Source organism: Butyrivibrio sp. FCS006 (assembly GCF_000424525.1).
Taxonomy (GTDB): domain Bacteria; phylum Bacillota; class Clostridia; order Lachnospirales; family Lachnospiraceae; genus Butyrivibrio.
In genome coordinates this window covers 151,564-209,234 of record NZ_KE384205.1, presented here as the reverse complement: position 1 = coordinate 209,234, position 57,671 = coordinate 151,564, and the positions used below count along the sequence as shown (strand labels likewise).

Genomic DNA, 57,671 nt, shown 5'->3' with positions numbered 1-57,671 from the left:
CGCTTCGTGAATACGGACAGATGGAGGATACTTACAGACATGTAAGACTTCTGTCAACCTTCATCCACGATTTTGGCAATGAGCTTGCTGATATGACCTATACGGAGCAGCCGGGAAATCCTGAGAAGCCTGATGACTTTACCTCTTTAAGGAGTGCTGTCAGATTTAAAAGAGCTATAGCAGCGGATGGCAATTCTTATCCAAGCGGGTATTTCTTTGTAAATAACTATCAGCGCAGATATGAGATGGCGCTTCACAAAGATGCTTCTCTTAAAGCTTATGCGGAGGATGGAAAAGAAGTCCTTGCAAGCTTCCAAAACAGAGATGTTGCGGACGGTGACTATTTCTTTTATCCTTTCGGAATGCCCGTTGGAGAGAAAGCTCTTTTAACCATTGATGCAACACCTGTATGCATCCTGAAAGGCGCAGGTGAGGGCGGAAAAGACGCCTACGTATTCTATACGGATTCTGACAGACAGGCAGCTGCCGATATCAAGGGAGAGCTTGATGGAAACAGCATAATTATCCTTACGGCAAACGAAGCTCTGCATTCATCTAAGGTATCTATTGACGGAAGAGAGCACCTTATCATCTCAGACGGTGAAGCGGTAACAGATGCAGAAGGGCATGTTCAGCTTTATGTAGAGGTGTCTGGCAAGGAAAAGTATAAGACCCCTGAGTTCAGGATCTATCCCGACATTGAAAATGTGCCTCTCGGATTTGAAAGAGAAAAGGGCGCAGGTGATACAAAGGACTTTGCAAGCGGAGATGCCTTTGCGCTCTACCGCGGCAAAAACAGGATCGAATGCGACCTTACTGCTGAGTTTAAGAAAAAAGATGAGATTACCTACGAGATAAAGCTTCCCGGTAAGCTTGACGGCTTTAATGAGATCTTTGCCTGCCTGGAATATGAGGCAAACACTGCAAGACTCATTAAGGATGGCGAGGTTGTTGATGACAACTTCTATACCGGACAGGACTTTGAAGTAGGTCTTAAGAGGTACTTTGACAGATTCGGAGAAAGTGATGAGCTCACCTTTGATCTTGAACTTGAACCTCTCTATGAGAATGACAGGATATATCTTCAGAACTGGCCAACCATGCGGGATGGCAAGGTTTGTCAATTAGTTAATATACTTTTAATAGTTCAATATTGTATCAAAATATCATAACTTGACGTATAATAGTGTTATCGGGTGCTATGCCCTCCGATAACACTATTTTTATGGGATTAGTAAGGCAAAAATATGCAGTATAATTATTACTTTGATATTTGCGCTTTATGCATATTGGGAACAGTTGCTGCAACCTCTCTGTCAAGACGCTGGGTACCGGCTTACAGGCAGAGAGCTTATGTCATGCTCTTTATTGCCACAGCCGTGGCTACGTTTTCTGAGAGAGTAGAGACGTTCCTTCAGATGAATCCGTCTTCCGCCTTTTGGTATCACCCTCTGGAGATGCTGTTTGGCTCATTGTATTTCATTGGCCATCTTGGCACGGGCTTTTGTTATCTCAGATATATCCTCGCGGTTTTAGATATTTATGTTGATAGAAGAAGAGTTTCTGATCTTATAGGAGTTCTTCTTGGCTACTATGTCGGTATAGGACTGGTTGTCATAAATCTCTTTGTCCCGATCCTCTTTAGCTACAGGGAGGACGGTCTTTATCAGAGAGAAAGCCTTATCGTACTCTATTACGTCCTTGCAATGTACTACATAGTCTATGGAGTCTCACTTCTCTTTAGATATAAGATTTTGATGCGCATAAGAACCAAGGCAGTTGTCATATCTTATGTTGTTCTTGCCATGATGGGTATGATAATACAGTTTGTATGGCCTACGATACTCATTGAGAATTTCCTCAGCACCATAGGTATAACACTTGTATATATATCTCTCCAGAACCCTACCGAAATGGTTGATGAGCGACTGAATATACTGAACAGAAAGGCTTTTCTTGAGGGGCTTGATCTTAAGACAGGCAGAAATGCTTCTCAGAGTACAATCTTTGTGACTATAGATAATGTCAGGGCGCTGAGTGAAGAAATTGGCTACTCGCAGGCTCAGGCGGTTCTTAAGAAGATTGCGAAATATCTTAAATATGTAGGAAGGCTTGAGCAGAATCTGCCTTGTTACGCATACAGATATGCTGAGTATGTCTTTGCCATTAACGTACACACTGTTGACAAGAACAGGGTTCTGGCTCTGCTTCATCGTATTTCAAAGAGACTGCGTCAGTCCTGGAGCTTTTCAAACATGGCCATCAAGGTAGAGGCGCATTGCTTCCTTATGGAATATCCTGAGCATTACAAGACTGCAGCAGATCTTGTTTCAAGGGTTGATCTTATCGTTGAGCATGCGGCAAAAGACATGGATCATATAATCGATGTTAACAAGCCTGAGTACAATGAGCTCAAGAGGATAATAGACTATGACATACTCGCCAGGGAAAATCTGGATGCTAAGAGTTTTGTTATCAGATACCAGCCTATTTTGTCAAAGGTATATAAGATAAACTACAGCGCTGATGTTTTGTGCTTTTTAAAGGACGGATACGGAAACGAGATGGATATGCGTGGTAAGATCCCGGATGTAAATGCCACTCAGGCTCTTATGGATACCGATGAAATGGTATACAGAAGGGCATGCAGGGCTCTGGCTTTCTGGAATGCCGGAGATAAGAACGGTAAGTACAGAGCAGTGGTTGGAATGTCACAGGGAGAAATCTCAAAAAGTGATTTCGTTCGAAGGATCAAAAAGATTGCCAGGGAAGAAAAGGCAGAGTGCTCCTGGATAACATTAAAGCTTACCGAGACCACGATCACAACAATGAACACCGTGGCAGAGAATAATATAAAGCTCCTCGGGGAGCAGAAATGTTCAATCATCGTTGATGAGTTCGGAAACGGATATGGCGATATGGACAAGATACTGGCGCTCCCTGTTTCTCAGGTCAATATTGCTCATTCAATCCTGGCTAAAGCAGTAGAGTCGGATAAGATGAAGATTGTTGCCAAAGGTATAGTCAGTCTTTTTCATGACATCAGCATTTTTGTCGGGGCCAAAGATATTGAAAACGAGACTGAAAAGCTCATGGCAGAAGAGCTTGGCTGCGATTTCCTTGTCGGTGATTATATGGGCTATCCCATGAAGGACAGCTCCTTTGTAAAATATATAGATGCTTATTTTGAAGAGGGATAAAGGTGGGACTTATCTTAAATCCTGAACATAATAATGTCTGCTTCTGCATCGCATCCCTGCTTTTGATTGTTGTGGTTATGATTATTCATGTGTCGGAGGAAAACCACAACAATAAGCAAAAGCGGATATTTGGGATGATTATTTTTGATGCCCTTTTACTTAATTCAGCAGGCCTTTTGCATAACATCTGGCTCTACAGTGATCTCTTTAAACAGCTATTATCCCCTACGGGAAATGACTGTCTTGTTCTGCTGGAAAAGATATGCTCATATATACTGGCTTATCTTTCAATGATCTATGTCATGACCATTTTCAGAATTGAACTTGATTCTTCCTTCAGGAAGATACTTCTTTTCGTGCCGACTATATTCTCTGTGCTGTTTTTCTTAAGCGGACTTATCAGTGACTTCTTCTTTACGTTTTCATCTGATGGTGAGCTTGAATACAACTATCCTCAGGGAGCATTGGTCAACTTCTCGTTGTATGTATACTTTGTTTATGCTGCGTATCTGTATGTGAGGTATGCAAGGTCACTGAGCTCTGAAAAGTTCATATCTCTTGTTATCTATTATCTGCTGATGCTTGCAGCTGTTCCGATCAGGATTCTGACCAAATCCAGCGCAATATTTGAGTTTGGCGTATCGCTGGCTCTTTTGCTCTGTGTATACACGTTCCAAAATCCGGGTGAGTTCCGGGATGGAGTCAGCGGAGCAGGAACCAAGAATGCTCTTAACTTTGATATTTCAAGCTCCCTTCTTCAGAAAAAGATATTTACCGTATATGGAATTGCTATTGAGAGGCTGGATGCCATCGTCAGCGGAGAGTCACTTGAAACAGTAGCGGATTTTCTCTCTCAGATCACCTCTTATCTCAGACAGTTCAGTCCCACAGGTGAAGTGTATTTTACTGATGACGGAAACTATCTTATGATCTTCCCTGACGTTGATCCGAATGATGACGTCATTATGAAGGCTTACGAACAGATAAGAAAGAGATTCAGAGATCCATGGATCATGAAGGGCGAGGAAATCAAAGCCTTCCAGAGTCCTTATGTCATTGGATTCCCTGATGAAGTGGACTCTCTTGAGAAGTTTAATGAGGTAAGAGATGTAATCAAGAAGACTCTGCGTCATCACAACAGAGATATCCTCAGGGTTTCAGACTTAAATCTCAAGCATATCGAGCATGATAAAAAGATTGATGCCATAGTTAAGCATGCTCTGGATGATGACCTGTTAGAGGTTTATTATCAGCCTATTTTTGATCCCAAAACGAATAAGTTCTCATCCTGCGAAGCACTCCTTAGGCTTCGCAATCCTCAGATGGGATTTATTTCACCTGCCGTATTTATGCCGGTTGCAGAGAGAAACGGTATGGTTGTATCAATCGACAGCTTTGTACTTGATGAAGTCTGCGAGATGATCTCAAGCAGCGATGCAATGCAAAACGGCCTTGATTATGTGGAAGTAAACCTTTCTGTTGTTGACTGTATCCAGGCCAATCTTGCCGACAACATTATAAAGACTATTGAAAAGTACGGTGTTAAGCCGGATCAGCTTAATTTTGAGATAACCGAGACCTTTGAAGAGGGTATCACTTCAGCTATGGATGAGAATATCGGAAACCTTATCAATTACGGGATACCGTTCTCCATTGATGATTTCGGAACGGGTTACTCAAACATTGCAAGAATTTCAACGCTTCCCGTGGAAATCTTTAAGCTTGATAAGAGCATAGTTCAGTCTGCATTCGAATCTGAGACATCCTATATGGTTATGCTCAATCTGGTTAAGATCATCAAGAACCTGGGAAAAGAGATTGTGGCTGAGGGAGTTGAGACCAAGGAGCAGGCTGAGCAGATCATAAAGCTTGGCTGCGATCACATACAGGGATTTTACTATGCAAGGCCTATGCCCAAGGATCAGTTCCTTGAATTCCTAAAAGAGAATAATAAGCATTAAAACGCTTGTGCTAACTTCTAAATAATAGTAAAATCTAGCAGTATATAGTATTTTGGAGGTTTTTAAGAGATGGCACTGGTTAAAAAGCCCGTTACGGGCATGAAGGATATACTTCCTGCTGAGATGCAGCTCAGAGATTACTGCATTGGAGTTATTAAAAAGACCTACGGTGAGTTTGGTTTTACATCCATCGAGACACCTGCGGTTGAATCCCTTGCAAACCTTAACAGTAAGCAGGGCGGAGAAAACGAGAAGCTTATTTTCAAGGTTATGAAAAGAGGTGAGAAGCTTAACCTGGCAGAAGCTAAGGAAGAGAATGACCTGACAGATTCAGGACTTCGTTATGACCTTACGGTTCCGCTGGTTCGTTTTTATGCAAATCACGCAGGAGAGCTCCCATCACCTTTTAAGGCGCTTCAGATGGGCAATGTGTGGAGAGCTGACAGACCTCAGAAGGGCAGATATCGTCAGTTCATGCAGTGTGATATTGATATTTTGGGAGAGGCTTCAAATCTCGCTGAGATCGAGCTTATCCTTGCTACTACAACAACACTTGGAAGACTCGGCTTTAAGGACTTCAAGATCAGAATAAATGACAGAAGGATCTTAAAGGCAATGGCTGCCTATAGCTCTTTTCCTGAAGAAGAGTATGACAATGTATTCATAACCCTTGATAAGATGGATAAGATCGGAATCGAGGGCGTTGCAGAGGAGCTTGTTAAGGCAGGCTTTGCACAGGAGAGCGTAGATAAGTACCTTGATCTCTTCAAGGCAGCAGAGGGAAAAGACTCTCTTGAGGGACTTAAGGTGATCGCAGATAAGATAGGTGACTTCCTTGATGCGGATACCAAAGAGGGACTTTCAGAGATAATCAGTTCTGTAGAGAGCACCAAGACCGCTCAGTTTGAGATGGTCTTTGACCCCACTCTTGTTCGTGGCATGAGCTACTACACAGGAACAATCTTTGAGGTTGCAATGCCACAGTACGGCGGAAGCTGCGGTGGTGGCGGAAGGTACGATAAGATGGTCGGCAAATTCCTTGGACAGGATACTCCTGCCTGCGGATTTTCCATCGGCTTTGAGAGAATCATCATGATCATGATGGATGAGGGCTTTAAGATTCCGGGAGCTGATCAGAAGAAAGCCTTCCTTATAGAAAAAGGAATCGCAGGAGATAGACTGTCAGAGATCATTAAGGAAGCTCAGGATGAGAGAGCAAAGGGCTCTCAGGTTCTGGTTGTCCGCATGAACAAGAATAAGAAGTTCCAGAAGCAGCAGCTTACCGAACAGGGCTACGAGGACTTCAAAGAGTTCTACCTAAACCCCCTTAGTTGATTTGTGACGGGCGAAGGGGGCTTCCACAGGGGCCGGCGACATATATTTATTGTGATTTTCTCATTGTCCTAAGCGCTCCGGTGAGCCCTGGGCATCAATTTCATCGTGTATTGACACTTGAAATTGATAGGTCTCACCTCCACAGGACAACAATCGAAAACCCCAATAAATATATGCCGCCGGCCCCTGTGGAAGCCTCCCTTCGCCCTGTGTACTATAACAATATAATGAGGAGAATATTTTGGACGTTCATTTGGTTAGAATAATCATATTGGTTTTGCTGGTCTTGTTATCTGCGTTTTTTTCATCGGCAGAAACAGCGCTTATGACTTGTAATAAGGTTAAGATGAAGGCACTTGCTGATGAGGGTAGTAAAGGGGCAGCGAGAGTATTAAGAATCTGCGAAGATACGCAGAAGATGCTCTCTGCGATATTGATTGGAAATAACATTGTAAACTTAAGTGCATCTGCGCTTATGACCGTGCTTGTAACGGATATGTTCGGAAGCTTTGCCATAGGAATCGGAACCGGAGTACTTACCCTTGTTGTTCTGATCTTTGGCGAGATCATTCCAAAGACCATAGCTACCGCTTATGCGGAGAATATTTCTCTCTGGTACTCGGGGATAATTGTGGCGCTCATGGCCATCATGGTGCCCTTTAGCTTTATCATCAACGGTATTGCCACAATTATATTGAAGATTCTTCATGTGGATACCGATAACCGTCAAGCTATGACCGAGAATGAACTCAAGACTTATGTTGATGTAAGTCACGAGGATGGTGTTATTGAGAGCGGAGAGAAAGAGATCATCTACAACGTATTTGATTTTTCCGATGCCGTGGCAAAAGATATCATGATACCCAGGATCGATATGAGCTGTGTGAGCACGCAGGCTACCTTCGACGAGGTCATGAAAGTCTTTAAGGAAAACATGTACACCAGAATTCCTGTTTATGAGGGAAATGAACAGGATAATATCATAGGACTGATAAATGTTAAGGACCTTATCCTTCTTCAGGATAAGGAGAACTTCAAGATTTCCGATCACTTAAGGAAAGCTTATTATACCTACGAGTTTAAAAAGACTGCGGACCTTCTTGTTGAGATGAGAGAAAAGTCCCAGAATGTTGCATTTGTCCTGTCTGAGTACGGAGCAACGGTAGGTATGATCACACTTGAGGATCTTCTTGAGGAGATCGTCGGAGAGATCCGTGACGAATATGATTCTGATGAGATCAATCTCATCAAAAACATGGGTGGAAGGCGTTACCTGGTAGAGGGTAACATGAAACTTGATGATATAAATGATGAACTTGGTACAGATCTTGATTCCGAGGACTATGACTCCATAGGTGGTCTTATGATCGAAGCTCTGGACAGACTTCCGGGCTACGGGGAAACAGTCACACTTGATAACGGAATCACCCTTACAGCAAGGGGAATCAAGGGAAATCGTATCACTAAAGTTTTAATAAAAATGCTTTAACTATTCCGTAATCTATGATATACTGAATCGACATAAAAAACTTAAGGTGCATTAATTGGCATTTCAAGTAGGAGGCAATATTATGAAGCATGTAAAGTCATTAGTAACAAGAAATCTTAAGGAATCAATGAAGAAGGGCGGATGCGGCGAGTGCCAGACATCATGCCAGTCAGCTTGCAAGACTTCCTGCACAGTAGGTAACCAGAGCTGTGAGCAGCTTAGCAAGTAATCTTTACCGATAAGTTAAGCAAAAATGCCGGGCAGCGACCCAATAATCGGTCGCTGCCTATTCTTGCGTTATATGATTTTATTTAGTTAGGAGTTTTTATTTTTATGGTTCACGCGTACACGAACAACGGCTACAACATAGTCCTGGACGTGAATTCAGGCTCTGTTCATGTTGTGGATGACGTTGTTTTAGACCTTGTACCCATCGTTGAGGAGAAGCTGATCAGCTACTACGGCACAGCAGCTGCACGCGAAGGTGAGGACAAGGAAGGAGATGAGGATTTCCAGAAGCTCTTTAATGAGATAATCCTCATGCCTGAGATATCCGGTAAGTATTCACCTGAGGATATCGGAGAGGCAATTTCTGAGATATTAGAGCTCAGGGCATCGGAAGTTCTTTATACCGATGATGTTTATGAAAATTATGTCGAGGACTTCCAGGAGAGAGATACCGTTGTTAAGGCACTGTGCCTTAATATCGCTCACGACTGTAACCTCAGATGCAAATACTGCTTTGCGGATGAGGGTGAGTACCACGGAAGACGTGCTCTTATGAGCGAGGAAGTCGGCAAGGCAGCCCTTGATTTCCTGGTTAAGAATTCCGGAAACAGAAGAAATCTTGAAGTGGATTTCTTTGGCGGAGAGCCTCTCATGAACTGGGAGGTAGTCAAGAAAATAGTAGAATACGGTCGCAGCATTGAGAAGGAGCATGACAAGAACTTCAGATTTACCATTACCACCAACGGAACCCTTCTTACTGATGAGATCCTGGATTATGTAAACAAAGAGATGGGAAATATAGTTCTTTCCATCGACGGCCGCAAGGAAGTAAACGACTTCATGCGTCCCAGAAAAGGCGGACAGGGATGTTACGATGACATAGTTCCCAAGTTCAAGAAGGTTGCAGAATCCCGTCATCAGCTGCGTTACTTCGTAAGAGGTACCTTTACTCACAACAACCTTGATTTTTCGGAGGATGTTAAGCATCTGGCAGATCTTGGATTTAAGCAGATTTCTGTAGAGCCTGTTGTTGCTAAGCCTGAGGACTGGTACGCACTTAAGGACGAGGATATACCAAAGCTCTGTGAAGAGTATGATAAGCTTGCAAAGTTCTATTTAGAGAGACGTAAAGAGGGAAGAGGCTTTAACTTCTTCCACTTCAATATAGATCTTGAGGGCGGCCCTTGCGTAGCCAAGAGACTTTCAGGCTGCGGATCGGGATGCGAATATTTGGGTGTTACTCCCTGGGGAGATCTCTACCCATGCCATCAGTTTGTAGGCAATGAAGACTTCATTATGGGAAATGTCTTCGAGGGCATTAAGAGAGACGACATCCGCGAGATGTTCAAAAAGAGTAACGTATACTCAAGACCCGAGTGTGAGAAATGTTTTGCAAGATATTATTGCAGCGGCGGTTGTGCTGCCAATGCTTATAATTTCAACGGTGACATCAATACGACATATAAGCACGGATGTGAGCTTCAGAGAAAGCGCATCGAGTGTGCGATTATGATAAAAGCAGCATTAGCTGAAGAAGGTTAAATGGAGGAATAATTAGTCATGAAAAGGTTAAAGTATGTATTGGCGCTTATCCTTGCCCTGGGACTTCTTGGGGGACTCGGATACTCAGCAGTTTACGGACTTGGCGCCGACAAGTCAGGATCACTTGACAGTATTGATCTTGGACTTGATCTCGCAGGTGGTGTCAGCATCACTTACGAAGTAGTTGGTGAGGAGAATCCTTCCAAAGAGGATATGTCAGATACCATCTACAAGCTGCAGCAGCGTGTGCAGCAGTACAGCACAGAATCTCAGGTTTACCAGGAAGGCGCAAACCGTATCAACATCGAGATTCCGGGTGTATCAGATGCTAACAAGATCCTTGAGGAACTCGGACAGCCCGGTAATCTGTACTTTATAGCACAGACAGATAAGGATGGTAACGAGAACTACACATACAGCTCAGGTTTTTCATATGATGCTGACGGAAACATCGTAATGGATGAGAACCCTGTGTTTGGATATGTTCTTAACAAGACAATAGATGAGCTCAAGGCAGACGGTTCAATCGTACTTGCAGGTGAGGATGTTGCAGCTGCTCAGGCAGGATATCAGCAGGACTCATATGGCGCACAGGAGCCGGTAGTATCTCTTGAGTTTACAGAAAACGGAACAAAGGCATTTGCTGATGCAACAACCAAGGCTTTTGCAAATGGTGAGAGCATCGGTATTTACTATGACGGACAGTTCATCAGTGTTCCTAATGTTCAGGCAGCTATTACAGACGGTAAGGCTGTTATCACAGGAATGAGTTCATTTGAGGCAGCAGATAACCTTGCTTCAATGATCCGAATCGGTGGACTTAAGCTTCAGCTCAACGAACTTCGTTCAAATGTTGTAGGCGCTCAGCTCGGTAGCAACGCTATCAGAACCAGCCTTATGGCAGCAGCTGTAGGATTTGCACTTATTGCAATCTTCATGATCGTATTCTTCAGACTGCTCGGCGTATCAGCAACAATTGCACTTGCTTTCTATTCAGGACTTATGGTGTTCCTGTTATCTGCATTTGAGATGACACTTACACTTCCCGGAATCGCAGGTATCATCCTTTCAATCGGTATGGCGGTTGACGCAAACGTTCTTGTATTCTCCAGAATCAAGGAGGAGATCGCATCCGGTAAGGCTGTTGATGAGGCAAGAAAGAACGGATATAACAAGGCCCTTTCATCAATCCTTGACGGTAACATTACAACACTTATCATTGCTGCCGTATTGTTATGGAAGGGTACAGGAAGCATAAAGGGATTTGCTGAGACACTTATTCTTGGTATCATCCTTTCAATGTTTACAGCTCTTGTAATTACAAGACTTATCACTTCAATACTTTACGGAATCGGGCTTCAGAGTCCTGTTCTTTACGGAAAGGCTAAGAAGATTAAGAAGTTTGATTTCATTGCAAAGAGAAAGATCTTCTACGGAATTTCCTGCGCAATCATCGTTGCCGGAATCATCGTTATGGCAGTCAACGCATCAGCAGGAAAGGGTGCATTCAACTACAGTCTTGACTTTGTAGGTGGAACATCAACAACTGTTACATTTGACAAGGAGTACACTCTTGCAGAACTTGAGTCAGGAGTTAAGGAAGACATCAAGAGTGCAGCCGGAATCAATGAGGTTCTTATCCAGACTGTAACAGGTACAAACCAGGTTATCTTTAAGACATCAACTCTTACAGTTGCTCAGAGAGAGGCTGTAGACCAGGCACTTGAGACTAATTACGGAGTATCACCTGAGAACATCGCAGCTGAGACCATCAGTGGTGTTATCAGTTCAGAGATGAGAACAGATGCTCTTGTTGCGCTTGCTATCGCTTTAGTAGCAATGCTTATCTACATCTGGATCAGATTCAAGGATATCAAGTTCGGTGCAGCTGCTATAATTGCTCTTGCACATGACGCACTGATCGTAATCGTATCTTATGCATTTACAAGACTTGCTGTTGGTAACACATTCATTGCAGTAGTACTTACAATCATCGGTTACTCCATCAACGATACCATCGTTACCTTCGACCGTATTCGTGAGAACCTGCATCTTGCTACCGGCAGGAAGGAGCTTGAGGATCTGGTTAACACCAGTGTTTCCCAGACTGTTACTCGAAGCCTCTTCACATCAGCAACTACATTCTTCACAGTATTTGCTCTTTACATCTTCGGTGTAGCTGATATCAAGGCATTTGCTCTTCCTCTTATGGTTGGCGTAATCTGTGGTACATACTCATCAATCTTTGTTGCATCACCTATGTGGTATGACCTCAAGACAAGCTTTAAGAACTTTATTGGAAGCAAAAAAGCTGAATAAGGTATAAAAATAGGACACCGTTCATGTTTATAATAATATGAACGGTGTTTTTTTACCCTTTTGAGCATTTATTGCAAGGGTATAGACATCTTTTAGTATGGATTTGGGGAGTATTTATATGTCAAAATGGATGGTGAAGATGAAGAAGGCAGACTTTGATGCCATTGCAGAGAAATTTGGTATCAGCAGGATAACTGCCAGACTTCTGACCAATAGGGGACTTACTACAGACGAAGAGATAAAGAGCTACCTTTCAGGGGATGCGTCAATGCTACATGACCCGGCAGAACTTATAGACATAGATAGAGGCGCTAAGGTTATGCTGGATCGTATATCAGAAGGCGCCAGGATCAGGGTTATCGGAGACTATGATGTAGACGGAATCTGCTCTTCATATATTCTGGTCAAGGGGCTTGAGTTATTTGGGGCAGATGTGGACTATGTCCTTCCCGACAGGGTTAAGGACGGATACGGCCTTAGCATCAAGCTGGTGGATCTTGCCATTGCCGATGGCAGAGATACCATCATTACCTGTGATAACGGAATTGCAGCTTACGAACAGATAAGACATGCCAAGGACGAGGGGCTGACAGTCGTAGTAACGGACCACCATGAGGTGCCTTTTGAAGATGGCTCTGATGGGGAAAAAGAGATTCTTCCTCCTGCAGACGCAGTCATAGATCCTAAGAGAAAGGATGGCAGCTGCTCATTTAAGGAAATCTGCGGAGCTGTAGTGGCATACAAGTTTCTTCAGATGATGGCGAGAATATCAGGACAGGCAGAGGATCCGAAGGTCAAGGCTTTCTTTGACGAGATGCTCATTTTTGCCGGAATAGCCACAGTCTGTGATGTTATGGAGCTTCGTGATGAGAACAGGATCATTGTCAAGGAGTCCCTTAGGAGAATTTCGAATACAGAAAACGCAGGCCTTAAGGCGCTGATCAATGTTAATGGCCTTGATGCCAGGAATATGTCAGCATTTCATTATGGCTTTGTTATTGGACCATGTCTTAATGCTACAGGAAGGCTTGATCTTGCATCCCGTGCACTTTCTCTTTTCCTTGAAAGAGATGTCAATGAAGCTGCCAAAATGGCACAGGATCTGAAGGATATGAACGACTCCCGCAAGACTCTGACAGTTCAGGGAGTGGAAGAGGCAGTTTCAGAAATTGAGAAAGAAGCTGCAAAGGGAGAACTTCCCAAGGTTCTTGTGGTATATCTTCCTGAAGTTCAGGAATCCATTGCCGGCATCATAGCAGGAAGGATCAAGGAGAAATATTACAGGCCTACCATCATTCTCACCAATGGAGCGGAAGGCGCCAAGGGGTCGGGAAGGTCAATCGAGAGCTACGATATGTTTAAGGCTCTTTCCACCTGTAAGGAGCTTTTTACCAAGTTTGGCGGACACAAGATGGCAGCGGGACTTTCGCTTCCTGTTGAGAATATAGATGAGCTGAGGACCAGACTTAACAATGAGTGCACACTCTCTGAGGAGGACTTTGTACCGGTTCTCAAGGTTGATATGGTTCTGCCCTTTAGATATGCTGACATGGATTTTGTAAAAGAGCTTGAGATGCTTGAGCCCTTTGGCAACGGCAATGAGAAACCAATATTTGTCCAGAAGGATATAAGGCTCTTATCCGGAAGGATTTTGGGCAAGAACAAAAACTGCGGAAAATACAGGGTCTGTGATGAAACTGGTACAGCCTGTGATATGATGTATTTTGGAGATCTGGAAAACTTTAACCGGTTCCTTGAGGATGAATACGGAGCCGGAAGAGTAGAAGCTCTCTATGCCGGAGAGTCCGGACAGGCCATGACCATCAAGGCGGCTTTCTATCCGAATATTAACAGCTATATGGGAAGAGAGAGCGTTCAGCTGGTCATGAGTGATTATTCAAAAAATACCCCATAAACCACAAAAACACACGCAGGGGCGTGTGCTTGCGGTTTCTTATGAGGGGGAGATGTGAGCTAGTTCACATCTATAAGAATAATATAATACACATTTGTGTCGAAAATGTGACAAAAAAATTAAATATTGGAGGTCGACAAATGAAGCTAAGTAAACTGCTGGAAGGGCTTGAATACAGGATTACTGCGGGTAACAGCGATGTGGAATTAAACGCAGAGAGTATTGAGGTCAAGAATGTAATAAATGATAACAGGAAGATAGAGGAGGGTTCTCTTTTTATCTGTATTAAGGGTGCAAACTTCGATGGACACTCCTGTGCAGCAGACGCAGCAGAGAAAAAGGCCGCTGCGATCGTGGCAGAAGCAGAGGTTGAGCTTCCTGAAGATTCCAAACTTCCTGTTATAAGAGTTGCTGATACCAGATATGCAATGGCATTTATTTCAGCAGCATATTTTGATCATCCGGCTTCCAAGCTTAAGACCATCGGTATAACCGGAACAAAGGGTAAGACCACTACCACATATCTTATCAGGAGCATGCTTGAGAATGCAGGCTACAAGGTAGGTCTTATCGGAACAATTGAAGTAATAATCGGCGATGAGCACATTCATGCTGAGAATACAACTCCCGAGTCATACACTCTTCAGGAATATATGGCTAAGATGGTAGAGGCAGGCTGTGATGCGGTAGTTATGGAGGTTTCTTCCCAGGGACTTATGCTTCACAGAAGTCAGGGATTTATCTTTGATATCGGAATCTTTACCAACATCGAGCCCGATCATATAGGGCCCAATGAGCACAAGGACTTCGAGGATTACATGCACTGTAAGGGACTTCTGTTTAAGCAGTGCAAGGTTGGAATCTGCAACGGAGATGATATTCACACAGATGACATCTTAAAGGGACATACCTGTGAGGTTGAGACTTACGGCTTCAACAAGGATGTTGATATTCGTGCCATCAATCTTGCATATATCAGAAAGCCCGGCAATCTCGGTGTATTCTTTGACACAGAAGGACTTATCGAAATGCATGCAGAGATAACAAATCCCGGCAAGTTCAGTGTATACAACGCACTCTGCGCAATAGCTGTTGCAAGGCACTTTGGCTGCAGCCCTGAGCAGATTGCACCTGCGCTTAAGGGTGCCAAGGTTAAGGGCAGGATCGAGATGGTGAAGGTTTCAGATGAATTCACTCTGATGATCGACTATGCACACAATGCAATGGCTCTTAAGAGTCTTTTGACAACACTCCGTGACTATCGTCCAAACAGGCTTATCTGCCTCTTTGGCTGTGGCGGTAACAGAAGTAAGCTCCGCCGTTTTGAGATGGGCGAGGTTTCAGGAAGATATGCGGACTTTACAATTATCACATCTGACAACCCACGTTTTGAGGAGCCATTGGATATCATTGCCGATATCGAGACTGGTATCAAGAAGACAGACGGCAAATATATCAAGATCACAGACCGTAAGGAAGCCATAGCCTACGCCATCGACCACGGCGAGCAGGGCGACATCATTGTCCTCGCCGGAAAGGGCCACGAAGACTATCAGGAGATCAAAGGCGTCAAATACCACATGGACGAGCGCGAACTCATCCAGGAAATCCTTGACGAGCGCAAATAAGAAGAATTTGGTTTGGCTCCGCCTGGGGGCTCCCGGCCAATATATGTGATCATTTTCTCGTTGTCCTAAGCGCTCCGATGAGCCCTGGACATCAATCTCTGCGTGCATAGGCACTTGAGATTGATAGGTCTCATCTCCACAGGACAAACTCAAAAATGCTCACATATATTGGCCGGGAGCCCCCAGGCGGAGCCTTCTTCAAATAATTTACGTTATGATGCGGGTGTCAAAGGGATTAGATTAGGGCGTGGTATAATAGTCTGAAAGGTTTTTGTAGGGGATTGAATGGAAAATACTTCAGTATTATACGCGAATATAATAATTGATATATCTCATGAGAAGGTGGATAGGCTTTTTCAGTATAGAGTTCCGGACGGACTTAAGAGTAAGATCCAGGTCGGGGATTGTGTTGTTGTGCCCTTTGGAAGGGGAGATACACAGAGGAAGGGCTATGTGATAGAGCTGACTGACAAGGCTAATTGGGATCCGGACAAGATCAAGGAGATACTTGGCAGATCCAGTGAAATGACTTCTGCTGATGATATTTCAATAAAGCTCGCAGCGTGGATGAAGAGGAACTACGGCGGAACCATGAATGCGGCTCTTAAGACTGTGCTTCCATCCGGTAAGAAGATGAAGAGGCAGGTGCACAGGTTTGTATCCCTTCGCGCGTCTTTGGAAGATGCGAAAGAGACGTATTATGAGTGCATGAGCAAGAAGCAGAAGGCCAGAGAGAGGATTTTAAAAGAGCTTATAGAAAATGCCGGAGAGAGAATTCCTTATGAGCTGATAACGGATAAGCTCGGCGTCAGCTCTCAGACTCTTAAGAGTATGAGCGAAGCCGGAATCATCAGGATTGACAGCGAGGAGTACTTCAGAAACCCAATAGTCGGCACTACCACAAGATATGAAGATAAGGTGCTTAGCCCTGAGCAGCAGAACATTGTAGATACTGTCAGCAGAGACTACGATGAGGGCAAGAGAGATACCTATCTGATCCATGGAATAACGGGCAGTGGCAAGACTGAAGTTTACATTGCTCTTATTGATAACATGATAAAGCGCGGGAAGCAGGCTATTGTTCTGATTCCTGAGATAGCTCTGACCTACCAGACACTGATGCGCTTTTACAGGCACTTCGGAGAGAGAGTCTCCGTAATGAATTCATCCCTTTCTCCGGGAGAGAAGTTCGATCAGATGGAGAGGGCAAGGCAGAATGATATCGATATTATCATAGGGCCGAGGTCAGCGCTTTTTACACCGTTTCCGAATACAGGGATAATCATCATAGACGAGGAGCATGAGCAGACATACAAGAGCGACAATGCTCCTAAATATCATGCAAGGGAGACGGCAATAGAGCTTTCAAGGCTCCTTCCTGACGGAGCTTGTGTTGTGCTGGGATCGGCAACACCTTCTCTCGAGTCCTATTACAGGGCAACTACAGGGGAGTATCATCTCTTTGAGCTAAAGAGAAGACTTACGGGAGGAACACTTCCGGAGGTTGAGATAGCAGACCTTAGAGAGGAACTAAGAGCCGGTAACAGATCAATTTTCTCATTAAGACTTCAGGAACTTATGGCTGACAGACTCTCGAAGGGTGAGCAGGCGATGCTCTTTATCAACAGACGAGGCTTGGCGGGCTTTGTTTCCTGCAGAGCCTGCGGACATGTCTTTAAGTGCCCTCACTGTGATGTGTCTTTGTCCGAACACAGAGGCGGAAGACTTGTGTGTCACTACTGCGGACATGAGGAAGCAAGGCCGAAGATATGTCCCAAATGCGGTTCTAAATATGTATCCTCCTTCAGAGCAGGAACACAGCAGATTGAGGATGAGGTCAAGAAGTTCTGGCCACAGGCCCGTGTCCTTAGAATGGATGCCGACACCACCAGAACCAAGGGAAGCTATGACAAGATCCTTTCGGCGTTTGCAAACAAGGAGGCTGATGTCCTTGTCGGAACTCAGATGATCGTAAAGGGCCACGATTTCCCGGATGTTACGCTGGTGGGAATTTTGGCTGCAGACATGTCTCTTTATGCCAGTGACTTCAGAGCCAGCGAGAGGACCTTCCAGCTTCTTACCCAGGCGGCGGGAAGAGCAGGTAGAGGACAAAGGCCCGGGAATGTCGTCATTCAGAGCTATCAGCCTGAGCACTACAGCATTCAGACAGCATCAAGGCAGGATTATGCTTCTTTTTACGAAGAGGAGATATCCTACAGGAAGATGCTGCGCTATCCTCCGGTATCACATATGCTATGCGTTCAGCTCTTTAGTAAGGATGAAGAGGAAGGAATGCAGTTTGCCACCAGGCTCCGTGCAGTCATGGAGCAGCGCAAGGTCCCGGGAGCGGTTTTTATCGGACCGGCTTTTGGCTCAATTGGCAAAGTGAATGATGTATACAGGATAGTCATCTATGTTAAACTCGCTGACTATGACGTTTTAGTCGGTCTCAAGGACATGCTTGAGGGCTATATAAAAGAGCTTGAGGCAATGGGCAAGTTAAAGACCATAACCGTTCAATTTGACTTTGACCCCATGCATACCGTATGATTAGGTTACGTACAATCAAATTAAAATATCAGTTTTTATATAGGAGTAAGAAATGGCTTTAAGACAAATCAGAGAATATGGAGACGACGTCCTTGCCAAGGAGTGCAGGGAAGTAAAAGAGATAACACCCAGAGTTCGAGAGCTGGTAGAGGATATGCTCGATACCATGTATGAAGCGAACGGCGTGGGACTTGCAGCACCACAGGTTGGTGTGCTTAAGAGAATAGTTGTAATTGATGTATCACCTGAAGCTGATCAGCCACTTGTAATGATCAATCCGGTTATCGTTGAGAAAGATGGAGAGCAGACAGGATACGAGGGATGTCTTTCACTTCCCGGCAAGTCAGGTATCGTAACCAGACCCAATCATGTAATAGCAAGAGCTATGGATCTTGATGGCAATGAGTATGAGATAGAGGGCGAGGAACTCCTTGCAAGAGCCATCTGTCATGAGCTCGATCATCTCGACGGTCACATGTATGTTGAGAAGGTAGAGGGAGACCTTGTAGATAACGAGGATCTCGTGGCGCAGCAGGAACAGGAATATGAGGACAATGCGGAGTAATACGTCGCAATAAAAAAGAGACCAAAAGGTCTCTTTTTTTTATTGCTCATTTTCTATGGGACCTGTCGATTGCCTGTATATGACATCGGTTTCGATATAGGTCTTTTTGTAAGGCATACTTGGATTTGCGATTCTGGCAAGTAAGAGATCGGCAGCAGTATAACCCATGGAGCTGCTGTGGATCTTCACTGTGGTAAGGCTTGGTTCAATGATCGTAGCTTCCGGTGAATTATCAAAGCCACATACGAGAACATCTCCCGGTATACTCTTTCCCATCTGCTTAAGAGCCTTCATGGTGGAGGTTGCAAGGAAATCATTGGCACAGAAGAAAACCTCCGGAAGAGCCTTAAAGGAGCGGATCTTTTCTGCTATGAAATCCGGATCGAAATAGGGACTTGAGTCGTCATCAAGTATGCACAGATCTGTTCTTACTGCTATACCATTGTCGGCAAGTGCCAGTACGTAAGCCTGCCATCTCTCATTAAATGACTGACAGTGGAATCTGTCTCCGACAAAAGAGATATTTCTTTTTCCTGCATGGATCAGAGAGCTTATCAGGCGGTAAACACTCGAGAGGTTTTCCATGTAGAGTGTATCAGCCATGAGAGAGCTCTTTTGCATAATAGGAGTATCAACGAACAGGATAGGAATATTCTGCGAACACAGGAATCTGCTGTATTCCATGGAAAAGAGCTCGATGCATAGAATTCCTGCGATGTTATCGAGGTTTATGTTGGACGGAAAGCACAGATTTTCTATCTCGTAGTCCTTAATTATATTTATTGAAAGCTTGTAGCCAAGAGAATCAATCTTGTTCTGAAAGGCTTCAAGGAGCTTGGTTCCGGAGTGAGATGCTCCGGGGAAGGAGTGCGTAAAGAGCGCAATCTCCATCTTGTCTTTACTTGCAAAAGAAGCGCTTGTTGTCTGGGCCGGAGCGGATTCAATTGTTGTGAACTGCTTATAGCCCATGGCAGTAGCCATCTGGCATATCTTATTTCTGGTATCGGCTGATACACTTCCTGAGTTGTTCAGTGCTCTTGATACTGTGTTTCGTGACATTCCCAAGGCGTCAGCTATTTCCTGCAGTGTTACTCTGTTTCCCATAATTCCCCCAATATCTTTCTTTACTGTTTAATATGATACCTTGAATTGATGTAATGTGTCAAATGTAACATTACACCGATTACAAGATGTGCAAAATGCACAAATTAGACCTGCATAAAAAGTGGTATTACACGAAAATGTGTGACAAATGCACTTTTTAATTGGTACAAATGAAACATAATGGTATTATAATGCTGTCAAAAGATGGTGCAAAAGCACCAAAGGAGGAACAATGAGAAAGATAAAGACATTTATTATAGCGGGGATTGTTGCAACTTGCCTATTGGGATGCGGAACTGAAGAAGTAGCAAATGCAGCAGAGGAGAGTGCATCAGATGAGAGGTATCTAGGGGAGAGCATAGAAGATCATGTGCTGTTTCCTACGTCAAGCGAAGGTCTTATCGGCGATACGATGCCTTTTTATGACGACGGAAACTTTAATGTTTTCTTTCTGGCAGATCAAAGGGACGGAAAGCAGGGCTACCACCCATGGGGGCTTTTAAGGACAAAGGATTTTACCGCCTATGAAGATAAGGGAGTTGTCATAAACTACGCGGATGATGTGGAGGCTCAGGATATAGCCCTCGGAACCGGAAGTGTGATAAAGGGAAGCGACGGCAGGTATCACGCTTTCTACACAGGACATAACGATATGTTTGAACCCAAGGAAGCAGTTATGCATGCTGTCAGTACGGACCTTGAGAACTGGGAGAAGATACCAGAGGATACACTCTATGCAAACGAGAATTATTCTCAAAATGATTTCAGGGATCCTTACGTATTCTATACAGATTCCAAGAACTGTTATTCAATGCTGGTTGCTACAAGGAAAGACAACATCGGTGTAATTGCAAGATATACATCAACAGATCTAAAGAGCTGGGAAGATGCCGGAGTCTTTTTTGAAAATGATATGGGCACGGATTCAAACCTGGAGTGTCCATCGGTTCTTTTGTATAAGGGGAAATGGTATCTGTCTTTTTCAGATCAGTGGCCCAACAGGCTGGTGCATTACAGAATAGCAGATAATTTCGACGGACCTTTTAAGATTCCCGAGAGAGACATATTTGATTGCAACGGCTTTTATGCCGGAAGGATGGAGACGGATGGCGAGAAGCTCTATATAGTCGGTTGGAACGGAACCAAAAAGAGCCACACAGACTCAGAGGACTATGACTGGGGCGGTAACATGGTAACTCATCTTCTGATGCAGCACGAAGACGGAACACTTAGTCCGGTGCTTAATCCGGAGGTGGAAGCTCTTTTATCAAATGAGCTTGAGATACAGCCGGTTAAGATGGCAGAGTCGGGTGAATTTGAGGATGGATGCATCTCTTTTGCCGGAGATAAGTATGAGATGGCGGGATTTAAAGAGCTGTCGGGAAGCTATTTATTTAAGACCACGATCAGGGACTTTGATAAGGACGGAATGTTCGGATTTTGCTTTAACACCAATGAGGAGAGTGTGGGACGACTAAACATTGTCTTTGATGGAGCAAATGGCAGGATAGATTTTTACAACGGCAGCAACATCATGGAGAGAACGGCTCAGTCCTATGTGCCATACGACATCAGTGATAAGGATGAATTGGATGTTTCAATGCTGATAGCTGACGGTGTTGTGAGCATGTATGTAAATGATGAGATCGCATTTACTGCAAGAATGTATCTGTCGCAGGCTTCGGACTTTGGAGTGTTTGGGGTCGGTTCAAAGGTGCGCTTTGAGGATATAAAGATTTATAAATAAACGATCAGTCTTTTAGGGAGGTAATCATGGGGGACTTTTTTAAAAAGGTATTTGGTATGATCGCAGGTCATAAAACAATATCCGGAGTTGCTTTTGCCTGTGTGGTGGCTTTTACTGCAACTGCATGTGCGATGTTTTCAAAAGAAGAAAGCAGAGTGATCGTAAATATCGAAGATGAAATAATGGCACTTGCAAATGCATGGCCTGCCTCTTTTAATACGGATAACTATGTTGAACCGGAGTTTACGGACGATCCGGAAAGGACCAACAATGCATTCAATGTTGCAGACTTCGGGGAGCAGGGACAAAACGGGTGGTTTTACAGATACGGTTCTTCTTTGGACCCCGTTAAGTCAAAGAGAGTTGAAAACTTTGACGGCGACAGATACTTTCAGCCCGGAAAAACCGGACTTGAGATAAAATCAAACTTCATTCATACGGCAGAGGGAACTTCACCGATTCTTGAATGGAGGGCTGCTGAGAGCGGTGATATTAACATTGAACTTGCCTATGTAAAAAATGTAAACAATGACAAGAATCCAAATTACCCTGACGGAGTAACGCTTTATGTTTACAAGGGGGAAGAGGCTATTGCAAGATACTCCGTTGATGCCAGGACAGACAGGGAAGAAGTTGTGGAAGAGGCGCTAAAGGACATCCATGTTGAAGATTTAGAGAGCCTTTACTTTGTTGTTGATCCCAACATGAATAATGCCTATGACGGCGGATCTTTGTATGTGGCAATCTCAGATGTTAATGCAAAGGGCCCGGAAGCTGTAAGAGACGGAAAGAGAATTGATAACAACGCATACTTTGCAGATGACTTCGGCGTTCAGGGAAGCAACGGCTGGACTTATATGTGTGGTAAGAGCGTTACTGATGCAAAGCTTGTATCTACTGAGAAAAACGGTGAGTACATGAACTGCACTTCGCCAAATCTTACCATCAGTCAGTTCTTTATTCATCCGGCCATAAATGATGCAGCGATGCTTTGCTGGCAGCCATACTCAGACGGAGCTGTTGAAATCAGGGGAACTTACACCAAGTTTGAGCAAAATGATGGAAACCCAGACTGGCCTGATGGCGTTGTGGTTTCAGTATATAAGAACACTCAAAAGCTCTTTTCCAGGAAAGTTGCAGCTCCTGCCAAGGGAACAAATGAGATTTCCTTCAGAGAAAAGAATGTTTCTCTAAGCACAAAGGACAGGCTGTACTTCGTGGTGGAAGCCGGAGGTAATGCTTCTTACGACGGCGGAAGTTTTGATATTTCCATTTTTGACAGGTCGAATGTTAAGACTGAAAACGATGTGATCATCGAGGGAAATGATACAAGAGAAAACTACGCAGATGTAAAGTATGACTTTGGAAAGCAGGGTGAGAACGGCTGGTTTTATCAGGAGGGCTTTGAGGACGAACCGGTTGGTGCCATTAACATGACCAGGTTTGAGGAAGCGGATTACAGATATTTTGACAGCACTTATCTGGAGATCAAAAATGACTTTGTCAATCCCGGAAGGGGCAAGTCTGCGGTTATCAAGTGGAAGGTTGCCAGAGACGGAAACATTAAGATCGATGCTTCCTACACCAAGTTCAGAAATGAGGATAAGAATCCGGGCTACCCTGACGGGACAAGGGTTACGCTCTATCATAACGATACTGTTCTGGCGCGCGAGGAGTTTGCTGCCGACAGGAAGCAGGAAGTGACAAAGCGCCTGGATGTGGCTGTGCTTCCTGTCAAAAAAGATGACTGCATCACCATGGTGATCAACGGAAAGGCCAACAATGCCTATGATGCCGGAAACTATGAGTTCTCGATTTTTGACCTTTCAGGGGCTGTCACAGAGGCAGATGTGGAGATCGATGAGAGCGAGACCAGGCAGAACTTTGCTGATGTGAAGTTCGATTTTGGGCAGCAGGGCGATAACGGATGGTTCTATCAGGAGTCTAAGGGCGATGCACCGTTTGTTGCCTACAATATGAGAGGTTATGACCCGGGAGAGGAGCGCTACAAGGATAAAAGAGATCTCGAAATCAAAAGAGATTTCGTAAACCCCGGAAAGGGCAAGTCCGCCGTTATCAAGTGGAAGGTGGCCCAGGACGGAACCATTAAGATAGATGCTTCTTACACCAAGTTTAAGAATGAAGATAAGAATCCCAGCTGGCCCGACGGAACCAGAGTCACCTTGTATCACAACGAGGAAGTGCTACGTCAGGAGGAGTTTCCCTCTGATACGGAAAAAGAGATAACGAAGAGGCTGGACGTAGCCGGACTTGATGTGTCAAAGGATGACTACATCACCATGGTTATCAATGGCAAAGAAAACAATGCCTACGATGCCGGTAAGTTTGAGTTTTCGATAAAAGGTCTTTCACCTCTTACAGGACAGACTGAAAGCAATGTAATAGACTGGGGGAGAGCTCGCACCAACAATGCTTCTGCAGTAGATGACTTTGGCTCTCAGGGAAATAACGGCTGGTGCTTCCAGTCAGGATACTATCTGGATCCTGACTTTGCAGTTAATGTGGAGAGGTTTGTGGATGGCGATAAGTACACCACAAAGGATGGAATAGAGATAAAGCGCGACTACATCATGCCTGCCAATAAGGGAAGATCAGCCAACGTGAAATGGGTTGCAGCTCAGGATGGAAAAATCGATATTATGGCATCCTATACCAAGCTCAAGAATGAAGATGCAAATCCCGACTGGCCTGACGGCGTTACGGTATATCTTTTCAAAAACGGCGATGTCCTTAAGCGCGAGGATTTTGATCCTCTTACGGACAGAACTGTTACAAAGGACTTTAATGTAGAGGGGCTTGATGTACGAAAAGGAGATAAGATCACTCTTTTAGTGGATGGTAGATCCAATACTGCTTACGACGGAGGCAATTACACCTTTGTGATCGAGGACGCTGAACTAAAGACCATGAAGATGGTCAATGAGAGCGGAGAAAACCGTGCAAACCTGGCCTTTGACTTTGGTGAGCAGGGAAGCAACGGCTGGTATTACCTCGAGGGACGAAGCATAGATCGCGCTGAGGTCCTCTCAGTTAAGACCACTGATAACTCCGGTTTCGTGTCAAGAAAACAAAAGGGACTTGAGGTTAAAAAAGACTTTGTTCAGCCAAGGTTAAATGCCGATGCAATGTACAAATGGGTGGTAGCTGCTGACGGAAATATCGATGTGACCGGGCAGTATGTAAAGTTTGGACATAATGATCCCAACGCCTCATGGCCTGATGGCGTAACTGTTAATATCTACAAGAACAGTACAAATATCTATAATGCAGTTGCTGGTTGCTACAAGGGCGAAGGAAACGACAATATTAAAACCATAGATATTAAAAATCTCCAGGTGAAGAAAGGAGATATCTTAACCTTTGATATCGGATGCAACAAGAACAACGCCTGGGACGGCGGAAGACTGGAAATCGACATTGCCGATAGCGAGGCCAAAAAGGTTGTGGTTGGTGATGAGGTAAGGTCAAACAGGACTGCACTCGGAAAGCTTGAGAACTTCGAGCAGGGGTCAGATGGCTGGTGGTTCCTTGAGGGAACAGATTTAAGGAATGCAAGAGTTCTTTCGTACATGAACGATGATAAGACTGCGTTTGTATCTCCGACAAATAACGGCCTTGAGATGAAAAAAGACTTTGTTCATCCCGGTGAGAAGAAAGCGGCCATATACCAGTGGGTTGTATATGAGGATGGCCAGATCGATGTACTGGGTGATTACACCAAGTTCGGTCATAATGATGAGAATCCTGATTATCCTGATGGAGTAAAGTTTAGTATTTTCCTGGGTGACGAGGAACTTGAGGCAACAGACGTCGCTGCATTTGCAGGCGATGGCAATGACAACAAGGTAAGCTTTATGCTGAATAAGATCGATGTTAAAAGAGGAGATAAGCTCTCGTTCGTTATCGATGCGGGAAGCAATATTTCTTTTGACGCAGGAAGACTCTCAGTCAGCATTTATGAAGCAAAGCAAAAGCCGGAGGGAGAAGAAGCAAGGACCAACTACACTAATCTGTATGATGCCTTCGGTGAGCAGGGGTCTGACGGCTGGTACTACGGAATGTGCGACTGGAACGGTGCAAATTTTGAAGAGCTTGAATACGACAGTGAAGCAGGCAGGTACTACAACGACGGAAAGCCTGAACTAAAGGCTGATTTTGTAGAACCCGGAAACGGCAGGAACGCAGCTTATCAGTGGGAGGTTGCACAGACCGGCACTATCAGGGTTAAGGGTGAGTATACCAAGTTTGCCAACGATGAGGACCCTGAGGCTAACGGTGTCTGTATGAGGATATTCATTAACGGCGAAGAGAAGAAGTGGCTCGGCGGCGAAATTCAGGGGAACTTCAGTGGCGTAGCTGTTAAGGGCTTTGATGAGCAGTACACGGTTCACGAGGGAGATATTCTTATGTTTGCAATCGATCCCGATGGAAATGATTCCTACGATGGCGGAAGGCTATCTGTCACCATTGAAGACGCTGATGGAAGCACAGGAGATGATCCTGAAAAAGATCCTGATGAAGAGCCTGATGATTCGGAAGATGATGGCAGGACCAATAACACAAATCTCCGGGATGCTTTTGGCGAGCAGGGGTCAGATGGCTGGTACTACGGAATGTGTGACTGGAACGGAAGCGGATTTGAGGAGCTTAGCTTTGACAGTGAAGCCGGAAGATATGCAGGTGACGGAAAGCCGGAGCTTAAGGCAGATTTTGTAGAACCGGGCAATGGCAGGAACGCAGCTTACAGATGGGTCGCAGCAAGGAACGGAGCTGTTAAGGTTTATGGAAGCTATACCAAGTACGCCAACAGTGATGATGCTGACGCCAACGGAGTTTGCATGCGAATATTCTTAAACGGCGAAGAAAAGAGATGGATCGGCGGTGATATTCAGGGCAACTTTGATCATGAGGTGGTAAAAGAATTCTATGAAGAATTCACAGTATCAAAGGGCGATGTTATCATGTTCGCCATAGATCCAGACGGAAACGATGCCTATGATGGCGGAACATTATCTGTGACAATTGAAGCGGTTCAATAATAAGGAGTCTTGGTCTCATTTCAGAAATGGGACCAAGGCTTTCTTTTTGTGATATAATTGAGTCCGACGTAAAGGAGAATTTTGCATATGAAAATTGTATTTATGGGAACACCTGATTTTGCCAGGTCAGCCCTTGAAAAAATAATTGAAGCAGGACATGAGGTGGTTTTGGTTGTGACACAGCCCGATAAGCCAAAGGGCAGAAGCGGAGAGCTGCAGCCCTGCGATGTTAAGGTATGTGCCCTTGAGCACAACATTCCGGTTTATCAGCCGGTGAAGATCAAACAGCCGGAACACGTAGAGTATCTTAAGACAATTGATGCGGATATATTTGTAGTCGCTGCCTTTGGCCAGATCCTCTCACAGGAGATCCTTGATATTCCAAGGTTTGGTTGCGTTAACATTCATGCATCCATTCTTCCTGAGTACAGAGGCGCAGCGCCTATCCAGCAGGCAATCATTGATGGTAAGAAGACCACCGGAGTTACCATCATGCAGATGGCAGCCGGAATGGATACAGGGGACATCCTTCTTCAGAGAACAATCAAGATTGATGAAGAGGAGACGGGAGGAAGTCTTTTTGACAAGTTATCAAAGCTTGGCGGAGAGCTTATTGTAGAGGCACTTCCCAAGATTGAAAAGGGTGAGATAACTCCCATTCCGCAGGATGAAGCTCTTGCAACCAAGTGTGGCAAGCTTTCCAAGGATATGGGAAGGATCGATTTCTCAGAGGATGCAGAGAGTATCAGAAATCTTATACGTGGCCTTAATCCATGGCCCTCAGCTTTTACATATCTGGGCAGCAAGATGCTAAAGATCTGGCATGCAAAGGCTCTTTCTCCTGTTGATTTCGGAGCGCTTTGCAACAGCATAAGTCCCGAGGATGGAGCCAGGGCAAAAGAGATTGCAAGTACAAAAGCGTATGGCAGCATCATTGCAGTTTTAAAAGATTCGTTTGTTGTCCTTACAGGTGATGGATATCTTCAGATTACAGAAGTTCAGCTTGAAGGCAAAAAGAGAATGGATGTTAAGGCGTTCCTGTTGGGAAATAAGCTTGAGATCGGAACTGTACTCAAGTAATGAATTATTGAATTGAAAAGAGGTGAGTTATCACTATGTATTACGGAATGGGAAGAATGGGATATGGACTTGGCCTCGATCCAATGTATATCCTGACAATAATAATGGCTATCGTATGTATGATAGCCAGTGCAAGGGTTTCATCAGTTTATAAAAAATATAACAGAATACGCAGTATGAGTGGAATGACCGGAGCTATGGCAGCCATGGAGATCCTTAGGAGAAACGGGATTACAGATGTTGCAGTACAGCATGTTCCGGGAAATTTAACAGACCACTATGACCCAAGGACAAAAACGGTAAACCTCTCCGATGCTACCTATGGTTCAAATTCGGTTGCTGCAGTAGGTGTTGCTGCTCATGAATGCGGCCATGTACTTCAGCATCACACGGGATATGTTCCGTTGCAGATAAGGTCGACCATTTTACCTGCGGCGAACATTGGCTCCAAGGCCGGAATACCGATCATAATCCTTGGATTGTTCCTGAGCTTTTCACCTCTTATCACCATCGGAATCTGGGTGTTCTCTCTGGCAGTTCTGTTCCAGGTTGTAACGCTTCCTGTGGAGTTTAATGCTTCCCACAGAGCGCTGGTGATGCTTGAAGATTACGGAATACTTGGACCGGAAGAAGTGGATTCTTCAAGAAAGGTCTTAAGCGCAGCTGCCATGACTTATGTGGCAAGTGCTGCATCTGCAGTAGTACAGCTCTTAAGGCTCGTGCTCCTTAACAACAGAAGAAGATGAACAATTTGTGAAGCCTGCGGAATAACCGCCGCGGGCTTCTTTTTTTATGCTAGTATAAATTGAGTGTAAAATCGGCTCAAATCAGTGTATGGGGACACAATTTAAGGTTTGAGTGGTAAATTGTATATTCAAGGAGGAATAATTTATGAGTGTTAATGAAAGAAAAAAGTTGTATGTCTTTTTGGCTGTAGCCTTTGGTATGACAGCGCTGATGAGCATATTTATGTTCCTGGGACTTAAGGGGGACAAAGACCTGACGGCCTTTGTCAATGCGATGATGACTTACCCGGCTTGCGGAGTAATAATCGGTATGCTGTTATTTGACAGGAAAGAAAAGAAACTCCCTATGGTTGGATTCATCGCGTTTCTTGTCACATCAGCGATCATGGTTATCATTGCAATAATATCTGCTTTTGCACCTCAGCAGATGATTGACAGTGGTGCCGGAATGGTCTCCAACTGGAATCTGTACAGTCAGTATATTCTTTTGGCCGGAAGTGTTGTTGCTTATATAGCATTCTGGGCTTGTGGAAGAGAAAAGAGGGAGAATACGGGACTTTGCAGAAAGAATGTTTTGCTTAGTATAGTGATGATCCTTGTGTTTGTTGTACTTTTCTTTTGCAGATTCTATATTGCACAGCTTTCGGCCAACATAGCAGCAGGAGAGGGAATCGGTGATTTTTCTGAATTAAATGCAATGACCTTCAATCCCATGAACTGGTTTAGTGCAGTAATGATCATGCTGAATTTCCCAATAACCATGATTGCTTTTCTTGGTGAAGAGTACGGCTGGCGCTATTACCTGCAGCCAATCATGCAAAAGAAGTTTGGCCTTAGACTTGGTGTTATTCTCGTGGGTGTTGTATGGGGAATCTGGCATACAGCTGCTGATTTCATGTTCTATTCAACTACTTCAGGTCCGCAGCTTCTTGTCACACAGATTATAACCTGTGTAACAATGGGAATTTTCTTTGGCTATGCATATATGAAGACTCAGAATATCTGGGCTATAGCAATAATGCATTTTATCAATAATAATTACGTTGTTATATTCACAGGCGGAGATGTTAACGTGCTTCAGAACCAGAGCCTGACCTGGTCTCAGATTCCGATAATGCTGATCAGAAGTCTGATCTTTGCTCTGTTCATCTTCGCACCAATCTTCAATAAGAAAAAGGTGGCTGAGGAAATCAACACTTTAGACACAGCAGTTTGAGTCACCGGGGACGTTTCAGATTGACTCAAAATGAGACACTGGGGACGTTTCAGATTGACTCAAAATGAGACACTGGGGACGTTTCAAATTGACTCAAAAACTGACAATTTTGCGGGGGTTAGCTTATTGGCCCGCCGCCAATAGATAGTTGCTCATAAAGATACCGGAGTCAAGGGCTGCCCGGGCGCCAAGGAGCGGCGCCCAGCGTACTGCCCTTTGACTCCGGTATTTTTATGAGCGCCCGGGCACTAAGGTGGGCAGGATAAGGAGATGCTGATAACTACATAATTACAATTAGTTTATCCGGGGGAGATTTCGCTGTTACAGTGCATCACAACAGGCTGATAATTTTAACCATGGTTGGAAACGTAATTTCGACCACCCCACAATTTTCTCCTATACGAAAAATAGTTGGAAAGTTCAAAACAGATTTTTGGGCTTCCATAAACAATTACATCACATGGCATCCGTAGGCCAAGTGTTGTGATGTAGGATGAGCGTTAGGAATCAAATTATTTTGATCTGTGGCTTGGAAAAGAGCTTGTAATTTCCAACTATTTTTTTATATAGCTATTTTTGTGATGCATTTCAAAAACAAGCTCCAACCAACATAACTTTATAGAAGGTTTTGTGATGCACTTTCTGTCCCATAATTCCCCGCACATAAAAATAAGTCAAAAGAACCGTCCCCCTGACTTAAAAATGAGTCAAAGTGAAACGTCCCCATTGACTCAAAATGAGTCAAAGTGAAACGTCCCCATTGACTCAAAATGAGTCAAAGTGAAACGTCCCCGGTGACTCATGTTTGACAAAATTCCATAATACATCAGATAATTGAATATATATAAGTACTTGGAGAAAAACATGGCAAATATCAGAGAAATAGTTCTGGGTATCCTTATTGAATACGACAGGGATGGCGTTAGAAAGCCATCCCTTTTAAAGGACTGCCTGAATAAATATGATTACCTTGAGAGCAGGGATAAGGCTTTCATGAAGAGGGTGGTGGACGGATGCATCGAGAGACAGATTCAAATCGATTACGTCTTAAACTCTTTTTCCAAGACCAAAGTGGACAAGATGCAGCCACTTATCAGAAGCCTTCTTCGCATGAGCGTTTATCAGATCATGTTTATGGACAGCGTTCCTGATTCTGCTGCCTGTAACGAGGCGGTAAAGCTGGCGCAGAAGCATAAGTTTGCGGGGCTGAAAGGTTTTGTTAACGGAGTCCTTCGCAACATATCAAGAAATAAGGACAAGATTGAATATCCTTCCAAGGATGAAAATAACGGTATAGACTACCTCAATGCGCTTTATTCCATGCCGAAGTGGCTGTGCGAGATGTGGGTTTCTACCTATGGCTTTGAGAAGACAGAAGAAATCCTTAAGTTTTTCTTGGAAGCGCGTCCTACAACCATCAGGCTTGTAGCAGGGTGCGACAAAGAGAAATTTGTAAAAGAGCTGACGCAGGCCGGAGTTATCGTAACAGAAAGCGATATTCTTCCCTATGCCTTAAATCTTGAAAAGACCGACAACATCAGATTCCTTCCGGGATATGATGAGGGCATGTTCTTTGTGCAGGATGTGAGCTCAATGATGGTCACAGAGATTGCAGATCCAAAGCCCTCTCAGGTTGTTATTGATGTCTGCGCAGCTCCCGGTGGAAAGACCCTTCACGCTGCCGAGAGAGTAAAGGAAACAGAAGCAGCTGACCACACTGATGATGCAGGAGTTGTTATTTCAAGAGACGTATCTGATAGAAAATGCGAACTGATCAGGGAAAATTCAGAACGTATGGGCATGACAAATGTGAAAGTAGAAGTTCACGATGCCAGGATACACGATAGCAACCTCGAGAATAAAGCAGATATATTATATTTAGATTTACCCTGTTCAGGTCTTGGGATAATCGGAAGAAAGAACGATATAAAATATAACGTAACAAAACAGAGTCTTACGGATGTTTCAAAACTTCAGTGGGAAATCATAAAGACTGCCTGGGACTATGTTAAGCCCGGAGGAATCCTTATGTACTCCACCTGCACTGTAAACAGGGAAGAGAACGAAGAGATGCTTAGCAGGATCTGCAGTGAACTTCCTTTTGAGCCCGTAAGCTTTAAGGACAAGCTTCCTCCTAAAATGCAGGAGAAAGCTCTTTTGCAGACCGCTGAAAGCGGCTATATTCAGTTGCTTCCAGGCGAATTTGGAACTGACGGATTCTTTATCTCAAAGCTCAGAAGAAAAGCAGAGTAACAAAACAAGAGGAGTAAAGACATGCTTTTTATGATCTTAAAAATGTCAGGTATAACCTTGGCTATCACAATTCTTACGGTGCTCCTGTGGATATATCTTCGCGACAAGAAGATAACCTGGCCCATAAGGATTCTTTTGGCTGCGGTTTATGCCGGATGCGCAATACTCTCTACTCATTATGGTGTTGACTACAGCCATATGCTGATAAATGTCAGGGATATGGGCCCTCTTTGCGCAGGACTTTTCTTTGATCCTCTGGCCGGAATAATCGCAGGAGTTATAGGTGGTATAGAGAGATATATTGCTGGTGCGTACTGGGGTATTGGCTCTTATACCAAGGTTGCCTGCAGCGTTTCAACCGGACTTTCGGGCTTTGTTGCAGCCTTCATGAGCATATTTATTTTTAAGAGGAAAAAGCCTTCCGCAACCTATGCGTTTTTCATGGGCGCGGTAATGGAAGTTTTCCATATGTATGTTGTGTTCGTCACACACAGAGATGACCTGAAGATGGCCTTTTATGTTGTAAAGGTCTGCGCGCCTCCTATGATCATATTCACCGGAATAGGACTTGCTCTTTGTGCCAATGCACTTAAGATTTATGCAGGAGAATGGAAGAACCCGTTTAAGAGACGCAAGGATTCTGAAATTCAGGTAGCTCAGAAATTCCAGCGCTGGCTGTTTCTGGTAAGCGCCATCATCATTGTTGTCAGCTTTGCCTTTTCTTTTGCTGTTCAGACTGCATCAGCTGTTCAGAATACAGCTGAGAGACTTGCAACTGCTTCAGCGGATATTATTGAGACATACAACGAAGTCCGTGAAAAGAACTATAACATTAATGTTCTGCACTCCCATGTCGGAGAGACCGGAGACTTTAACATTTTAAGGGAATCGGGACTTAGTATTACCGGCGGACATAAGGGAGATCTTTTGTCGGATCCGGAGCTGGCTGCTATGCAGACAAACGTTGATAAGGGAATGTACAGAGCAACGGCGTATGGGGTGGATTCGTTCTGCAGAGCAGACACACTTGCAAACGGTGAGATACTTCTGGTCAGCCTTCCTTCTGAAGAGGTTTACGACGACAGAGATGCAGCATCTTATGAGACAGCTCTTGCTGACATTATTTTGTTTACGGTCATATATGTCCTTATATCAATGCTGGTTCAGGAAATAGTTGTTAACAACCTGAATCTTGTCAATGAGTCACTCAACAAGATCACCAACGGAGATCTCAACGAGACAGTAGATGTCTATAACTCATCTGAGTTTGCATCACTTTCAGATGACATTAATCAGAACGTTAATGTTTTGAAGGGCTATATTGATGCTGCTGAAAAGCGCATAGCCCAGGAACTGGAATTTGCGAAATCCATTCAGGAATCAGCTCTTCCTCAGAACTTCCATATTCCGAGAAAAGATGTTGAGATATTTGCCACCATGGATCCGGCAAAAGAGGTCGGTGGAGACTTCTACGATTTCTTCTTCATTGATGCTGATAACCTGGCACTGGTCATTGCCGATGTATCAGGAAAAGGTATTCCAGCATCCCTGTTCATGATGAGGAGTAAGGCTGCCATCAGAAGTACTGCAGTTCAGGGCTCAAACCCTTCCGATATCCTCGAGAAGGTTAATGAGGTTCTGTGCGAAGGCAATGATGCGGATATGTTCGTTACAGTCTGGATCGGAATCATGAATCTTAAGACCGGAGTCATGAGATGCTCAAATGCCGGACATGAATATCCTATAATCAGGCATAAGGACGGGGACTATGAGCTGCTTAAGGATAAGCACTTCCTGGCGCTTGCAACCATAGAGGGAATTAAGTTCAAAGATTACGAGATTGATCTTAAGTACGGAGATGAGATCTTTGTTTACACCGATGGTATTCCTGAGGCTATAGATAAAGACATTAAGCAGTATGGCACAGAAAGACTTCTGTCTGCCCTTAATGCAAACAAGGATATTCCTCTGGACAGACTTCTTCCAAGAGTAAGAAATGATCTTGCTCAGTTTGTCGGAGAAGCAGATCAGTTTGATGATGTCACCATGCTTGGCTTTAAGTATAAAGACCCGGTGGCGTAAATTAAATTTACAGGAGATATAGATGTACGATTTAAAAAGAGATATTAAGTCTCTGAATCTTGATGAGCTTACAGCGGTTATCAAGGATTTGGGAGAGCCGGCCTTCAGGGCTAAGCAACTCTATCAGTGGATGCATGTGAAGATGGCAAGAAGCTATGACGAGATGACCAACATTCCGGCAGCGCTAAAAAACAAGCTCCTTGAAAACTTCGATTATACATCACTTAAGCAGGTTGATCTCCAGGAGTCTAAACTCGACGACACTAAGAAGTTCTTATTTGCACTCTCCGATGGCAATGTCATCGAGAGTGTTTTCATGAAGTATAAATTCGGAGTCAGCGTATGTATCTCATCTCAGGTTGGATGCAGGATGGGATGCAAGTTCTGCGCCTCGACAATTGACGGAGTGGTGAGAGGTCTTTTACCATCGGAGATGCTGGACCAGATATATGCAATATCCAGGATTACAGGGGAGAAGGTTGCAAGAGTAGTAGTTATGGGAAGTGGAGAACCACTTGATAACTACGACAACGTAGTGAAATTCGTAAGGCTCCTAAGTGATCCTGACGGTCACAACCTGGGACAGAGGAATCTTACCATATCCACCTGCGGAATCGTCCCCAACATATATAAGCTTGCAGACGAAGATTTTGCCATTAATCTGGCTCTCTCCCTTCATGCATCTAACGATGAGAAGAGAAAAGAGCTTATGCCCATAGCTAACAAGTATACAATCAATGAAGTACTGGATGCCTGCAAGGCATACTTTGACAAGACGGGAAGACAGCTAACTTTCGAATATTCCCTTGTTAGTGGGGTGAATGACACTGATAAAGACGCAGCAGAATTGTCGGACCTTCTAAAAGGTCTTAATGCAGTTGTTAACCTGATTCCGGTCAATCCAATCAAGGAGAGAACCTTTAAACCCACTGACCGTAAGGGCGCTGAGCAGTTCAAAAATAAACTTGAAAAAAACCATATAAATGCTACTATTAGAAGAGAAATGGGCAGGGACATAGACGGAGCCTGTGGACAGTTGCGCAGGCGCCATTTGGAAGAGAAATAGTACCACCTGCTTTTTTTCCATGAATAAATGTACTCTTAGGAGGCAGTTTTGCTTAAGACTTTTTCCATTACGGATATAGGAAAAAAGAGAAAACTAAATCAGGATTATGTCTTTTCCTCAGACACCAGGATAGGTAATCTCTCCAACGTCTTTATTGTTGCTGACGGAATGGGAGGTCACAATGCAGGTGATTATGCATCGCGATTTACCGTTGATACCATGGTGGAGGAGATCGAGAGGTCTTTTGAACAGAGCCCTGTTAAGATATTGGAGAATGCTATCAAGATAGCCAACAGGAAGCTTCGAGAGAAGGCAGCAGAGGATCCCAGCCTCTTTGGAATGGGAACAACAGTTGTTGCAGCCACTGTGCTTGGAAGATTTTTGCAGGTTGCAAATGTCGGAGACTCAAGGCTCTATGTCATCAATGACAAGATCACACAGATTACCAGAGACCATTCTCTTGTGGAAGAGATGGTTCGCATGGGCGGAATTGACAGAGAAACTGCAAGGACTCACCTTGATAAGAATATAATTACCAGGGCTATCGGTGCCACTGAAACAGTAGACATCGACTTTTTTAATGTGGAATTAAATCGTGGGGACATTGTGCTCATGTGCTCTGACGGACTTACAAACATGCTTGAGGATGAAGAGATCCGCATGATAGTAAGTGGGCAGAGAGATATTATTGAAAAGGCGCAAAGATTAGTTGAACAGGCCAACAACAACGGAGGCAAGGACAACATAGCTGTTATTTTGATTGAGCCTTACGCAGATGAGCATGGGCACACCGGAGGAATAGATGGTTAAGATTGGAATGGTGATCGGGGATCGCTATGAGGTGCTTGAAAAGATCGGCACCGGCGGAATGTCCGACGTTTACAAAGCAAAAGATCATAAGCTTAATAGACTTGTAGCTGTTAAAGTGCTCAAGCAGGAGTTTTCAGAGAATGAGAACTTCGTATCCAAGTTCAGGGTAGAAGCGCAGTCAACAGCAGGTCTCTTACACCCCAATACCGTTAATGTATATGACGTAGGAGACGAGGACGGCATCAACTACATAGTAATGGAGCTTGTTGATGGTATCACTCTCAAGAAATACATTGAGAAGAAGTCAAGGCTCTCCGTCAAGGAGGCAGTCAGCATAGCTATCCAGGTGGCTATGGGACTTGAGGCTGCTCACAACAACGGTATCATACACAGAGATATTAAGCCGCAGAATATAATGATCTCAAGGGATGGTAAGGTTAAGGTAACAGACTTTGGTATCGCCAAGGCTGCCACCAGTAACACCATTACCTCCAATGTTATGGGATCGGTTCACTATACATCTCCTGAGCAGGCAAGAGGCGGATACAGCGATGCCAAGAGTGATATCTACTCACTTGGTATTACGCTCTTTGAGATGCTCACAGGAAGAGTTCCTTTCAACGGTGACACAACCGTTGCAATTGCGATAAAGCATATCCAAGAGGAGCTTCCAAGCCCTGCTGAGTTCAATGATGAGATACCTATAAGTGTAGAGAAGATTGTCCTTAAGTGTTGCCAGAAGAGCCCTGACAGACGTTATCAGAGTGCCCAGGAGCTTATAGCTGACCTTAAGAGATCTCTTATCACTCCCGACAAGGACTTCGTTTCACTTGTGGATCCCGATGAAGAGGGCGCTACAAGGGTTGCTTCCGAGGAAGAGGAAGAGATGCTTCACAGCGGAACAGGCAAGCTCTCTGATACAGAGCAGATGAGGCTTAAGTCCGATGTGATGGGTGATTACGACAGAGACGATCACTACGACGATTATGATAAAAAGAGACCTAAGAGAAGAACCTATGACGATGATGACGATTTCTACGGTCGTCCAAAGTCATCAAACAGACGCAGAACAGGTTCAGGCTCCGGCTCTAATTCCACACAGTCCAAGGTTGAGAAGATGACCATTGTAATGGCAATCATTTCAGCTGCTCTTGTAGGATTTATAGTACTTCTCCTTCTTGGAAGAAGCCTTGGAATATTCGGTGGATCGCAGGAACCTTCAGAGGGTGCAAGCACAGAGCTTTCAAGCACTGAATCAGCTTCTGATGCATCGGATGGGATTGAGGTTCCGGACGTTGTAGGCAAGACATTGGCTGAGGCAGTTTCAATCCTTCACGACGACAAGGGGTTTGATGTTGAGAAGGCAGCAGATTCGGCAAATACTGCAGCCAAGGACACAGTTGTTTCCATGAATCCTTCATCAGGAAGCAAGGTAAAGAGCGGATCCAAGGTTACGATCTACATAAGTGACGGATCAAATTACAATGCTCAGGCAGCAGCTGCTACAACTGAGGTTTCAACTGCCAAGTCAGAGGGACAGGTTAAAGTGCCCAACATTATCGGCATGACTTCTGAAGATGCTGTTATCACTTTGGTAGAAGCAGGCCTTGAAGCCGGTAAGGTTGTAGAGACCACCAATGAGGATTCAAACCTTACAGGTCTTATCTGCGCTCAGAGCATCGCTCCTCAGACACCTGTTTCACAGGGCACGGTTATCAATATGGAGCTTTCAACAGGTCCTGCCAAGGTAACTTACAGCTACAATGCAGAGATATCAGCTCCCACTGAGGGAGAGAATTTTACATATGGAATTCCTGTAAAGGTGACGCTGGTTACATCAGACGGAACAACGCTTCTTAGCACTACAACCACTGATTTCCCGGTACAGGGTACTTACAAGGGAATTACAGCTCCTACAGGTACCATCACCTTTGTTTACACAGCAACTACTCCAACCTCCACCAATCCTGAGACGGGTGAGACCACAGGTGGACAGAGCCAGGAGTACACGGTAACCAGAGCGGTTACTTTCACGCAGGAGAACTAACCCTTATGCGAGGTAGAATTCTTAAGGGCATCGCCGGGTTTTACTATGTGGAAACAATAGATCTTAAGGTCTATGAATGCAAGGCCAAGGGAATCTTTAGAAAGTCCGGAATAAAACCCATAGTCGGCGATAATGTAGAGATTGAAATAATTGATGAAGATAACAGGCAGGGAAATCTAACCGATATCCTGCCTAGAAAAAACTGTCTATACAGACCGCCTGTTGCAAATGTTGACCAGGCGGTTATTTTGTTCGCTATTGTCAAGCCTGACCCCAATTACAATCTGTTGGACCGCTTTCTTATCATGATGAGGCAGCAGAATCTCCCTGTTATCATCTGCTTCAACAAGCAGGATATAGCAACTAAGGAGGAGCAAAAAGAGCTTCATGATGCCTATGAGAAATGCGGCTATAAGGTCCTGTTTGTCAGTGTCAAAGAAGAGAGAGGCCTTGATGAACTAAAGGCACTTCTCAAGGGTAAGACCTCCACTCTTGCAGGTCCCAGCGGCGTTGGCAAGTCATCTCTTTTAAACAAGCTGGTTCCCGATGCGGATATGCAGATAGGCGAGCTGAGCAGAAAGATTGACAGAGGCAAGAATACTACAAGACATTCAGAGCTCTTTTACGTAAAAGAGCTTTCTGAGGGCGGAGAGGATACCTTCATAATCGACACTCCCGGCTTTACATCATTAGAGCTTCGTGATGTCGCTGCCGACGAACTTATGGGATACTACCCTGAGTTTGAGGAATTTGAACCTTCCTGCAGGTTTGGTGGCTGCTCTCATATAGCAGAGCCCGACTGCGGCGTTAAGGCTGCACTGGAAGCGGGAAAGCTCTCAAACGTCAGATATGACAATTACAGGATAATCTACAAGGACTTAAAGAACGCCCGTCCTGATTATTCAAAAAAGAAGAACTCGGAGAAATGATTTTAGAATGAAGATTTATGTAACAAGACATGGCCAGACAGACTACAACAAAAAGAGAATGATGCAGGGAAGAAGCGACATTCCCTTAAATGAAGTCGGCATTGCTCAGGCAACGGCAAGAAGAAAGACGCTGGGAGATATTAAGTTTGATGCAGTATATTCAAGCCCCCTTATAAGGGCGGTCAAGACTGCGCAGATCATCGGAAATGTTTCGGAAGAAGAGATCATAAAGGATGAGCGCATCATCGAGGCAAACTTTGGCAAGTATGAGCTGATGAACTATTACGGAACAGGAATTCCGATGATGCTGTACTGGAGCTTCCCGGAACTGTTTAAGGCTCCGAAGGGCGTTGAGACCATTCAGGAGATGATAGACAGGACAAGCTCTTTTCTTAAGGAGCTGGAACAGAAGGACTACGAGAACGTACTGGTTGCCTGTCACGGAGGAATAATAAGACCCATAAGAGGGTATCTTGAAAATAAAAAGAGCGGAATCATCTGGAGACCAAGGCCCAAGAACTGCGAGATTTTTGTCTATGAATGCATAGACGGTAAACACAGACTGGTAGAGGATATTCAGTAAAGACAAGGAGACTAAAGCATGAACGTATCTGAACTTGTTTCAAAAATGACTTTGCAGGAAAAGGCATCACTTCTTTCGGGAGGAGATTTCTGGCATACTCAGGCCATCGACAGGCTTGGCATCAAGGGATATATGATGTGTGACGGCCCTAACGGTCTAAGAAAGCAGGAAGGTGATCCGGACCATCTTGGCAAGAAAGAGAGTATCAAGACGGTTTGCTATCCTTCTGCAAACACTCTTGCATCAAGCTTTGATGTGGATATGGAGAAAAAGCTCGGAGAAAGACTCGGTGAAGAGTGCATCCGCGAGCACATCAGCATGCTTCTTGGCCCGGGCCTTAACATGAAAAGGAGCCCTGTCTGCGGAAGAAACTTTGAGTATTTCTCAGAGGATCCATACCTTGCAGGTAAGCTCGCTGCTGCATTTGTAAGTGGCGTTCAGTCAAAGGGCGTAGCTGCCTGCCCCAAGCATTTTGCGACGAACAATCAGGAATACAGGAGAATGTCCGGCAATTCAATCGTTGATGAGAGGACACTTCACGAGATATATCTTCAGGCGTTTGAGATCCTGGTAAAAGAGGCTCATCCAAAGTCCATCATGTGTGCCTACAACCAGTTAAACGGAACCTATCTATCCGAGAACAAATATATGCTCACCGATGTTCTCAGGGATAAATGGGGATTTGACGGCTTTGTCGTAACCGACTGGGGTGCAGGGAAGGGACCGGCCAAGGGTGTACAGGCAGGACTTGACCTTGTTATGCCAGGTGGACATGAAGACCACGAAAAGGCCATAATCGCTGCAGTAGAGGCAGGAGAACTTGATGAAGCGCTGGTTGATAAATCTGTAACACGAATCCTTAATGTATTTTTCTGGAATGAGGAAAGCGTTCCTGCTGATCCCAAGCCATCAGATGAAGCTACAAGAGCAGCTGACTACGCTCTGGCAAAAGAGCTTGCAGAGAACAGTGCAGTGCTTTTGAAGAATAACAAGGTACTTCCTCTTAAGGATGACAAGAAAGTATTGTTTGTGGGTGAGTTTGCAACAATGCCCAGATACCAGGGCTCAGGCTCATCACACATAAACAGCATCTGTGTATCAAGTGCTTTGGATGCGGCTAAGGACAAGGGAGTTTCTTTTGTACGCGGATATGATACTGCAGATACAAAGAACGATTATGTCCTTAGGGAAGAGGCCATGAAGGCAGCAGAGAATGCTGATGTTATCGTTGTATTTGCAGGACTTCCGGCTTCGTATGAGTCAGAAGGTTTTGACAGAGACAATATCAATCTTCCGCAGGATCAGAACAAGCTCATTGCGGATCTTTCAAATCTTGGCAAGAAGGTAGTGGTTGTTCTTCACAACGGCGGAGCAGTTGCAATGCCATGGATTGACAGCGTGGATGCTGTGCTTGACATGATGCTGGCCGGTGATGCAGTGGGAGAGGCTACAGTAAGACTGCTCTGGGGAGAGGTCAATCCTTCAGGTAAGCTTGCAGAGACATATCCCATCAAGCTTTCGGACAATCCAAGCTTTTTAAACTTCCCGGGAGATCATGGAAATCCTGTATATGCAGAAGGGATTTACATCGGCTACAGATACTATGAGAAGAAGAGAATGTCTGTGCTGTTCCCGTTCGGACACGGTCTTACATACACTGAGTTTGAATACTCAAATATGAAGATAGATAAAGACAGCATAACAGACAATGACACTGTTAATGTCAGCGTCGACGTATGGAATGTTGGCAGATACGCCGGCAAGGAAGTAGTTCAGCTCTATGTTTCAGAAAACGGCCCTAAGGTATCAAGACCTCACAAGGAGCTCAAGGGCTTTAAGAAGATTGAGCTTAAACCCGGTGAGAGTCAGACGGTAACCTTTGCGCTGGACAAGAGGTCTTTTGCCTACTACAATGACAAGCTCCATGACTTCTATGTTGAGAGCGGAGACTACAGCGTAATGATCGGAGCTTCCTCCAATGACATCAGACACACAGTGAATGTACATGTTGAGGGAACAGTGGAGCTTCCTTATAGCTTCACGACCTTTACACCTATCGAGGATATCCTTGAGAGCAGAAAGGGAAAAGAGGTCCTTGGACCTATGATCGCCAAGGTCCTTGCCGAGAATGACAAAGAGGGCGGAAACGATGAATCCCTCGGTGAAGCAGGCAAAAAGATGTTTGAGAAGATGATCAAGGAGATGCCTGTTCTCAGTCTTGCAAGCTTCGGCATGATGAGCGTGGATGATGTTCAGAAATTGCTGGATGAGATAAACCTATGATAAAATCTATATTAGGTTAATATGCGCTGATAATGGAGACATTCTATGGATGAGAGAAGTGTAAAAGACCTTTTGAATCTGGTAAAGAGCGGTGATATATCAGTGGATGATGCACTGCTCAGCCTTAAGGAAGAGCCTTTTGAAGATATGGGGTTTGCAAGGCCTGATTTCCACAGGGGAATAAGACAGGGTAAGCCTGAGGTCATCTATGGCGCGGGCAAGACACCGGAGCAGATCCTTGAGATCTCAAGAGCGCTTCTTTCCCACAGCCAGGACAGAGTGCTGATAACCAGAATGTCTGCCGAAGCAGCGAACTACTATCAGTGTAATGTAAAAGAAGATGAAGAGAACTTCTTTCTCTATGATGAGATCAGCAAGGTGGGTATAGCCTATAAAGAATCCGGAAAGCCTCAATTCTCAGTTCCACATGAAGGGAAATCGGAGGGCTATGAAGGTGAGGGCAAGATTGTCATTGCCACCGGAGGAACCAGTGATATTCCCATTGCTGAGGAAGCAGCTCTTACAGCGGAGTTCTTCGGCAATAAAGTCGTAAGGCTCTATGATGTCGGAGTTTCCGGCATACACAGACTCCTGGCCAAGGAACCTATGGAAGAGATCATGACTGCCCGAGTCATCATAGCCATCGCGGGAATGGAAGGCGCGCTGCCAAGTGTAATCGGAGGCCTATCTTCCGTGCCTGTTATTGCAGTTCCCACAAGTGTCGGATACGGAGCTTCCTTCGGAGGTATAGCAGCTCTTTTGTCCATGCTCAATTCCTGCGCAAGCGGAGTCAGCGTGGTCAACATAGATAACGGTTTTGGTGCCGGGTATCTCGCAGGCATGATAAACCAAAAAAAATAAGACTGGAGTATTAGACAAAAATGCAAACAACTAAATCAAAGAGAGTATTGTCAATCATTGCACTGGTACTTATCCTCGCAATCATCCTCGGAACAGTGGCAAGTGCACTTGTAGGCTGCGGAGCAGCTGAGAAAAAGGATGATACGACAATCCGCATAGGAGCCATGAAGGGCGCAACAACCATCGGACTTGTTAACCTTGTGGACAAGATAAATAAAGGCGAAGCAGATGGCAATTATACTTTTGAGATGTACACAGCAGGCTCTGATGTAATGGCAGCCATGGTTGCCGGAGAAGTTGACATCGCCCTGGTACCTGCCAATGTGGCATGTGTAATGAATACCAAGGTAGAGGGCGGCGTATCGGTTATCGATATCAACACCCTGGGAGTTTTAAACTGCATATCTGCAGGTGATGAGATCAAATCTGTTTCTGACCTTTCAGGCAAGACTGTATATGCAACAGGTCAGGGAGCAGTTCCTGAATATACAATCAGATATCTGCTTGAGGCAAACGGCGTAACGGACTGCAATCTTGAGTTCAAGTCAGAACCAACAGAGATTGTTTCAATCTTTGCGGAAAATGCCGACGCGGTAGCTATTCTTCCACAGCCCTTTGTGACTGCAGCTCTTGCTCAGAACGAGGCTCTAAAGATCTCTTTTGACTTAAATGATGAGTGGGCCTGGGTCAATTCAGACTGCAAGATCGTAACAGGTGTAACCGTTGCAACCAATTCATTTATAAAAGAGCACAAAGGCCTTGTTGAGGCTTTCCTTTCTGCTCATAAAGAGAGCGCAGGCAAGGTTCTTTCAGATATTGATACAACTGCAGCACTTGTAGTTGAGCAGGGAATCATAGCCAAGGAGCCACTTGCCAAGAAGGCTATTCCAAACTGCAACATTACATGTATTACAGGAAAAGAGATGAAGCAAGCCCTCGAAGGGTATCTCAAGGTTTTATTTGAGCAGGATCCCAAGTCTGTAGGCGGAAGTCTTCCCGGCGATGAGTTTTACTACGGGGTATGATTGGGAGAAAAAACCTGGTGAAAAAAGTTTTGCGTAAGGTCATTCCGGTGATTGCCTGGCTTTTAATCTGGCAGCTGGTGGCTTTAATAATCCACAATAAAATACTTTTGGCAGGACCTTTGGAGACATTAAAAGCGCTGATAAGCCTGTCACAGACTTCTGACTTCTGGGAGTCGATAGCAGAGAGCAGCTCAAGGATCCTTCTTGGATTTTTCATAGGCTCAGTCCTTGGAATAGCTGCAGCTTATCTGGCATATACAAACGAAGTGGCAAGGGACTTTCTAAAGCCCTTTGTTGTAACGCTTAAGTCAGTTCCTGTAGCCAGCTTTGTAATCCTTCTTCTGATATGGTTTGGAAGCAGGAATATCTCAGTGATAATATGTGCAATGGTAGTCTTTCCCATCCTGTATCTGAGCACTCTTGAAGGGTTCCTGAGCACTGACGTCAAAATGCTGGAGATGGCACAGGTTTTCAGAATGCCGAGACTAAGGACAGTGAGATATATCTTTTTGCCGCAGCTAAAGCCTTTTTTTCAGAGTGCCTTTAAACTGGCAATCGGAATGAGTTTTAAGAGCGGAATTGCAGCGGAGGTAATCGGACAGCCCCTTCACACCATGGGGAACGGTCTGTATCTCGCCAAGGTATATCTTGAGACAGGAGAACTTTTTGCATGGACAATAGTGATCGTCCTGATCTCTTTTATCTGTGAAAAGATACTTGCCCTGGCTATCGGGAGAGCAAAATGACAATTGAAGTAAAGGATATAAAGAAGTCATATGACGGCAGGACCGTACTTGATAACTTTAATCTGAATATAGAAGAAGAACACAGCTACATAATAACCGGGCCTTCGGGCTGCGGAAAGACAACGCTCCTTAGGCTGATCCTGGGACTTGAAAAGCCTGATGAAGGGACGGTCAAGCTCCTTGGCGATTACAAATACCCCTATATAAATTCGGGGACGGTATTTCAGGAGGATCGCCTGTGCGAGGACGCAGACGCAGTCACCAACGTGACCATGGTCAGCAGAAAGGTCTTTAAGGAGACGGTGACGCAGGAGCTACTGCAGCTCCTTCCGGAGGAAGCGATCCATAAACCGGTAAAAGAGCTGTCGGGAGGCCAGAGAAGGCGAGTGGCAATCGTCAGAGCCTGTGCTATTCCCAGTGATATTTTAATAATGGATGAACCTTTTACGGGGCTTGATGATGAGTCCAGAGAAAAGTGCATCGAATATATAAGGCATAAACAAGGGTCCGGGGCACTGGTACTTACAACTCATGACACCAGAGGACTGGAATTTGGCAGAGTAATTCAAATGGAATGAAAAGGAGATTTTTATGGTAACGAATGATGCGAGTATGAACAGCTTCAAGCACAAGATCATGGAGGAAGTGTGCAGACTTGAGTGGAACGGCGAAAACGATCAGGAGCACATTGAGCAGCTTGTACTTAAGATGATACCGGGACCTAAGCCCGAGTATCGCTGCTGCGTTTATAAGGAGAGGGAGATCGTAAGGCAGAGGATCAATCTGGCAAATGCCAAGGCTCCCAGCTACAATCCTGATTCTGAGAACATAGTACAGGTTATTGATCCTGCTTGTGACGAGTGTCCGATTGCTGCTTATTCGGTAACTGATAACTGCAGATTCTGTATGGGCAAGGCATGTATCAGTTCCTGTAAGTTCGGGGCAATAACACCCGGTGATACTCACATGCATATTGATCCTGCAAAATGCAAAGAGTGTGGAATGTGCGCAAATGCATGCCCTTATAATGCCATCGTGCATCTTGAAAGACCTTGTAAGAAGGCATGCCCTGTCGGTGCGATCACCTATGATGAGTATGGCTACTGCAAGATCGATGAGGATAAGTGCATACAGTGCGGACATTGTATCCACAGCTGTCCTTTCGCAGCTATCGGAAGTAAGACCTTCCTTGTTGATATTATAAAAGAGATCAAGGCAGGCAAGGAAGTTATCGCTATGTGCGCACCTGCAACCGAGGGACAGTTTGGTGAGGAAATCACCATGGGCTCCATCAGAGAAGGTCTTAAGAAGATCGGTTTTGCTGACATGGTAGAGGTAGGCCTTGGCGGTGATATGACTGCTGCTTACGAGTCAGCCGAGTGGTCAGAGGCATACAAAGAGGGCAGAAAGATGACAACTTCCTGCTGTCCTGCTTTCATCAACATGTTAAAGAAGCATTTCCCTGAGCAGTACAAGGAGAACATGTCATCAACAGTATCTCCTATGTGCGCTATTTCAAGATATTTAAAGGCTACAAGACCCGGATGTGTAACCGTATTTATCGGACCATGCATCGCCAAGAAGTCTGAGGCTCAGGATAAGTCAGTTCCGGATAATGCAGATTACGTTGTAACCTACGGCGAGCTCAGAGCATTAATGAGATCAAAGGATGCCAAGTTCGAGCCCGTTCCCGAGAACTATCAGGAGTCTTCAATCTGGGGTAAGAGATTTGCTGCCAGCGGCGGAGTTGCAAATGCAGTTATCGAGTGTATGCAAGAGAGAGGCGAAGATACTGAAGGCATCAAGCTCCTCAGAGCAGCCGGAGGAGCAGAGTGTAAAAAGGCACTTACTCTCCTTAAGGTTGGCAAGCTCCCTGAGGACTTCATCGAGGGTATGGTTTGTCCCGGAGGTTGCGTAGGCGGTCCTTCAAGACACAAGAATATCAGCGATATCAATAAGCCAAGAGAAGCACTTCTTGCGAAGGCGGATGACAGAAAAGTTCTTGAGAACCTTAAGAATTATCCAATGGACAAGTTTTCAATGCACAGAGACGGTCATATGTAATACACAAGAGGGCGCCATATATGGAAATTGATGGATTGTTCAAACGACCCAAAAATCCGAGACAGGTCAAGAAATGGATCATAACTGCTCTGATGGTGGTGTTTACTGCATTCTTCATCATAAAATACAACGAGAAGGTATTTTATGTTGAGAATTCAGGCTTCTTAACTGCGGGGCTTTCATATGCCATCAGATACATCCCACTGGTTATTATTACCGCCGTTGGCGGTAATATACCGGGGGTCATATGCGTCCTTTTAGTTTTCCTTCACAGATCTTATGCCAGCAGTTCTTTTTCCTATATGACATTTATTTACCTTCTTGTTGTTTGTGTAGTTGATATACTGGCGAGAAAAAGGTCCTTTGGTAAGTGGCAAAAAGTTCTTTTAGCATCGGTGTTCCTGCAGATTTTGGCAGGCAATTTCTGGGGCATTATCCTCATATTTTTGAGCAATGAGGGGGTAGAAGCCTTAAGCCTTAAGCAGCAGCTGTTTTTCTTTCTTAATGAGATGCCCGGAAGTCTTTTGGCATGCTTTATTGTCTTTTTTATCTTTAAAAAACTTCCGGACAGAATCAAAGTTCTTTTTGGTAACGGTAAGTACTATGTGGATCCTTCGATTTTATCCGAAGACGACAGATATACCGTTGAGGGCAGATCCAGGATCGGTCTTATCGTTATGAATATCATTATATTTGAAGCTTTGCTCATTGGCATTGCAGCAGAGCTGGCTTCAAACACAATTCTTCCCATAATAAAATATGAGGACGATGCGCATCCTTTTGTCAGTGAGGTTTCGCTTGCGGAGTTAGGCAGTGCCAACAGAATAGAGGCAGTTGTCAGCAGGCAGATGGAAAGGGAATTCAGATCGGAGAGAAATGTCTTTGCAGAGCAGGTCAGCGGACAGCGAAAGTTCGATTACAGATTCAGTGTTCAGCTGGCTATGCTTATTTCCGTTGTTGTAATTCCTCTGGCTACCTTTTTAAACAGATATGCTCAGTGGAGAATTGCAAAACCCATAAGAAGACTGTCCAAGGCCATGTCAAATATCTACAATTCAAAGGATAGCGATCTGAATGCGGCCGTTGCCGGCATTCATAATCTTGAAGTTACAACCAAGGACGAGATAGAGGACCTCTATCACACAGCTGACCTTACGGTGTACAGACTTGTGGAATACATTGAACTGGTAAAGACAAGGCAGAACATCGAGGACCAGCTTCAGATAGCAAAGTCTGCAAGCGAAGCCAAATCAAGGTTCTTATCAAGTGTGTCCCATGAGATCAGAACCCCTATCAATGCCGTTCTTGGCTTTGATGAGATGATTCTGCGTGAAGCGACGGATGAGAATATCTTAAATTATGCCAGGGATATCCAGGGGTCCGGTAAGACTCTTTTGGCACTTATCAATGATATCCTTGACTTTTCCAAGATCGAGGCCGGCAAAATGGAGATCATACCTGTGGAGTATGAGCTTTCATCCTTACTAAATGACGTTTATAACATGTCGGATGTAAGGGCCAAGGAAAAGAATCTTGAGCTGAATATCCACGTAAATGAGAATATTCCTCATATTCTTTTTGGCGACGAGATAAGGATAAAACAGTGTATCATCAACATTGTCACAAATGCTGTTAAATACACTGAAGTCGGATCGGTACTGATAGATGTTGACTATGAAGAGGTTGAGCCGGAGAATCCTGAATTTAATGATGTAGAAGATATCCTCCTTAAGGTCAGAGTTCGCGATACCGGAATTGGCATAAAAGATGAGGATATGGGTAAACTCACTTCTGCATTTGAGAGAATTGATACCAGGAAGAACAGGACAATTGAAGGTAGCGGCCTTGGAATAAACATTGTCGTGAGCCTTCTGGAAATGATGAATTCAAAGCTTGAAGTTGCCAGCAAATATGGTGAGGGTAGCGAATTCTCTTTTGCAATAAAACAGCGCGTAGTGGAATGGGAACCTGTAGGTGACTTCGCGAAGAGAGCCGGAGATGCTTCAAAAGAGGCAGGACGATATCAGGAGAGCTTCCATGCTGAAAACGCAAGGATACTGGTGGTTGATGATACCAGAACGAACCTTACGGTAATAAAAGGTCTTTTAAAGCAGACGTTGATGCAGGTTGATACGGCAACCAGTGGAATGGAGGCGTTGGAACTCGTTCGGCAGAATAAATACAATGTTATTTTCCTTGATCACAGAATGCCTGATATGGATGGAATCCAGACCTTCCATGCAATGGGAGAGATGGAAGATAATCTGAACAAGGATACACCGGTGGTGGCTCTTACAGCCAATGCAATCTCTGGATCAAGAGAAATGTACCTGGGTGAAGGCTTTGCAAATTATATGTCAAAGCCTGTTGATCCTGCCAAACTCGAAGAGATGATCCTGAATTATCTGCCAAAAGACCTGGTTACAATGTCTACGGATAAGGAATTTGAGGCAGCAGATACAGGGGTAGATGAAGAAGATAAAGGCGCTTTCCAGGATCTTTTAAAGATCACAGGTATCGATATCAATGCAGCCATTGAAAGGTGCGGTTCTGCGGCTCTTGCCAAAGACGTAATGAAGGATTTCTGGCTGGCCATCGATGAGAGAGCAGGTGCTATTGAGAAATATTTTACAGAAAAAGACATAAAGAACTACACTATTTATGTTCATGGCTTAAAGAGCTCAGCCAGAGCAATCGGTGCGCTGGATCTCTCAGAGAAAGCTGAATATCTGGAGAGCTGCGGAAACAGCCAGAATATGGATGAGATAAATGCTCTGACGCCGGATCTTCTTTCTTTGTACAGAAGTTATATAAAAAGATTTGAACCACTTTTTGCAGAGGATGATGAGCAAAAGCCGGAAATTGGCATAGAAGACCTTGAGGGAGCCTTTGCTTCAATAAAAGAATTTGTATCAGCTTCATACTTCGACAGTGCGGACGATATCATGCAAATGCTTGATGGATACGCCATTCCGGAGGATTATAAGGAGAAATATCACGATGTAAAAAGGCTTCTGGCAGCAGTTGACAGAGATGGACTTTTAAATATATTGTAGAGTAAATATAAGTGAGAGGCACTTGATGATGGATAAGAGAGTACTGCTTATAGGAACAGTAAAGAGCTTCATGGTTAATGCTATCATGGTTGGACTTGAGAAAGAGGACTTCCAGGTGGAGTTTGTATTGCCTGATGACAAGGCTATCATGGCAATGGAAGATAAACCTAAGGTATATCTTCTCTATCTGGGCGACTTTAGAGTCGATAAGGCCGAATTCTTAAATTACCTCAACGTGGCAATAGACTCTGATCGCTTCATGCTCTATCTCATTGGCAATCAGGAGGAGCTTCAGTTTGCATCATCCATCATTCCAAAGGAGAAGATTCAGGAGACTTACCAAAGACCTCTTGACGTCAAGCTTCTTGCTCAGAATCTGAATGTAGTCTTTGACTACAGCGCTCTTGATGAGAGCCAGAGGAAAAAAGTCCTCATCGTCGATGACGACGGCGCTATGCTTAGAATGATGAAGACATGGCTCTCTGTTAAGTATCACGTTTATATGGCAACTTCAGGTAAGATTGCACTTTCTTTCCTTGCACAGACCCCGGTGGATCTGGTCCTTTTAGACTATGAGATGCCCGTCATGAACGGCCCGGAGGTTTTAAAGTCAATAAGAGAGATGCCTGCTATCAAGGACACCCCGGTTATCTTCCTTACAGCCAAGGATGACAAGGAAAGCGTAATGAAAGTTATAAGCCTTAAGCCTGCCAAATATCTTTTAAAATCTATGCCGAAAGATAAGCTCATCAGCTCAATCGATGACTTCTTTACAGTCCTGGAAAACAGGAAAAAATCTAATTAAGGGAAAAGGTAAATTTTCATGGTCTCCAAACTTATTGACAAGATTCAAAAGACAAACGCCCCGATTGTGGTGGGGCTGGATCCAAAGCTCGATTTTATCCCGGACAGGATAAAGGACAAGTGCTTTGAAGAAAAGGGAAAAAATCTTGAAGGCGCAGCAGAAGCCTTCTGGCAGTATAATAAGGAGATCGTAGACAATATTTATGATATTGTTCCGGCAGTTAAGCCCCAGATAGCCATGTACGAGGAACTGGGAATTCCGGGACTTATAACCTACAAGAAGACTGTTGACTACTGCAAGGAAAAGGGACTTGTTGTAATTGCGGATGTAAAGAGAGGAGACATCGGTTCAACCTCACTTTCATACGCACAGGCACATTTGGGAGGAGTAAAAATCGGGGATTCTACCTTCAGTGGCTTCGATGCAGATTTCGCCACAGTAAACCCCTATCTTGGAACAGACGGCGTTAAGCCTTTCATAGATGTATGCAACACTGCAGACAAGGGAATCTTTGTGCTGGTCAAGACTTCCAATCCATCCAGCGGAGAATTCCAGGACAGACTTATAGATGGAAGACCACTCTATGAGATAGTCGGTGAGCAGGTGGAGAAGTGGGGCCTTGAGTCCATGGACGGCGCCTACAGCAACGTCGGTGCAGTGGTTGGTGCTACATATCCCGAAATGGGCAAGATACTAAGAGAGATCATGCCTCATGCCTATATCCTTGTTCCCGGCTATGGCGCACAGGGCGGTAAGGGAAAAGACCTTGTTCATTTCTTTAACAAGGACGGACTTGGAGCAATCGTCAACTCCTCAAGAGGTATAATCGCCGCTTGGAAGAGCGATTCTTATAAAGAGTTTTCTGACGGAAGAGTTGGAGAAGCTGCAAGAGCAGCTGCTCTTGATATGAAAAAAGACATTGAAGAAGCATTACAAAGGAGAGTATAGTTATGGAGAGGTACAAGGAAGAATTTATCGAGTTTATGGTGGACAGCAATGTCCTTAAGTTTGGGGATTTCACACTTAAGAGCGGAAGAAAGTCACCATTTTTCATGAATGCCGGAGCATATGTAACAGGCGCTCAGCTTCGTAAGCTTGGTGAGTACTATGCAAGAGCAATCCATGACACCTATGGTCTTGAGTTTGATGTACTGTTCGGACCTGCTTATAAGGGAATTCCGCTTGCTGTAGCTACAAGCGTTGCTATCAGCGAGCTCTACGGAAGAGAGATCAGATACTGTTCTAACAGAAAAGAGATCAAGGACCACGGCGATAAGGGTATCCTTCTTGGATCAAAGCTTCGTGACGGCGACAGAGTCCTGATCATCGAGGATGTTACAACATCAGGTAAGTCCATCGAGGAGACGGTTCCCATCATCCAGGCTCAGGCTGACTGTGATATAGTTGGTCTTATGGTTTCCTTAAACAGACAGGAAAAGGGACAGGACTCAGACATGAGTGCTCTTGATGAGATCAAGGAAAGATATGGTTTTGGCGCTCATGCTATTGTTAACATGTCCGATGTTGTTGAATATCTCTACAACAGACCGATTGATGGAGAAGTTCTTTTAACAAAAGACATTAAGAAACAGATTGACGAATACTACGCTGAATACGGCGCTAAATAATCAGGAGGCTTTTTATGGACGAGCATGTATATAAGGTTTTGGGAGGATCAGGGGCTCTTAATATTGCCTTTGGAATCATCTCTATCACAGTAGGACTTGCAACAGGAGTTCTTCTTATCATCAGTGGAGCCAAGCTCCTTGGATCAAGGAAGAAGATCATTTTCTGATATGAAAAAGTTTAAGTTTCGCATCAAAAAATTTGAACCGGTCAGAGACCGTTATATGTTTACCGATAACAGACATCCCGAGAAGGGCGTAATGTCCGCAATCTTGGGATGTATATCGGTTACAGCACTGGCTTTTGCCGTTGTATTTACATACAGGGACGGAGGCCAGGCGCAGATCAGATACGCCGCAGCGGCTTTAGTTGCGGCCATTTTTTCTGTTGTGGGAATTGTACTCGGAATAATGTCAAGATTTGAACGAGATATCTTCAAACTGTTCCCCAATCTGGGAATAATACTGAATCTGATATCAATCATATTTGTTGTTTTTTTGTTAATTTTGAGCTTTTTGTAGTGCACAATATTTAGTATTATGGTATGATACGTGTGACTAGATATAGGAGGATACAATGCCAAAAGTAGGAATTGTAATGGGCAGCGATTCAGATATGCCCGTAATGAGTAAGGCAGCAGAGGTTCTTGACAAGCTCGGTGTTTCTTATGAGATGCGCATCATTTCAGCGCACAGAGAGCCTGATGAGTTCTTTGAGTATGCCAAGACCGCTGAGGAAAAGGGCTTTAAAGTTATCATTGCAGGAGCAGGTATGGCAGCTCATCTGCCGGGTATGTGCGCTGCAATCTTTCCGATGCCTGTTATCGGAATACCTATGCACACCACTTCCCTTGGAGGAAGAGATTCTTTGTACAGCATAGTTCAGATGCCTTCGGGTATTCCTGTTGCAACTGTTGCTATTAATGGCGGAGCAAATGCAGGACTGCTTGCTGCTAAGATTCTGGCAACATCTGATGATGAGCTTTTGGGCAGACTTAAAGACTACTCAGCTTCCCTTAAGGATGCGGTTGTTGAGAAGGACAAGAGACTGCAGGAAGTCGGATACAAAAATTATTAATTTGAATATGAGGAGTGAATGATGGCACTGGATTACAAATCAGCTGGGGTAGACATTGAAGCGGGCTACAAGTCCGTTGAACTTATCAAGGATTATGTTAAACAGACAAACAGGCCCGAGGTATTAGGCGGACTTGGAGGATTTTCAGGAGCCTTTTCCATGGCTGCGATCAAGGACATGGAGGATCCGGTTCTTTTATCCGGAACAGACGGTGTCGGCACCAAGATCAAGCTGGCATTTCTTCTGGACAAACATGACACTATCGGAATTGATGCCGTAGCAATGTGTGTAAACGATGTTGCCTGCGCCGGCGGTGAGCCATTATTCTTCCTTGACTATATTGCCTGCGGAAGAAACATTCCGGAGAAGATAGCTGCGATCGTTAAGGGCGTTGCTGAGGGCTGCAAGCAGTCTGAGTGTGCACTTATCGGCGGCGAGACAGCTGAGCATCCGGGACTTATGCCGGAGGATGAGTACGACGTGGCAGGATTTACTGTAGGCGTTGTAGACAGAAAAGACATGATAGACGGCAGCAGCATCAAGGCCGGAGATGTACTTATCGGTGTTGCAAGCAGTGGCGTTCACTCAAACGGATTTTCACTGGTCCGCAAGGTCTTTGACATGACCAAAGAAAACCTTGAGACTTACGTGGATGAACTTGGACAGACACTTGGCGAGTGCCTTCTTACACCCACAAGAATATATGTAAAGATGATGAAGTCCCTTAAGACTTCAGGTGTTAAGGTTAAGGGCTGCTCACATATCACCGGAGGCGGATTCTATGAGAATATTCCGAGAATGCTTCCCGATGGTATCAAGGCAGTTGTTAAAAAAGACAGTTACGATATACCACCTATCTTCTCACTTATGCAGAAGAAGGGCGGAATCGATGAGAAGATGATGTACAACACTTTCAACATGGGACTTGGAATGGTCCTTGCTGTTGATGAGAATGACGCAGAGGCTGCTCTGAAGGCTATTGAGGCTTCCGGAGAAAAGGCATGGATCGTAGGCTCCTGTGAGAGCGGCGATAAGTGCGCAGAGCTGGTTTAAGAGGAAGAAGCCGATGAAAATTGCAGTTCTGGTGTCTGGGGGCGGTACTAATCTTCAGGCTATTATCGATGCTATAGAGAATAAAACCATTACCAATACCGAGATTTGTCTTGTATACAGCAACAATCCAAATGCTTATGCGCTTGAGAGAGCGAAGAAGGCAGGGATAAAGAGTGTATGCAAGAGCCCTAAGGAATTCGAAAACAGAGAGGACTTTAACAAAGCTCTTTTACAGATTCTGAAAGATGCTGCTCCTGACCTGGTAGTACTGGCAGGATGCCTTGTTGTAATTCCGGATATTGTTGTCAGGGAATTTGAGGGAAGGATCATAAACATTCATCCTTCACTGATACCATCCTTCTGCGGAACAGGCTACTATGGCCTTAAGGTTCATGAGAAGGCTCTGGAGAGAGGCGTAAGAGTATCGGGAGCAACGGTTCACTTTGTGGATGAAGGTACAGATACAGGACCAATCATTTTGCAGAAGCCTGTCATGATCAGACAGGACGATACACCGGAGGTTCTTCAGAAGCGCATCATGGAACAGGCTGAGTGGAAGATACTTCCCATGGCGATTGATCTGATCGCCAATAATAAAGTTCAGATCAGGGGAAACAAAGTATTTATAGAAGGGTATGAAGAGGAGACAGTTTTCTGATGAAAGTTTTGATTGTTGGCGGAGGTGGACGTGAACATGCAATTGCCGAGGCGGTTTCAAGATCAGCCAAGGTGGACAAGATTTACTGCGCACCGGGTAACGGCGGAATAGCAGAGCTTGCAGAGTGTGTGCCCATCACTCCAATGGAATTTGATAAGCTCACTTCTTTTGCTAAGAAAAAAGAGATCGATCTTACCATTGTCGGAATGGATGATCCGCTGGTTGGCGGTATTGTAGATGCATTCGAGGCTGAAGGGCTCAGAGTATTCGGACCTCGCAAAAATGCAGCTATCCTTGAGGGAAGCAAAGCTTTTTCCAAGGATCTTATGAAGAAATATAGCATTCCTACCGCAGCTTATGAGACCTTTGATAATGCGGATGATGCTCTTAAATATCTTGAGAGTGCCAAGTTCCCGATTGTTCTTAAGGCCGATGGTCTTGCTCTTGGAAAGGGCGTTCTCATCTGCCAGGACCTTGAGGAAGCAAAGGCCGGTGTTAAAGAGATAATGCAGGATAAGAAATTCGGAGATGCCGGAAATCACATGGTCATCGAAGAATTCATGACAGGCAGAGAGGTTTCTGTACTGTCTTTTGTGGATGGTAAGACCTATAAACTCATGAGCAGCGCCCAAGATCACAAAAGAGCCGGCGATGGTGACACAGGTCTTAACACAGGTGGAATGGGTAACTTCTCACCAAGCCCCTTCTACACAGAAGAAATTGACAAGTTCTGCCGCGAGAATATCTATGGCAGGACAGTTGAGGCCATGGCTAAAGAGGGCAGAGAGTTCAAGGGAGTTATCTTCTTCGGACTTATGCTGACAGAGGATGGACCTAAGGTTTTAGAGTATAACGCAAGATTTGGAGATCCGGAAGCTCAGGTAGTGCTTCCGAGACTTAAAACTGATATAATAGATGTTTGTAATGCCTGCATAGACGGAACACTGGAAGACCTTGACCTTGAGTTTGAGGACAAGGCAGCAGTATGTGTTGTCCTTGCAAGTGACGGATATCCACTTAGCTACGAGAAGGGCAAGCTCATCAAGGGACTTGAGAACTTTAAGGGGAAGGATGGATATTACTGTTTCCATGCAGGAACCAAAAAGACAGCCGAAGGCATTGTTACAAATGGCGGTAGAGTACTTGGCATAACAGCTAAAGGGGACACTCTCTCAGAAGCCCGTAAGAAGGCTTATGAGGCTACAGAGTGGGTAGACTTTGAGAATAAATACATGCGTCATGACATTGGTAAGGCGATTGATGAAATGGAGGAGTAAAAAATGAAAAGACTAGGAAAGAGACTTATGTCGCTTGGGCTTTCAGCCATATTATCAGCGACAATGTTCGTATCAATGGGTGTTCAGGCACTTGCCTACACAGAGACTACAGGAACAGTTGCAACCTCAAATGTTAAGGTAAGATCTGAGGCAAGCACAACTGCTTCCCAGATTTCAAGCCTTAGAGAGGGCGATACAGTTGAGATCATCGACGAGGCTACTGATGCTTCCGGATATGTATGGTACAAGATCCGTGTAAACAAGACAGATAAGGGTTATGTAAGAAGCGACCTTATCAAGAAATCCGGTGATTCATCAGCTAAGGCTACAACCACTACTACAACAAATACTACACAGAACAATGCTGCTGCAGCTTCACTTCCTGCAACAACAGTAACTGCAACAGATACAAAGACTGCAACCATCACACAGGACAGCGTTAATGTCCGTGAGGGCGCAGGAACAGCTTACAACTCAGTTGGTAAGGTTACAAGAGGCGATACAGTAACAATTACCGGTGAGGCAACTGGTTCAGATAACAAGACATGGTATCAGGTAACCTTCGGAAGCAGCAACAAGACAGGCTTTATCAGAAGCGATCTCTTAGAGGTAAATGCTGATGCACCTGCTGAGAATCCGGAAGGTGCTGAGGGCGAAACTCCTGAAGCAGTAGAGGGTGAGAACCCTGAAGGAACTGAGGAAGGCCAGTCAGAAGAGGGCTCACAGCCTGCAGCATCAAATGATGCAGGTGACGGACATTACTCACTTGTATATCTTGAGGATGGTGAGAATGGTTCAGTTTGGTACCTCTATGACAACGTTGAAGGCTACAGAGTTAAGGTAAATGAACTCATCGATGCAGCTAAGAGCAGTGATGAGGTTAACAAGCTCGTTAAGACAAACAACAACTACAAGACAATCCTTATCATCCTTGCAGTTGTTATCGCAGCACTTGTAGTAGGACTTATCCTTCTCGCACTTAAGCTTCGTGATTCTCTCTACTATGAGGATGAAGAAGAGGAAGAGTACGATCGTTATTCACAGTCTTCCAGAAGAAGAGCTCGTGAGGAAGATGACGAGGAAGAGCGCAGACCTGCAAGAAGAGCTACAGCTGAAGAGAGAACAGTAAGACCAAACAGGGAAGAAGCTACAGCAAGACCTACAAGAAGACCCGCAAGAGAAGAGGATGCTGAGGAACGTCCTGTAAGACCAAGAAGACAGGCAGCTGAGTATGACGAGGAGCGCCCGGCAAGAAGAACAGCCGAGGAGAGACCTGTAAGAAGACCTGCAAGAGAAGAGGCTGAGGAGCGTCCCGTAAGAAGACCTTCAAGACCTGAGGCAGAAGAGCCAAGAAGAGAAGAAGCTCCAAGACGTAAGACAAAGAACTTCATCGGCGATGATGACGACTTCGAGTTTGAGTTCCTTGATCTTGATGATGATAAGTAAATAATGCGACAGATGATCTGTCTGATGAATGAAAGACCCTCCGCCAGCGCGGAGGGTCTTTTTGCGCCTTGCGGCTGAGGTGAGAAGACGGTGATATAGCTGATATCCTAATAGCCCCGCTGTGCGTGCATTGAGGAGGGCTGAGATTTATGGCAGGGAGGAGGAATTGCGGCAGATTGACAGGTAAAAAGCTTGCACAAAACCTTTTTACAAGCTTTATTTTATGGCAGGGAGGAAGG

General features: G+C 44.6%; 42 protein-coding genes (1 of these 42 running past the window's edge). 41 read left to right on the top strand and 1 reads right to left on the bottom strand.

The genetic code is table 11. The features are described from left to right. The 12 genes from G633_RS0115490 to def all read left to right on the top strand — a co-directional run. Nucleotides 1-1,172 carry the 3' portion of a beta-galactosidase gene (locus G633_RS0115490; protein WP_026520479.1) on the top strand. 1,036 nt of this gene lie to the left of the window's left edge, so 1,172 of the gene's 2,208 nt are visible here — the last part of the coding sequence; its start codon lies beyond the left edge, outside the window; its stop codon occupies nt 1,170-1,172. Between the two features lie 75 nt (nt 1,173-1,247). Beyond that, nucleotides 1,248-3,200, top strand: coding sequence for an EAL domain-containing protein (locus tag G633_RS0115485; RefSeq protein ID WP_022768479.1), 1,953 nt, complete (start codon nt 1,248-1,250; stop codon nt 3,198-3,200). 2 nt (nt 3,201-3,202) lie between these two features. After that, the gene (locus G633_RS0115480; RefSeq protein WP_026520478.1) at nt 3,203-5,161 is read left to right on the top strand and encodes an EAL domain-containing protein; all 1,959 of its coding nucleotides are present in this window, start codon (nt 3,203-3,205) and stop codon (nt 5,159-5,161) included. Nucleotides 5,162-5,230: 69 nt separating this feature from the next. Continuing rightward, a complete protein-coding gene (gene hisS / locus G633_RS0115475) occupies nt 5,231-6,496 on the top strand; it encodes a histidine--tRNA ligase (RefSeq protein ID WP_026520477.1) in 1,266 nt (421 codons plus the stop codon). Nucleotides 6,497-6,737: 241 nt separating this feature from the next. Further along, complete coding sequence (locus G633_RS0115470; protein ID WP_026520476.1) at nt 6,738-7,985, top strand: HlyC/CorC family transporter; 1,248 nt, start codon at nt 6,738-6,740, stop codon at nt 7,983-7,985. 82 nt (nt 7,986-8,067) lie between these two features. Next, complete coding sequence (scfA, locus tag G633_RS18755; protein WP_013281386.1) at nt 8,068-8,214, top strand: six-cysteine ranthipeptide SCIFF; 147 nt, start codon at nt 8,068-8,070, stop codon at nt 8,212-8,214. 104 nt (nt 8,215-8,318) lie between these two features. Further along, on the top strand, nt 8,319-9,755 hold the full coding sequence (gene scfB, locus G633_RS0115460; protein ID WP_026520475.1) for a thioether cross-link-forming SCIFF peptide maturase: 1,437 nt from the start codon (nt 8,319-8,321) through the stop codon (nt 9,753-9,755). 18 nt (nt 9,756-9,773) lie between these two features. Continuing rightward, the gene (gene secD / locus G633_RS0115455; RefSeq protein ID WP_026520474.1) at nt 9,774-12,074 is read left to right on the top strand and encodes a protein translocase subunit SecD; all 2,301 of its coding nucleotides are present in this window, start codon (nt 9,774-9,776) and stop codon (nt 12,072-12,074) included. Between the two features lie 118 nt (nt 12,075-12,192). Continuing rightward, on the top strand, nt 12,193-13,989 hold the full coding sequence (recJ, locus tag G633_RS0115450) for a single-stranded-DNA-specific exonuclease RecJ (RefSeq protein WP_035771675.1): 1,797 nt from the start codon (nt 12,193-12,195) through the stop codon (nt 13,987-13,989). Nucleotides 13,990-14,129: 140 nt separating this feature from the next. Continuing rightward, entirely contained in the window at nt 14,130-15,617 is a 1,488-nt protein-coding gene (locus G633_RS0115445; protein ID WP_022768472.1) for a UDP-N-acetylmuramoyl-L-alanyl-D-glutamate--2,6-diaminopimelate ligase, read from the top strand. Between the two features lie 285 nt (nt 15,618-15,902). Next, nucleotides 15,903-18,167 (top strand): replication restart helicase PriA, encoded by a 2,265-nt coding sequence (priA, locus tag G633_RS0115440; protein ID WP_026520472.1) that lies wholly within the window; start codon nt 15,903-15,905, stop codon nt 18,165-18,167. A gap of 52 nt (nt 18,168-18,219) precedes the next feature. After that, the gene (gene def, locus G633_RS0115435) at nt 18,220-18,732 is read left to right on the top strand and encodes a peptide deformylase (RefSeq protein ID WP_022768470.1); all 513 of its coding nucleotides are present in this window, start codon (nt 18,220-18,222) and stop codon (nt 18,730-18,732) included. Between the two features lie 39 nt (nt 18,733-18,771). On the opposite strand, the gene G633_RS0115430 is transcribed toward def, so the two are convergent. After that, nucleotides 18,772-19,836 (bottom strand): LacI family DNA-binding transcriptional regulator, encoded by a 1,065-nt coding sequence (locus G633_RS0115430; protein WP_035771673.1) that lies wholly within the window; start codon nt 19,834-19,836, stop codon nt 18,772-18,774. A gap of 232 nt (nt 19,837-20,068) precedes the next feature. Between G633_RS0115430 and G633_RS0115425 the strand changes: the two genes are divergently transcribed. From G633_RS0115425 to G633_RS19550, 29 genes are all read left to right on the top strand, one after another. After that, on the top strand, nt 20,069-21,583 hold the full coding sequence (locus tag G633_RS0115425; RefSeq protein WP_022768468.1) for a glycoside hydrolase family 32 protein: 1,515 nt from the start codon (nt 20,069-20,071) through the stop codon (nt 21,581-21,583). 26 nt (nt 21,584-21,609) lie between these two features. After that, nucleotides 21,610-26,643: a hypothetical protein gene (locus tag G633_RS0115420; protein WP_026520470.1), complete on the top strand. Its 5,034-nt coding sequence runs from the start codon at nt 21,610-21,612 to the stop codon at nt 26,641-26,643. A gap of 87 nt (nt 26,644-26,730) precedes the next feature. Further along, a complete protein-coding gene (gene fmt / locus G633_RS0115415; RefSeq protein ID WP_026520469.1) occupies nt 26,731-27,723 on the top strand; it encodes a methionyl-tRNA formyltransferase in 993 nt (330 codons plus the stop codon). A 35-nt stretch (nt 27,724-27,758) separates the two neighbouring features. Next, complete coding sequence (locus G633_RS0115410) at nt 27,759-28,469, top strand: zinc metallopeptidase (RefSeq protein ID WP_051200304.1); 711 nt, start codon at nt 27,759-27,761, stop codon at nt 28,467-28,469. Between the two features lie 145 nt (nt 28,470-28,614). Then, complete coding sequence (locus tag G633_RS0115405) at nt 28,615-29,685, top strand: CPBP family intramembrane glutamic endopeptidase (RefSeq protein ID WP_026520467.1); 1,071 nt, start codon at nt 28,615-28,617, stop codon at nt 29,683-29,685. Nucleotides 29,686-30,549: 864 nt separating this feature from the next. After that, nucleotides 30,550-31,938: a 16S rRNA (cytosine(967)-C(5))-methyltransferase RsmB gene (rsmB, locus tag G633_RS0115400; RefSeq protein ID WP_026520466.1), complete on the top strand. Its 1,389-nt coding sequence runs from the start codon at nt 30,550-30,552 to the stop codon at nt 31,936-31,938. 21 nt (nt 31,939-31,959) lie between these two features. After that, entirely contained in the window at nt 31,960-34,020 is a 2,061-nt protein-coding gene (locus tag G633_RS19560; RefSeq protein WP_051200302.1) for a SpoIIE family protein phosphatase, read from the top strand. Nucleotides 34,021-34,042: 22 nt separating this feature from the next. Further along, entirely contained in the window at nt 34,043-35,086 is a 1,044-nt protein-coding gene (gene rlmN, locus G633_RS0115390; RefSeq protein ID WP_022770756.1) for a 23S rRNA (adenine(2503)-C(2))-methyltransferase RlmN, read from the top strand. Nucleotides 35,087-35,134: 48 nt separating this feature from the next. Further along, the gene (locus tag G633_RS0115385) at nt 35,135-35,896 is read left to right on the top strand and encodes a Stp1/IreP family PP2C-type Ser/Thr phosphatase (RefSeq protein ID WP_022770757.1); all 762 of its coding nucleotides are present in this window, start codon (nt 35,135-35,137) and stop codon (nt 35,894-35,896) included. Further along, nucleotides 35,889-37,943, top strand: a complete 2,055-nt coding sequence (pknB, locus tag G633_RS0115380; protein WP_022770758.1) for a Stk1 family PASTA domain-containing Ser/Thr kinase — start codon at nt 35,889-35,891, stop codon at nt 37,941-37,943. Before G633_RS0115385 ends, pknB begins: the two co-directional genes overlap by 8 nt. 5 nt (nt 37,944-37,948) lie before the next feature. Next, entirely contained in the window at nt 37,949-38,872 is a 924-nt protein-coding gene (gene rsgA, locus G633_RS0115375) for a ribosome small subunit-dependent GTPase A (RefSeq protein WP_026520465.1), read from the top strand. Nucleotides 38,873-38,879: 7 nt separating this feature from the next. Then, nucleotides 38,880-39,455, top strand: coding sequence for a histidine phosphatase family protein (locus G633_RS0115370; protein ID WP_026520464.1), 576 nt, complete (start codon nt 38,880-38,882; stop codon nt 39,453-39,455). A gap of 18 nt (nt 39,456-39,473) precedes the next feature. Continuing rightward, nucleotides 39,474-41,738: a glycoside hydrolase family 3 C-terminal domain-containing protein gene (locus G633_RS0115365; protein WP_026520463.1), complete on the top strand. Its 2,265-nt coding sequence runs from the start codon at nt 39,474-39,476 to the stop codon at nt 41,736-41,738. Nucleotides 41,739-41,783: 45 nt separating this feature from the next. Further along, on the top strand, nt 41,784-42,599 hold the full coding sequence (larB, locus tag G633_RS0115360; protein ID WP_026520462.1) for a nickel pincer cofactor biosynthesis protein LarB: 816 nt from the start codon (nt 41,784-41,786) through the stop codon (nt 42,597-42,599). A 20-nt stretch (nt 42,600-42,619) separates the two neighbouring features. Beyond that, complete coding sequence (locus tag G633_RS18745; protein WP_051200300.1) at nt 42,620-43,624, top strand: ABC transporter substrate-binding protein; 1,005 nt, start codon at nt 42,620-42,622, stop codon at nt 43,622-43,624. A 17-nt stretch (nt 43,625-43,641) separates the two neighbouring features. After that, on the top strand, nt 43,642-44,370 hold the full coding sequence (locus G633_RS0115350; protein WP_051200340.1) for an ABC transporter permease: 729 nt from the start codon (nt 43,642-43,644) through the stop codon (nt 44,368-44,370). Continuing rightward, the gene (locus tag G633_RS0115345) at nt 44,367-44,948 is read left to right on the top strand and encodes an ABC transporter ATP-binding protein (protein WP_026520460.1); all 582 of its coding nucleotides are present in this window, start codon (nt 44,367-44,369) and stop codon (nt 44,946-44,948) included. Before G633_RS0115350 ends, G633_RS0115345 begins: the two co-directional genes overlap by 4 nt. 13 nt (nt 44,949-44,961) lie before the next feature. Next, nucleotides 44,962-46,434: a 4Fe-4S dicluster domain-containing protein gene (locus tag G633_RS0115340; protein WP_022770766.1), complete on the top strand. Its 1,473-nt coding sequence runs from the start codon at nt 44,962-44,964 to the stop codon at nt 46,432-46,434. 20 nt (nt 46,435-46,454) lie between these two features. Further along, a complete protein-coding gene (locus tag G633_RS19555) occupies nt 46,455-49,490 on the top strand; it encodes a response regulator (RefSeq protein ID WP_051200299.1) in 3,036 nt (1,011 codons plus the stop codon). Between the two features lie 25 nt (nt 49,491-49,515). Further along, a complete protein-coding gene (locus G633_RS0115330; protein ID WP_051200297.1) occupies nt 49,516-50,295 on the top strand; it encodes a response regulator in 780 nt (259 codons plus the stop codon). An 18-nt stretch (nt 50,296-50,313) separates the two neighbouring features. Next, nucleotides 50,314-51,243: an orotidine-5'-phosphate decarboxylase gene (gene pyrF / locus G633_RS0115325; protein ID WP_026520458.1), complete on the top strand. Its 930-nt coding sequence runs from the start codon at nt 50,314-50,316 to the stop codon at nt 51,241-51,243. Between the two features lie 2 nt (nt 51,244-51,245). After that, nucleotides 51,246-51,923, top strand: coding sequence for an orotate phosphoribosyltransferase (pyrE, locus tag G633_RS0115320; protein ID WP_022770769.1), 678 nt, complete (start codon nt 51,246-51,248; stop codon nt 51,921-51,923). Nucleotides 51,924-51,937: 14 nt separating this feature from the next. Next, nucleotides 51,938-52,090 carry a hypothetical protein gene (locus G633_RS20190; RefSeq protein ID WP_022770770.1) on the top strand — a complete coding sequence of 51 codons (153 nt, stop codon included), beginning with the start codon at nt 51,938-51,940 and terminating at the stop codon, nt 52,088-52,090. Between the two features lies 1 nt (nt 52,091). Beyond that, on the top strand, nt 52,092-52,442 hold the full coding sequence (locus tag G633_RS0115310; RefSeq protein WP_035771670.1) for a DUF6142 family protein: 351 nt from the start codon (nt 52,092-52,094) through the stop codon (nt 52,440-52,442). 55 nt (nt 52,443-52,497) lie between these two features. After that, nucleotides 52,498-52,998 carry a 5-(carboxyamino)imidazole ribonucleotide mutase gene (gene purE / locus G633_RS0115305; RefSeq protein ID WP_022770772.1) on the top strand — a complete coding sequence of 167 codons (501 nt, stop codon included), beginning with the start codon at nt 52,498-52,500 and terminating at the stop codon, nt 52,996-52,998. Nucleotides 52,999-53,025: 27 nt separating this feature from the next. Next, a complete protein-coding gene (purM, locus tag G633_RS0115300; protein WP_026520456.1) occupies nt 53,026-54,051 on the top strand; it encodes a phosphoribosylformylglycinamidine cyclo-ligase in 1,026 nt (341 codons plus the stop codon). A 13-nt stretch (nt 54,052-54,064) separates the two neighbouring features. Beyond that, complete coding sequence (gene purN, locus G633_RS0115295) at nt 54,065-54,709, top strand: phosphoribosylglycinamide formyltransferase (protein ID WP_026520455.1); 645 nt, start codon at nt 54,065-54,067, stop codon at nt 54,707-54,709. After that, nucleotides 54,709-55,986, top strand: coding sequence for a phosphoribosylamine--glycine ligase (purD, locus tag G633_RS0115290; RefSeq protein ID WP_026520454.1), 1,278 nt, complete (start codon nt 54,709-54,711; stop codon nt 55,984-55,986). Before purN ends, purD begins: the two co-directional genes overlap by 1 nt. Before the next feature lie 3 nt (nt 55,987-55,989). After that, entirely contained in the window at nt 55,990-57,432 is a 1,443-nt protein-coding gene (locus G633_RS19550; protein ID WP_026520453.1) for an SH3 domain-containing protein, read from the top strand. Nucleotides 57,433-57,671 lie beyond the last annotated feature (239 nt).

Bases quoted from the DNA above. Each gene is read 5' to 3' on its own strand.
- G633_RS0115430 (WP_035771673.1), bottom strand. From the start codon at position 19,836: ATGGGAAACAGAGTAACACTGCAGGAAATAGCTGACGCCTTGGGAATG.
- purD (WP_026520454.1), top strand. From the start codon at position 54,709: ATGAAAGTTTTGATTGTTGGCGGAGGTGGACGTGAACATGCAATTGCC.
- scfB (WP_026520475.1), top strand. From the start codon at position 8,319: ATGGTTCACGCGTACACGAACAACGGCTACAACATAGTCCTGGACGTG.
- G633_RS0115485 (WP_022768479.1), top strand. From the start codon at position 1,248: ATGCAGTATAATTATTACTTTGATATTTGCGCTTTATGCATATTGGGA.
- G633_RS0115340 (WP_022770766.1), top strand. From the start codon at position 44,962: ATGGTAACGAATGATGCGAGTATGAACAGCTTCAAGCACAAGATCATG.
- rsgA (WP_026520465.1), top strand. From the start codon at position 37,949: ATGCGAGGTAGAATTCTTAAGGGCATCGCCGGGTTTTACTATGTGGAA.
- G633_RS19560 (WP_051200302.1), top strand. From the start codon at position 31,960: ATGCTTTTTATGATCTTAAAAATGTCAGGTATAACCTTGGCTATCACA.
- G633_RS0115425 (WP_022768468.1), top strand. From the start codon at position 20,069: ATGAGAAAGATAAAGACATTTATTATAGCGGGGATTGTTGCAACTTGC.
- G633_RS0115445 (WP_022768472.1), top strand. From the start codon at position 14,130: ATGAAGCTAAGTAAACTGCTGGAAGGGCTTGAATACAGGATTACTGCG.
- larB (WP_026520462.1), top strand. From the start codon at position 41,784: ATGGATGAGAGAAGTGTAAAAGACCTTTTGAATCTGGTAAAGAGCGGT.
- priA (WP_026520472.1), top strand. From the start codon at position 15,903: ATGGAAAATACTTCAGTATTATACGCGAATATAATAATTGATATATCT.
- G633_RS18745 (WP_051200300.1), top strand. From the start codon at position 42,620: ATGCAAACAACTAAATCAAAGAGAGTATTGTCAATCATTGCACTGGTA.
- hisS (WP_026520477.1), top strand. From the start codon at position 5,231: ATGGCACTGGTTAAAAAGCCCGTTACGGGCATGAAGGATATACTTCCT.
- G633_RS0115310 (WP_035771670.1), top strand. From the start codon at position 52,092: ATGAAAAAGTTTAAGTTTCGCATCAAAAAATTTGAACCGGTCAGAGAC.
- G633_RS0115365 (WP_026520463.1), top strand. From the start codon at position 39,474: ATGAACGTATCTGAACTTGTTTCAAAAATGACTTTGCAGGAAAAGGCA.
- G633_RS0115420 (WP_026520470.1), top strand. From the start codon at position 21,610: ATGGGGGACTTTTTTAAAAAGGTATTTGGTATGATCGCAGGTCATAAA.
- G633_RS20190 (WP_022770770.1), top strand. From the start codon at position 51,938: ATGGACGAGCATGTATATAAGGTTTTGGGAGGATCAGGGGCTCTTAAT.
- fmt (WP_026520469.1), top strand. From the start codon at position 26,731: ATGAAAATTGTATTTATGGGAACACCTGATTTTGCCAGGTCAGCCCTT.
- rlmN (WP_022770756.1), top strand. From the start codon at position 34,043: ATGTACGATTTAAAAAGAGATATTAAGTCTCTGAATCTTGATGAGCTT.
- G633_RS19550 (WP_026520453.1), top strand. From the start codon at position 55,990: ATGAAAAGACTAGGAAAGAGACTTATGTCGCTTGGGCTTTCAGCCATA.
- secD (WP_026520474.1), top strand. From the start codon at position 9,774: ATGAAAAGGTTAAAGTATGTATTGGCGCTTATCCTTGCCCTGGGACTT.
- purN (WP_026520455.1), top strand. From the start codon at position 54,065: ATGAAAATTGCAGTTCTGGTGTCTGGGGGCGGTACTAATCTTCAGGCT.
- recJ (WP_035771675.1), top strand. From the start codon at position 12,193: ATGTCAAAATGGATGGTGAAGATGAAGAAGGCAGACTTTGATGCCATT.
- purE (WP_022770772.1), top strand. From the start codon at position 52,498: ATGCCAAAAGTAGGAATTGTAATGGGCAGCGATTCAGATATGCCCGTA.
- G633_RS19555 (WP_051200299.1), top strand. From the start codon at position 46,455: ATGGAAATTGATGGATTGTTCAAACGACCCAAAAATCCGAGACAGGTC.
- G633_RS0115330 (WP_051200297.1), top strand. From the start codon at position 49,516: ATGATGGATAAGAGAGTACTGCTTATAGGAACAGTAAAGAGCTTCATG.
- rsmB (WP_026520466.1), top strand. From the start codon at position 30,550: ATGGCAAATATCAGAGAAATAGTTCTGGGTATCCTTATTGAATACGAC.
- G633_RS0115410 (WP_051200304.1), top strand. From the start codon at position 27,759: ATGTATTACGGAATGGGAAGAATGGGATATGGACTTGGCCTCGATCCA.
- G633_RS0115405 (WP_026520467.1), top strand. From the start codon at position 28,615: ATGAGTGTTAATGAAAGAAAAAAGTTGTATGTCTTTTTGGCTGTAGCC.
- pyrF (WP_026520458.1), top strand. From the start codon at position 50,314: ATGGTCTCCAAACTTATTGACAAGATTCAAAAGACAAACGCCCCGATT.
- G633_RS0115345 (WP_026520460.1), top strand. From the start codon at position 44,367: ATGACAATTGAAGTAAAGGATATAAAGAAGTCATATGACGGCAGGACC.
- scfA (WP_013281386.1), top strand. From the start codon at position 8,068: ATGAAGCATGTAAAGTCATTAGTAACAAGAAATCTTAAGGAATCAATG.
- G633_RS0115370 (WP_026520464.1), top strand. From the start codon at position 38,880: ATGAAGATTTATGTAACAAGACATGGCCAGACAGACTACAACAAAAAG.
- pknB (WP_022770758.1), top strand. From the start codon at position 35,889: ATGGTTAAGATTGGAATGGTGATCGGGGATCGCTATGAGGTGCTTGAA.
- def (WP_022768470.1), top strand. From the start codon at position 18,220: ATGGCTTTAAGACAAATCAGAGAATATGGAGACGACGTCCTTGCCAAG.
- pyrE (WP_022770769.1), top strand. From the start codon at position 51,246: ATGGAGAGGTACAAGGAAGAATTTATCGAGTTTATGGTGGACAGCAAT.